Raw genomic sequence first — 48362 nt, forward strand, 5'->3', positions numbered from 1 at the left:
CCGCCACCATTGCACTTGTTGGCACTGCGGCAGCCCTAGGAGATGCCGGTTCACCCGCCTCGGACTCGACCTTAGGTCCGACGGCAGGCTTAAACGCCGATGGACAGCACGACCACATCAAAGATAGTGTGATCCCGACATTTATTCACTACAACATCCCATTGCTGGTGTTTGGCTGGATAGCGGCCATGGTGCTATAAGAACAGGTTCGAGGTTCGAGCACTTATTCGACATGAAAATTGGAAAATAAAAAAAGGAGCCATTCGGCTCCTTTTTCTCTTTATAAACTCGCGATATAAACTAGCAATTAGCTTAATTTAAGTTTATGCAACAGTGCTAAGCGACTACTTAGTTCCGAAGATCTTATCCCCCGCATCACCAAGACCAGGAAGAATGTATCCCTGCTCGTTCAGACAATCATCGATAGCAGCGGTGTAAAGCTCCACATCAGGATGCGCCTTCGCTAATGCAGCAACCCCTTCAGGTGCAGCAACCAAAACCAGAGCTTTAATCGCAGTACAGCCACGGTCTTTTAACAAATCGATAGTTGAGATCATTGAGCCACCCGTCGCAAGCATAGGGTCGACGACCAAGGCAATACGTGAAGGCATATCACTGGCGAGCTTTTCAAAGTAAGTGACGGGTTTTAGTGTCTTTTCATCGCGGTATATACCGACAACTGAGATACGCGCACTGGGGATATTCTCCAGAACACCATCCATCATACCAAGGCCGGCACGAAGAATTGGTACAACCGTCACCTTCTTGCCTTTGATCTGTTCCACTTCAACCGGACCATTCCAACCTTCGATAGTGACCGTTTCGGTATCAAAATCAGCAGTCGCTTCGTAGGTCAGTAGGCTACCCACTTCCGCTGCTAACTCACGGAAACGTTTAGTACTAATATCAGCTTCACGCATTAAGCCTATTTTATGACGAACTAGTGGGTGTTTAACCTCGACAACTTTCATTTTTTCTCCTAATTTTTAGCATTGATACAAGCAAATTAACGAGATTTTAGTTTATTTGTCCGCAATGGAAAACATAAAGTTTTAAAAACTCGATAAATCGTGAGCTATGTCCGCTATAAATAGCCAAATCTTCACTTTCGAGGCCTGTCACAAACTGGTAGAATAGCGCCGCATAAAATCCAATAATCATTCTGTACCCGAGAGGATCTTCGTGAGCACTCCTACACAGCTTAGCTATAAAGATGCAGGTGTCGATATCGACGCCGGAAATGCACTAGTTGATAATATTAAATCTGCCGTGAAACGTACCCACCGTCCAGAAGTTATGGGCAATTTGGGTGGGTTCGGCGCTCTTTGTGAGCTGCCGACTAAGTACAAACACCCAGTGCTTGTTTCTGGTACCGATGGTGTTGGCACCAAGTTAAGATTAGCCATCGATTATAAGAAGCACGACACAGTCGGTATAGACCTGGTCGCCATGTGCTCTAACGATTTAATCGTTTCCGGCGCCGAGCCACTCTTCTTCCTCGATTACTATGCAACAGGCAAACTTGATGTTGATGCCGCAACTGCAGTCATTAAAGGTATTGCCGAAGGCTGTGTACAGTCGGGCTGTGCACTTATCGGTGGTGAAACCGCCGAGATGCCAGGCATGTATGAAGGCGATGATTATGATCTAGCCGGCTTCTGTGTCGGTGTGGTAGAGAAAGCTGACATCATCGACGGCACTAAAGTCGTTGCCGGTGATTCGCTTATCGCACTAGCGTCAAGCGGTCCTCACTCAAACGGATTCTCATTGATCCGTAAGGTACTCGAAATCAGCAAGGTTAACCCTGAAGATGATTTCGAAGGCAAGCCACTGATTGACCACCTGCTTGAGCCGACAAAAATCTATGTGAAGTCGCTGCTTAAGTTACTCGAACAAACTGAAGTTCACGCTATGGCGCATATTACTGGAGGCGGATTCTGGGAAAACATCCCCCGCGCCCTTCCTGATGACTGTAAAGCGGTTGTTAAAGGTGATTCATGGCAGTGGCCAAGCATCTTCAACTGGTTGATGAAAAACGGTAACATTGCCGAATTTGAGATGTACCGTACATTCAACTGTGGCGTAGGAATGGTTGTCGCGCTACCGTCTGAGAAAGTAGAGGCTGCACTGGAGCTGCTTAACGCCGAAGGCGAGCAAGCTTGGCTTATCGGTGATATTGCTAAGCGCAATGGCGACGAAGAGCAAGTGGAGATCCTGTAATGTCCTCAAACTGTCGCGTTTTAGTATTAATCTCAGGCAATGGCAGCAACTTGCAGGCGATCATCGATGATTGTGATGATCACCTCGAAGCTGAAATCGTCGGAGTGATCAGTAACAAGCCCGATGCTTACGGTCTTATCCGTGCTCACCAAAGCGAGATTGACACTAGTTGTGTGATGGTTCGAAAGGATGAAGCAAGATCTGCATATGATGCTCGTTTAAAGCTTGCCATAGACAGATATCAGCCAGATCTGATTGTCTTAGCCGGCTTTATGCGCATATTAAGTGATGAATTGGTACAAGGATTCGAAGGCCGCATGATCAACATTCACCCTTCTCTCCTCCCTAAGTACACAGGACTTAATACCCATCAGCGAGCTATCGATGCCAAAGACACCGAACATGGCACCAGCGTTCACTTCGTGACGCCTGAGCTAGACTCGGGTCCTGTCATACTGCAGGCTAAAGTGCCTGTCTATGATGAAGATACTGCCGATACCTTGGCCGAGAAAGTTCATCAGCAAGAGCATGCCATCTATCCTATGGTCGTTAAATGGTTTAGCCAGAATCGACTCGAGATGAAACAGGGTAAGGCGTTTCTCGATGGTCAAGCACTCGAAGACATGGGCTACGCTGCGGACTAATAAGCGTCCACAGGCAAGTCGATAATATAAGGGCGTTGAATTTCATTCAATGCCCTTTTTATTGGAATTGCCAAGGAGGTGTAAACCTTGGACGTCAGGACTTCATTATTGAATCGGCTGCTCGGGTCTGAAGTCAGACTCAACGCTCCTCGAACCTCACCAAGTCGATAGCCCAGTGCCGAATCATAGGGGTCGTGCTGGTTAATTTTTCCCTGTACTGCTGCAAGGCATCAGACACCGCCGTCTGGGACTATGGACAAATCCAAAAATGTATAGAAGATTAACGCCTAGTAGGAGCTGCGATTTCAAACAGCTGCATGTTTAATGCCTCTAATTCTGGTTCGAAACGTATCACTGCATAATATCTCATCCTAAAATCTAGCTCGCTGCCGACACAATTACATGCTGATTTTTTGCACAACCCCTGCCTAGCAACCAAATTGATACATCTATTGTTAGTTGTTAACTAAGTGTTGTACTTTAGCTGCTACTTAACTTATGAGTAGTATAAGTATTGTATATATCGAGGTGCTAGTTATGAAAAGATTCAACGTATCATTAATCGTAAGTGCAGTTTCTTTGGTGCTTGCCCAATCAGCTTTTGCAACTTCTTTTACTGAGGACGCTGCCCCATCTGTTGTGCAGATGTATTTGAATAGCACCTCAAATGGCAAGATTAACCGCGCGTATTCGACTCCTAGGAGCCTTAATGCTACTGCCGACTCAAGCGAGCCACTGATTACTTGTCTTGATTTCCCTTGGGGAGCATTTGAAAATGCAATAAATGATGGATGCTCTCCTGTCGATATCAATAACAAGACAATTGATGTTTTGTATTTCTATCACCCAACTTGGGCCGATGTTATGCCTTCACTTGGCGAAGCATACAAGTTTGCTCGTGACTCGGTGGAATTAGCGAACATGACCTTTGGTGCTACCTCTGAAACTAAGGTTCGATTAGTGGGTTTTGAACAGCCAACATTTGATGGTTATCGTGCTAAATACCATACTATTTTTGGTGACTTGATAACCGATGGCTGGATAGATGATATTCCTGTCGATCTCGACTTTACATATTTTAGCCCTTCCCATCTAGATGCTAATGGCGATATTGTGAGGGGATTAGATGATTTTCTTCAGGGCAGCATCTACTTAGCAGGGCACCAAGATGCTATTGATGCTGACGCTGTTCCGGCTAATGGAGCCTTACTACAACGATTAGGGGCTGATTATTATGCTTGGGGCCGTCTTCGTGAGGTTGAGTTTAATGATGGGGCTGAGTCGTCTTTGTGTGGCGCTGGTGGTGGTGAATTATCTATTTTAATGCTGGATGAAAATTCAGTGATTGATGGTTCTTGTCCAAATACATTCACTCATGAATTAGGCCATACCCTTCAAGCTGACCATGAAGAAGGCAAGACTCAGTCTTCTTATACTCGTGCCAGAGCTATGAAGTGCGATGGTAACTTCGGTGTAATGGGCTCTATTGCTTCTAGTAGCAACAATAAGCATTTCTCCAGTCCTGATATTTCTGTGAATGGAGAAGTTTGTGGGACAGAAGACAGTGCCAATAATGCTTGGTATGTTGATAAATCAACCCCGTATGTCGCAAGCGCTTCTCCTGAAATGAACATTGTCGGGATGGTTGGTTTTGCTAATCTAGATGTAACCGCTAGCGAATCTGATAATTCGGTTTCATTCTATGTCATGCGTGATGGTGATTTAACTGTCGAAACATCAGTTAAGGTCTTTATTGATGGGGCGGTAACGGGTGGTCTTCTTGAGCAAGATTTTATTCATGTTGATTTTGCATCGGGTGAAAGTGAAAAGTTAGTTTCAGTTACCATTATTGATAATACAACGACGACAGATAACGCTCAGCTTACAGCGGAACTCGTTTTGCCCGTTGAACTTAGCTTAAGTGGCAACAAGAGTAAGATGGATATTATCATTACCAATGATGATCAAGAGGTCGTTACTCCTCCTGCACCTAAGCCTGAAACGGGTGATTCTGGTGGCGGTGCATTTGGCTGGTTATCTATCTTTGGATTGGGCCTTATAGCTATCAGGCGTAAAATTAAATAAAAACACCAAGATATCTCCTCTCAACCACACCATGGAGCCTTCAGTTTTATGCAACAAGAAAATACCACTAGCTAATGCGACGCTGCTAAGCTAATTGAGTAAAAATCATTGTAATCACAGTGAATTTGGCTTTATATAGTTTGTATCACGTGAGCTAAAATTCCTTTGTATACCGAGATTGATAAATGAAAAATATTATTTGCGACATCGACGGTGTTCTACTGCACAACAATGAGCTGATCCCCGGCAGTGATACCTTTATTCATCGGGTGCTGGAACAAGGTAACCCCTTGGTTATCCTAACCAACTATCCAGTTCAGACCGGCAAAGATTTGCAAAATAGACTCGGCGCGGCGGGAATAAATGTCCCTGAAGAGTGCTTTTATACATCAGCCATGGCGACAGCAGATTTCCTCAAGCATCAAAAAGGCAACAAAGCCTACGTCATAGGCGAAGGGGCCCTCACCCACGAGCTCTACAAGGCGGGTTTTACCATCACAGATATCAACCCGGATTTTGTTATTGTCGGTGAAACCCGCTCTTATAACTGGGAGATGATCCATAAAGCGGCCCGTTTCATCGTCGAAGGCGCCCGCTTTATCGCCACCAATCCTGATACCCATGGCCCAGCTTATAGTCCGGCTTGTGGAGCCTTGTGTGCCCCAATAGAGCGGATCAGTGGCCGTATGCCTTTCTATGTCGGCAAACCTAGTTCATGGATCATACGCTCGGCACTTAACCATATTGATGGCCACTCGGATAACACCGTCATTATCGGCGATAACATGAAGACCGATATCCTGGCAGGTTTTCAGGCAGGACTGGAAACCATTCTGGTCACCAGTGGTGTGAGTAAGCTCAGCGATGTGGAGAGGGAGCCCTTCCGTCCTAATCACGTCTTCGCCTGTGCAGGTGATATCGATATCGTCTGAAGCCGATAATTTAAGGCTTTTGATTGAGGGCCTTTAGTATATTGCCTTCAATACATCTGTTAGGCTCAAGCTGGTTTTGTTAATATTATGATAAATATTAACAAACAACTTTCTCAGCATTAAAACAAAAGCCCACTTGTCAAAGTGGGCTTTTTTCATTCATGATGTGTCACACAAATTTCGTCTATAACAATAACTATAAAATAGGACAATCTATGCGATTACTGCCTCCGGTATGTGCCCTTGCGCTGCTTAGCGCTTGTAGCCAACAGCCACTCAAACCACTGTAGCAGCAGAAGTTAACACTGCCGCCAGTGGCTTAATCAATACCCCCGTCAAGTTCGATGAAGCTAGATTCAGACAAGACATCAAAACTCTTTCTTCCGATGAGTTTGAAGGCCGGGCCCCAACCACCTAAGGTGAAACACTCACCTTAAACTTCCTGACTCAGGCCTTTAAGGAGAGATGGGACTGGTTGGTGCTAATCATGGCGATTACCTGCAAGCCGTGCCGATGGTGACCTATACGGCCTCAGAGCAACAAACTATCAGCTTCGGTAGCTTGGCACTGGAACACAGAAAAGATATCGTTTTGGGTAGCCGTCATGACAATGGCGGCGTCGATATTACTAACGCGCCTCTGGTCTTCGTCGGCTATGGCATCAATGCGCCTGAATACGACTGGAATGACTACCAAGACATAGACATAGACATGCATGGCAAGGTTGCGATTATTTTAGTCAATGACCCCGGATTTGCTTTACCCGACTCAGGTAAGTTTAACGGTAAGGCGATGACCTACTACGGCCGCTGGGACTATAAGTTCAGTGAGGCAAGTAAGCAGGGGGCTTTAGCTGCCATCATTATTCACGATACCGCCCCGGCATCTTACCCCTGGTCCGTGGTAGAGAACAGCTGGACAAGTCCTCAGCAAGATCTGCTGGTCGACAAGGCTGAGCAAGATAAGCATGTAGAAGTTGAAGGCTGGATCACCCTAAATGTGGCAACCAAGGTCTTTGATGCTGGATTCAAGTAATAAGTGCAACACCCTGTCCCATATAGACCTCAAATGGAGTGAGGCCACCTAATACTTTTCTTGGCGTGAAATTAAGTAGCAAGATCCTTCTTTCAATTTCATCATCTGTCAGTTTGCCCATATCGAATTTTTTTGGCCAAAAACGCCTGATCCGACCATTGGTATTCTCATTGGTTCCTCGTTGCCAACTGGCATAAGGCTTGGCAAAGTACATATCTGCACCTGTTGCCTTTGACACTCGAACGTGACCTGCAAATTCACCGCCATTATCTAACGTCACTGTCTTTACCGTGTGAGCGGTTTTCAGCAGAGCAATCATTGCATCGCCAACTTCTTCTTTCGTTTTGCTAAATACACGTTTGGCTAGCGTAAAGCGGCTTGTGCGATCGACGAGTGTCACAAGGTGGGCACTCTGCCCGTGTACTGTGTCTCCTTCCCAATCACCTAATCGCGTCCGCGCATCCACAATATCAGGCCGCTCTGTAATATCGACTCGATCATGAATTAGCCTAACTCCCGCTTTTTTATTACGTTTCCCACCCTTCCACCGTGTTTTACCAAACCTGGGCAGCTGACGGTACAGGTGACCACCTTGCAACCTATTCTCTTCAATACGTCGGTAGATCGTCGTATGGCTAAGCGTCTCTGTGACTTTACTTTCAACCGTCATTCGCAGACTAACAGTCTCTGGAGACCAGCCTAAAATGACGGAGCCACGGATGATGTCATCTGTGTGGCTATGACGTTTGTTCGCTTTAAAGGATGTTCGTTTCCGTATATCACTCAGCGGGTGAGCCTCAGCACCTGAGTATCCATTAGGGGGTGAATTTCTATTCAGCTCCCGACTAACAGTGCTGTAATGTACCCCGATCTCTTTGGCAATGCCTCTCAGTCCCATCCCTGTTTTACGAAGGGCTGAAATCTGGTATCGTGGCTCTTGAGTTAGCTGTCGGTACTGTTCGTTGAGTTTATTCATAACGGACTTAATTTTTGTGTGAGAGCTTAGATTGTGCCTTCAGCTGGCTCACTATTCAAATTTCAGCCTGTTGCACTTATTGTATTACTCCAGCATAAGTCAGGCTTGAGCTTAGCAGATATTATGCAAAGGGTGGCCAACGGCCCAATGAATATCCCTTTGAAACAGAAGGCTAAGATTCAATTTTCCAACACGGCCAGCTATGCCAACAGTTATAATGTGGTCGCCACCCTTGTGGGAAAAGATCGACCCGATGAGCAAATATTATTTACCGCACATTGGGATCATATTGGCAAAGATGAGAGTAAAGATGGCGATCAAATTCACAACGGTGCCCTCGATAACGCCTCCGGCACCGCAGGTATACTCGAAATAGCACGCCAGTTTGCCAATCAAGCCCAGTTGGGTCAGCCACTTTCTCACTCCGTTACCTTCATCGCCACCACAGGCGAGGAGCAAGGTCTGCTGGGATCGCGTTTCTATGCAGCCAATCCCATTTACCCCATCGATAAATCCGTGGCCGTATTCAACTTAGACAGTACCAACATATACGGCCGCACCTCGGATTACACTATCGTCGGCAAAGGAAAGTCTGAATTAGAAAATTACCTTGTAGACGCATTGAAATCACAAAACCGTGTGGCTAAAGGCGAGAGTCGACCAAAATCTGGCGGTTTCTTCCGCTCAGACCATTTCAGTTTCGCTAAGCTCGGCATTCCGGCGGTATTCGCCGGCGGTGGCAATGAGCCCATCGATGAGGCAACGGCCCAGTACAAGGTAATGATGAAGGAAAAAATGAAGGGCTGTTACCACAATACCTGTGATGAATACCGGGAAGATTAGGATCTTAGCGGTGCCTTACAAGACTTGGCCATCTATTTCAGTGCAGCAGAAACCTTGGCCAACAGCCAAGATTGGCCTGGATACTTTGCCGGAACTGAGTTTCACTCTCTTCGAGGAGCAAGCACTAAGGCCATAAGTGAATAAGCCAGGTTAACCTGAAATTAGCCTTCACATTGATGCTTCACTTAGTCTCTCTATGTCATGATTTTTTATTCATGATGCTTTAAGAATGGCTCCCTCTTTCAGGGGGCCATTTTATTACGTGTCTCTATGCCTGTTTTAACGAGGAAAAAAACAACAGTTAACTCAGATACAGAGTAAAATGACATTAAGCAATTTCCACTGATAAAAAATCAATTTCAGCCACCCAGCACATAGCAAAAATCAATTATCTTCAATAAAAATCGACATGCATTGAATAAACATCATTTTATTGGCGAAATATATGAGTTAACAAGCCAAATAACCGCGCTTTACCTAATGTTTAATCAATTTTTAATTTGGCAAAAGCGTTAATTACTGGCACAGTAATACCCATTGAGATTTAAAGCGATTTGTAGGAGCTAGAATATGTGTTCAATTTTTGCCATTTTAGATATTAAGTCAGACGCAACACAGCTGCGACAGGTCGCGCTAGAAATGTCGAAGTTGATGCGTCACCGTGGACCGGATTGGTCAGGGATCTACAGCTGCGACAAAGCCGTACTCGCTCATGAACGTCTTGCCATCGTCGATATTGATAACGGTGCCCAGCCTCTGCTTAGTCGCGATGGCAAGATTATTCTTACGGTCAACGGTGAGATCTATAACCACAAAGAGCTCAAGGCCGAGCTCGGCGATAAATACGCTTATCAGACTAACTCGGACTGTGAAGTGATCCTATCTCTATATCAAGAGTATGGTGTCGACTTCCTCGATAAGCTAAACGGCATATTTGCCTTCGTGCTCTACGATAAGACTAAAGACCTGTATCTGATTGGCCGAGATCACATGGGTATCATTCCTCTATACACAGGCCTAGACGCTGAAGGTAACTTCTACATCGCCTCAGAAATGAAAGCCTTGATGCCTGTGTGTAAGACCGTCGATGTATTTAAGCCGGGCCACTATTTATGTAACCAGGCGAGCGCCACTGACGACGGTTATGTGCAATATTATCAACGTGAATGGCGTGATTTTGCGGCCGTGCAAGATAACCCAGCCAGTATCGATGAAATAAGAGAAGCACTCGAAGCCGCGGTTAAACGTCAGCTTATGTCTGATGTACCTTATGGTGTACTGCTCTCGGGCGGACTCGATTCATCGATTATCTCGGCAATCACGCAAACTTTTGCTAAACGCCGTATCGAAGATGATGGCGAGAGCGATGCATGGTGGCCACAGCTTCACTCTTTTGCCGTGGGTCTTGAAGGTGCCCCTGATTTGATTGCGGCAAAAAAAGTTGCCGAGGCCATAGGCACAATCCACCATGAGATCATCTTTACCTTCCAGGATGGTATCGATGCGATTAAAGATGTGATTTATCATCTGGAAAGCTATGATATCACTACCATTCGTGCCGCTACGCCTATGTATCTTATGGCGAGAAAAATTAAAGCCATGGGCATTAAGATGGTGCTATCGGGCGAAGGTGCAGATGAACTATTCGGTGGCTACTTATACTTCCATAAGGCCCCTAATGCACAGGCCTTCCATGAAGAATTAGTGCGTAAACTGGACAAACTGTTCATGTTCGATTGTCTGCGTGCCAACAAGTCGATGGCAGCCTGGGGACTCGAGGCACGCGTGCCCTTCCTGGATAAAGAATTTATGGATGTGGCGATGCGCATAAATCCGCAAGCCAAGATGTCTAAAGATGGTCGTATCGAGAAGCATATTCTGCGTCAGGCTTTCGAGCACAAATTACCCAAAGAAGTGACATGGCGTCAGAAGGAACAGTTCAGTGATGGTGTCGGTTACTCATGGATCGATGGTTTAAAGGAGCTGGCAGCCGAGAAAGTGGATGACCTTCAACTGGCTAATGCCAAGTTTAGATTCCCCTATAACACACCAGACACCAAAGAAGGTTACTACTACCGCTGTTTCTTTGAAGCGCTATTTCCACTAGAGACTGCCGCGAAAACCGTTCCAGGTGGCAAGTCTGTGGCTTGCTCTACTCCGGAAGCGCTTGCTTGGGATAAGAGCCTTCGGGATGTCATTGACCCATCGGGCCGAGCAGTACAATCGGTTCACGCTAGCGCCTATTAATACCAATTCCATTAAATGTATGAACTATTCAGAACTTTCTCAGGGCTTTAAATTCAAGGCGCATTGTTGACGAAATGGTTATTCCCTTTTGAGACAATGCAACGCAGAAGTTGAAGTCCTGAGAAGCTCACGTAGTGCGGGTTTAAAAACACTTTATGCTGCGCAAGTGGCTCTCGATATAGAATAACTATTAGCTTCAATCCCCTTACTTGCCTACAGCGTTTTTAACTCCCGCTGAATGATCACTTATTTAATGGAACTGGTATAAACCACTGGTAGAAGGAAAAAAGCAGCCCGAGAGCTGCTTTTTTATGGTGCTAAATGTTTTGCCACACACATCTGCAAACCATTTTTCTGCTGGTCGCTTCGTCCCGGCATTATCGAAATGGTGATAATTACGCTTGCACAAGAGCGGCAATCAAACCAATAACACCACCAAAAACGCCGCCCCACACCACGAGCCAACCTAAGTGTTTTCTGATCATCTCTTGAATGATGTCCTTCACCAACTCAGGGGTCAACTCGTTTAATCTCTGGCTGACAATCTCATTGATCTTGGTCTTCATGTCGGCCAAGACATCGGGCTGCTCGAGCTCATTCTTAAGCAAGGTATAAAACTCTTCACTCTGAGTTATCTCGACCAATGAAGCCTTCATCTTCTCGATAAATGGCTCTTTTAATGGAGTCATGGCGTCTGTACCACCAACCATGGCCAACATACCACCAAAAGATGACTGCTCAACTGTAGTCACCAGGGCATCGAATGCCGGCGTCATATCGACCTTCTCGATAACCGGTTGCAAATTAATAGGAGATGCGCTGCCACCCTGATCTGACAAGAAGCGATCGATATTTTCATCGGTGAAAAACTGCTTCATCATCAGATGGGATATGCCGACTTTGAACTCTTCGAAACGAGACGGAATGACGCCAGAACCATACAAGCCAGGGACTTTTTCAAATAGCATATGGATGGCAAGCCAGTTTGTCAGTGCGCCGGACAGCGCAAATAATCCTATGCTCAAGACGATAGCCGATGAAAAATAATAGCCTAATGCCAGCAAGAGGGCAGCAATTAGATTTGTGATCACACTTTTATTCAATCTGTTACTCCAAAAATTAAAACAGCTACAAAACGCCTCATAATATCATAGCCAGCTGAGTTTTCAGTAATTATGACGGTACATTGTTTCCGGCAGGGCAACAGATAACAGGACTAATAGCGGACGTACTGAGTAGAAAGGAGTAAGAACTCTATAGATGAGTCTCACAAATAGCGGACGTACAGAGTAGAAAGAAGTAAGAACTCTATAGATGAGTCTCTATAGGCACAAAATCATCGCCTGCTATCTTTTCCCGGCGCACCGCCAGCACTTGAGTCTCATCGGCGAGCTCTTTCGCTTTTTTAACCAGTTCTGTGCCTATGCCACGTTTTCTATAAGGTTCAGCCACAAACAGATCGTCAAAATACCAGAGTGGTTTAAGTAATAATGATGAAAATGAGGGGTAGAGCTGAATAAAACCGACAGGATTATCCATCAGAAAGGCAATAAATATCACAGAATCATTTTCGAGTAATCTGCTTTCGATAAATTCTTTACAGTCAGCTAATCGAGAGTCCTGACCTAAGCTTTTCCGGTACTCATCAAATAGCGGAGTTAATGACTGTAAATCTTCATTTATGGCGATTCTAATGTGCATTTTCATTCCTTGAAACAATGTCTATTTACGTGACTTACCGAGTAACGACATATTTTTGTCATTAACTTCCTTTTCAGTTACATAACATTATCACATAAGTGTAAATACGATCGACGATTTTTGTATAACATGGAATATTTATAAATGACAAGCTGAACTAACTTGGAACTTAGTCTTTAATACCGCTTGGTATTAACCCGTTAAGTCGTATTTACCCCCCACCCCTTCAGTCAACAAAGGACATTCCAATGGGCTCACCATTTAGAAATACCTATGCCTGGTCTCTCATTACAACGTCAGGTTATCCACAGAGTCAGATAAATATTGCTTCGGCTTGTCAGGATCAATAAAAAAGCAATAATTTAAAACATTTATATAACAAAGCCATCAAGTTAGCTAAAATACCTATTAACTGGAATATTCTTCGTACAACTTAGTAAATAGGCCTCAAATGTCAAAAGCATTCACTCGATTGGCAGTCAAATTTCACCATCTACCTAAGTATCAAGGATACCTGGCGATTTTGTTGACTATTTACCTTATTTTCACCGTTTTACTCGGACTCTTGCTCCCCTATGTTGCTCATAAACAATTGCCCCAAGAATTATCAGCAATGCTCAAGCGCCCGGTTATGCTTGAGGATGTCTCCATCAACCCATTCACTCTCAAGGTATCCCTGACTGGTTTTCGTGTACAAGAGAAAGATAACACTAACTTCATCGGCTTCACTAAACTGAGCTTCGAGCTGGATTTCTGGCGTTCTATTATCAACCAGGCCCTCAGTGTGGATCATGTGACTCTGGACAAACCTTATGCCTTATTGGAGCGCCTCAACGAGCCAGATTCATTCACTTTTAATTTTTCAGACATCATCCATGAACTGGTGAATCGCGAAATCAATGAGACGCTTGATAATCAGCCTGAAACACCCAACGGCCTGCCTCATATCAAGGTAAAAGATCTGTCCATCGTCAATGCTGAGCTAGTCTACACCGATAAGGTCACCAATAGCCGCCTCCACTATCCCGCCATGAGTCTTCATTTGAAAGCGTTCGACACCCTGAAAAAAATCGATAGTAATGGCAACCGCAGTAACCAATTTTCAATACGCTTTGTGGGCGAAAATGGCGGAGAAATTGCCACCCAGGGTAAGCTGCAGCTCTCGCCATTAAACATCATAGGTGAACTGCAACTCACCGCAATTCAATTACCACAATTTTGGTCATTCATTGCCGATGAGGTCCAAGCTAGACTAGAGAGCGGTCAGTTTAGTTTTAACACCCATTTCGAGATCTTAGCCCAAGCAGATCAGGCCCTTCAGTTGCTCACCCAAGATGGCCAATTCTCTTTGGAGAATATCTCCTTCGTCGATGACCAAAACCCATTGCTATCACTTCCCCTGTTGAGTTTGCATGGCATCAGTCTCAACTTGGCCGATAAACAGGTCAAGGTTGCCAGTGTGGAGACAGAGAAATTATCCCTTAACGCTAGCCTGACAACAGAGGGGCTGGATATCGTCTCCTTATTTATGCCTGTTGTCACCTCAGCCGAAGCGCAATCCCTTAAGTCGGCACAGCAAGAGACAGCTTCTTCCATACGCGAGAAAACAGGCCAAGAGTCTGAGGACAAACAAGCCGACTCAGCCTGGTCTGCGATCATTACTAGTGTGACAGTTAAAGACTACGATCTAAACTTGGTAGAGAATCGACTCACAGACAATACCCCTTGGCGAATATTTCCGTTCAACCTGAGCACTGGCGAGATACGCTCAGATCTTGAATTCCCCATAGAATACCGCTTAGATCTGGCCATCAACAACAAAGGCACATTCCAATCTTCGGGCTCGGTGGATGCCAAACAAGAGACCCTGAAAGCCGATTTCACCCTGTCTAAGTTTGATCTCCAGCAGATCCAAGCCTATCTGGCGCCCTACGTAAATATCGACCTGAAACAGGGTGAGCTCAATACCAAGGGCAGCCTCACAGTAGGCTCCAATGAAGCGCTACATTTCTCCGGCGATATTCGCGTCAACAACTTACTGGTGAAGGACAAGCTCCATAAGAAGACCTTAGTTAAGTGGCAATCCATGTCGGTTAATCGTCTGGTTTTAGATCAAGATAAGCATAAGCTATCCATAGAGAGCATCGACTTTACCAAGCCATACGGGCGCATCATCATAGCCAAAGACAAGAGCACCAATATCCAAGCTCTGCTAGTCAAAGAATCCCCCGACTCATCGAGCCATATACCTAAAAAGACAAAGGCCAAGCCTCAAACTCCCCTAGAAATTGACATAGGCCAGATACGTTTCAATCAAGGCTCGACCTTCTTCGCCGATAACTCATTGACTCCTAACTTCGCCGCCAGTATTGAACAATTAGAGGGCAGCATAGACAAGTTATCATCCACCGCTAAGCGTCCCGCCTCGGTGGACCTCAAGGGCAAGATAGATAAGTATGCCCCAGTCACACTCAAGGGGGAGCTCAACCCTCTACTGGAGATGCCCTATCTGGATCTTGCACTCAATTTCAACAGTGTTGAGCTGACATCGGTTAACCCCTATTCCGGCACCTATGCCGGTTACTATATTGATAAGGGGCAAATGTCCCTATCACTGAACTATCAACTGGAGAACAACAAGCTCAAAGGCAGTAATCACCTGGTGGTGAACCAACTGCAACTGGGCAAGCCCAGCGACAGCAGTCTGGCAACCAGCCTGCCCGTCACCTTAGCCATCGCCCTGCTGCAGGACAGACACGGAGTCATAGATCTGAGCCTAGATGTCTCTGGCGATCTGAACTCGCCGAGTTTTAGCTTTGGCAGCATAATCATGACGGCATTTACCAATGTGATCACCAAAGCCGTCACCGCTCCTTTCAGCTTACTGGTGGGCCTATTCGGCGACGACGAGCAGCTGGATAAGATAGCGTTTGGACCGGGTCTGGCGCAGATCTCAGCCGATGAGCAAGAAAAGCTGGCCACACTGGCCAAGGCGCTACTCAACCGACCAAAATTAACCCTGAGCATAGAGGGTGCAATCGATACAATGAGTGACACCCGGATCCTCAAAGAGCAGCTGTTGTACCAAAAACTGGCGGACTTAAGTCAGACTGAAGTCGAGTCTCTGCCAAGTGAGCTCTCAGCCAGTCACTTCCCTACAGAGGGCTCACTCTCTGATGCACTGATTAACCTATATGAAACTGAGATGGCCTCCAGCGCCAGTGAACTAAAACTCAGCATTGAAAGGCAACATACAGAAGGGGCAGAACTTGACCAAGAGAGACTGCAGACGCTATGGCACATAGCCTTATATAACTTCTGCCTCAACAAACAAGCTGTCGATGATGACATGTTAGGAACACTAGCGAGCGCGCGAGCGAGCGCGATAAAAATACATCTGGTCGAGGTCAATAAGATCCCGCCGTCACGTATTTTCCTGCTGAACAGCCGAATCGACATTAACCACGGGGCACAGGAAGCCTTACTGACATTAGGTGCCGATTAAACAAAGATTTAATATTGAGCAGACATGAGTTACACTCTCGCCGTTTTCAGACTTTATCAGAGGTAGCTCATGTTTGTTGTTCGTTGGCTTTTAGGCCGTATCATTCTTACTCTTAATTTTATCTTCACTCCCAAGAAACGTAAGCGTCCTGCGGATGAGCAGGCAAAAATTGATAGCGAAACTGAGTTGCTCACCCTGTATCAATACAAGGCTTGTCCATTTTGCGTGAAAGTTCGCCGCGCCATGCATCGCCAAGGCCTGAATATTGCCACCCTTGATGCTAAGCAAGATGACCACCAGCAAATTCTAGTAGCGCAAGGTGGCAAGGCTAAGGTGCCTTGTTTACGAATTGAAGAAAATGGTGAGACACGTTGGATGTATGAATCTTCGGATATCATCAGTTATCTGGACACCCGATTCGCCTAAACAATCGGTTGCATAATCTCTTAGGCAGTCATGACATCTAAGCAAGTATTCTCTGTGACTGCCTTATGTTTTCCTCCCCCCACATTCCTATCAAAATTTCTCAGCATTGGGATTATTAGCCCAAACATTGCCCTCCCTGTCGTTCACTCATATAGCGAAAGTAAAAAAGTGTATATCATGCTGCACCCTCGGCATAATTGCGCTATCCTGCCTTAACGCTTGCTCTGCGGCTTGAGTTTCCACCTTGTTTATGGGTTAATAAGTCAGCTATTCCCGCCGAGAAATCATACTAATAAGAACACATGAATCTGATGCAAAAATGCCTAATTAAAACCTTGTCTAGCTTGTTTATCTTGAGTGTTATCGCCGGATGCGCAGGTAAAAAAACCGACCCCAGTGACTTTGAAGGCAAGGTCAAAGATAGATTGAAAACAGATATACGCAGTAACGGTATCAAGTTATTCACATATAAAGCTAAGCTCGCCTCCTCAAGTGACTCTATCGACCAAATGCCCCATCAGCAAAGAGTAGAGCAAGCCAAATGGGGTAAGCGTTCTCGCTCTGGACACTACGAAGTCGATCTGACTGATTGGACCCAGCAGATAGAACTCGGCTTATCTAAGACATTAGACATGACAGGCTATTGTCGTGAGGGCTATATGGAATTAAGTCGGCTTATCGAAGTCGATCGCGGCGAAATTCGCGGCGAGTGTAACGAAGGTGCGACCCAAGCAGATAGAGACAAGTTTTCCTCTTAGCTTCGAGTCGCCTCGTTTAAGCTGTCAGGCTGCAAGCTTTAGCATCATAAAGTGAAATGAGGTCAAGCACTATTAATTGGCAAGAAATCCGTCTTTTCTAAACAAATAACATAAGTATTGATGCTGTGACTGGATTGGTGATGTAGATTAAGTTAAAATCCGCGTCCGGTTAATATCTGCCACTATATGAGTGACAGATCAGTCAAACAGTTCGGTAGAGAGCCATGAATAAAAAACAAAAGATGATCAAGCTAACGGCAAAACGTACCAAGGCTCGTAAAAATAAGCACACAGCTCCTACGATTAAGAAATATATCTCTAAGTCTGACCGAGCCAAGATGCTAGCCCAAGAGGAAGCTGAGGCCGCATTGAAAGCCACCACAGATCAGCATGACGGTGCTGCAACCCAAACTCAATAAACGGTATTCACTAACCAGATTTAATGCATTCAAGCAAAAGGGAGCCATGGCTCCCTTTTGCTTGTCTATCGATTAGCGGGCTATTTTAGCAGCCTAAGTCTAATACCATTCCATATAAGTATCTGGTCAGTTCAAATACTTACTCGGAATGGTATAACCAGCCTAAGTAGCGGCCCCTAAAATCAGACCGACTTACGCTTTAGTCACGCAGGCTAACGAGCTTTATGATCTGAGACTTTTAGTGCCTCAGTCACTTGATTACTCGCCTCACAATCTTGCTCTTCATTAATCTGTGCCATCTGAGCACATGATGATGACAGAGGATTGGGACTACTCGGGAGGAGTTCTTCTTCTAACGGGTCTATGCCCTTCACCGATGTTTCGCTACCGAGTCCGGCATCATTGAGGTAAGCCAGTTTAACTTTATCAACCAGGGCATAGGCGGTGATCACACCCAAAATACCGAAAATGACACTACCAATAACTTGTCCTATCAATACCCCTTCGACCCCTCCCCACTTAGCACCAAAATAGACGAAAGGTATGGTACCTATCGTGGCTTTCCCCACGTTTAAGAAAGTTGAGTATTTAGCCTTACCCAGATTATTAAACGAAGCATTAGCGACAAAAAGAGCCCCAGAGAACACAAAGAATATCGCAATATAAGTACAGAAGAAACGAATAAGCTCGGCACTTTCTCCCTGCATGCCGAAGACGAAGATAATCTGGTCTTGAAGTAACATGAGTATCACGGAAACACTGACCACATAAAGTATGCAAAATTGCAGCGCCTTGGTAAGACTCTCCCGCACTCGTTCAAATTCATGAGCACCAAAATTCTGACCGATAATAGGACCAACCGCACCAGACAGCGCGAATATCATCCCGAATGACACAGGGATTATACGACCTAATACGGCCCAACCCGCCACATAACCATCACCGAAATCGGCGATGGCTCGAGTCACGACGGCATTACCAATTGGCGTCGCGACATTGGTCATCATGGCTGGCCCGGCAATAGCAAAAATAGGCTTTAAATCGGCGATAAAGTTATCCAATTTAAACTGACCAAAGAGTTTGTGCTTAACGATAACGCCACGCGCAGCCACCAACATGACCGCCAACCTAGCCAGCACAGATGCCACAGCCGCGCCCTCAATCCCCATGCTCATGGCGAAGATAAAAATAGGGTCTAACACCAAATTGACACCCCCGCCAACTAAGGTCGATATCATAGACAACTTGGCGTCTCCGACGGCCCTTAGCGCCGCTCCCAGTGCCATGGCCAAACTGATAAAAGACATTGAAGGCACCAAGATATACAAATAATCGGCGGCAAGCTCGGCAGTATGGCCCTTGGCACCAACCAGAGCCAAAAGTTCAGGAATAAAGAAGGTCACCACGGCAGATACGATCACCGATATTATCAGGGTGACAATGGCGCTATTAAGCAATAACCGCTTGGCGACATCCAATTGTTTCGCGCCGAGGGAGCGTGATACTAATGCCCCAAGTGCGATGGAGAGTCCTATGCCGATTGATGTGGTAAAGAATGAAATGGTGCCGGCGTACCCCACCGCGGCGGCGAGTTCCAACTCACCTAGCAGACTTAAGAAGAAGATATCAATCAAGTCGACCACAAAGAGTGCTGAGAGCCCCACCGCCGCGGTGGAACTCATCAGCAGAATATGGCGCATGATTGGGCCTTGAACAAATTTAGCTGTGGTCATTTCTATCCTTGACTCTGCCTTACTGGTATTAAATTAACCGGATTTAACATCTTTCAATACGTCCAGACTGTAGCATAGCTCGGAGTAGAACATTGCCTTCGCTAAGATATCGTAACAAATTAAATACACGGAATATTCTAAACAATCTTAATATTCTGATAACCAGAGTAAAACTGCCACCAGGGAAGAATGATGCAGACCATTAAGGCGATATCAAACAGATACCTCAAGTCCTGTGCTTATTGGCAGATTAAGGTATTATAAGCCCACTATATTCGAATAATTGATGAGCTATTATTTTCCGATGCGGCTATTTTTTTCTGTAACGATACTGACACTTTTTGCCGGCATCTCTTTGCCGGTCTTGGCAATATCTTCGATGCAAAACTCATTATCGAGTTCAACGGTTGTGAACATAGGCAAGATAGATCTGGTCGTAGTGACAAAGTCGACTTCGACCATGGCCTTGATGCGTGACGGAAAAGTATTAAGGCGCTACCACATCGCTCTGGGAGACCGGCCACTAGGCCATAAGCTCCAAGAGGGAGATCAGAGAACTCCTGAAGGGCGTTACACCTTAGACTATAAGAAATCCGACAGTGCCTACTACCGAGCCATACACATCTCTTACCCTAACGAAGAAGATCAATTACGTGCCAGAGCCTTAGGCATTCAACCCGGCGGCCAGATAATGATCCACGGTCAGAATCCAAGGTCTTCTCTTAGCGCCGCAGAAGCGCAACAGTATAATTGGACCGATGGTTGTATCGCCATCACTAATCCGCAAATGGATGAGTTGTGGCGCGCCATAGACGAAGGGACGCCCATCGAGATCTTGCCTTAACCTACATTGCTATTGGGATCAACACTAAGCATGACAAACGCCATATCTGAGCAGGTATTAATCGATACCTGGCCAATTTTCTGTGAAAAAATAACTGTTTTCCTACAGGAACTAGGATTAGAGCAACTCAAGTTAACCTGCGACCACACAGCTTTAAGAGTCAATTCAATTGAGGCAGCCGAGACGCTGAGTGTGTATTTTCAACGCCAGGGACAAATCATTTCCAACAACATGATCAATGGCCGGCCTATCTTAATTTTCGAGCTTAATGCACCACTTATCATGGGGCAGATAAAGATTGATTGTGTGGAGCTTCCTTATCCGGGCAACACGCAATACCCAATCGAAGGCTGGGAACATATCGAACTGATATTAGATTGCACCGCCACAACTTGTGATGAACTGCAACAGCATCTATTAGACATGGCGCCGCAACTTGCACCTGTGTTATCCGGACAATCACAGATAAAGGTCAAGATGAGTTCACCTCAGGGAGAGCATGAACGTCTGGCAAATCCTACCATCGCCTTCAAGAAAGATGATATCTGTATCAAGATACATCCCCACGGGATCAAGGCAGTTATCGAGTCTGAACTCGATAAGTCCAGCCGGAAAAGTCTTTAGGCCATGTTATTCCATTAAATGTATGACCTATTCAAAGCTTTCTCAGGGCTTTAAATTCAAGGCGCATTATTGAAGAAATGGCTATTCCCTTTTGAAGCAATGCAACACAGAAGTGGAAGTCCTAAGAAGCTCACCTAGTGCGGCTGATGTTTAAATCAAAGGGGAAAACACTTTATTCTGCGCAAGTGGCTCTCGATATACGACTGCATAGTCTATTTTGTTCCATACAAAATAAGACATATCCCTGACCCATAGGGATATGGGAAATGTCTTTAAAGTGTATGGAACGCTTAAGACTATGGAGATCAGATGCAGGAGGTTGGGCGAAGCAGGATGCCAGAGCCGAGAATAACTATTCGCTTCAATCCCCCTTATAGCCACCCGGATGTGGCGAATGTCTATATTGCACGACTATATGGATATAGGAGGTAGAATAATGCAGGAGCTATTATCGAGAGTAACGCAGGAGCAGTTACCGAGGAGCAAATATAGCCCTTGCCTACAGCGTTTTTAATTCCCGCTGACTGATGACTTACTTAATAGAACGGGTATAAGAACCGTACGTGCAACTTTCATTACATACGGTTCAAGCCTCCACTAAGGCATATAACGTTACCCAGTAATATCACAAAGCGGCTGAGACAGAATTAAACCAAGTTCGAACATTAAGCATAGCTTGGTCTATTCAGATGAGAAACAGAATATTGAACCTTAGCCGCTTACTTTTTTTGTTGATTTTTTTCAGGATCGAGTAAGTGGAAGTCGTTTTTCACTAAATCGTCGTCCTCTAAAAACATTCGTCGCCAGAAGGCATGGAAAGAAAAGTCAGCTTGCAACATTCTTTCTCGTTTATCCTAACGTTTTAGTCACGCGGTGAAGAAAGATGCGTTCTGCGGTGGCAAAATCTTCTACGGTATCGATTTCGGTCCATTTCAATCCTGTGATATCCAGTACGTTGAAAATAACATTCTTAGCTATCAGACGCTCATAGCCACTTTCGTAATAATCCTGATGATTGGCTTTATCTTTCATCATCTCTTTTAACTCTGCGAATAACAGCTGCGCGGTGTCACTGCTAATTTTTTCGATACCAATGGACTCGCCCACTGCGTCGTTAGGGTTGACCTCTTTACTTGCTTGGATGACATGACCCTTGTCATCAATAATAACTTTAATCTCTTCGGCTTCAAGATTGATGTTCTTATCGACACATAAGCAAGTGTCGTGTTCAGATGCAATCAGGTTTTTAAGAATCTCAATATCGAAGACCACATCGGCATCGAATTTAATAAAGCTTGAATCTTTAACCGCTTCTTCTGTAAGCATTAAAGAATAGCCGGTATTGGTGTCAGCGTAATGTTCATTAGTAATAAAGTGCACATTTAGATCGGGGAAGTTTTGGCCCACGAAATCTTTAATGTGATGTTCTAAATAACCGAGAACAAAAACTATCTCATTAATCCCACATGCTTGAATGTGAGAGACCATCATCTCTAAGATGGTTTTATCGCCAATTTTCAACAGACTCTTCGGGCAGTTATCTGTTAAAGGACGGATCCTTGAACCAACGCCCGCGGCTAAGATAATAGCTTTAATATTGTTTGTCTTTTTCATCTGTTACTGTAAACCTTGTCTCTGTGACATGCGCTGGTTTCAGCGCATGTGTTGGTATATACGCAAACTATTATTTAAAATGCAATTCAACAATAGTTAAGCAGGATAAATTATTTCCCAATATTAACTGTTAGTTTTTGATCTAAATTTACACCTCGTTGCCAGGCGCGAAGCAGTCCGAAAAATACTTGGCTAAGCGCGAAAATCCACAACATAGGGGTTAACATATTGAGGATCAAGGCTAATGACAGCATAAAAATAAACACGCCTTCATCGAAAGAGAAGATTTTTTTCTGCTCTTTTAAAAACCATCTTAGGTTTGCCATCAAACCGAATTCGATACCCGCAGTTTCAGTTATTACTTCCTCTGGCGTATCGTCTTGAGTTGAATCGTTTACTTGCGATGCTTCTAAGTAAATAGTGACATACTTTGAGTAGCCACGTAGCGAGTAAAACGCAATACCGACAAGGGCCAAGAAGACAGGGGCCACACTGCCTGATTGCATGAATGCCGCGTAGGCGATAGCACTAAACCAGATGAAGACTTGAATTTGATCCGTGAGCTTGTCGTAATAACAACCTGAGATGGATGATGTTTTACGATAACGCGCTATCTGGCCATCCATGCAATCAAACACATGGCTTAAATGGATGAGAATTGCCGCGATGATGAAATTCTGAACACCGCCAATCACAATAAATACCGCAGCGATAACGGCGGTGATAAAAGAGATTAAGGTGATTTTATTGGGGGTGAACCATTTGATATCCACCACAAAATAGTTGAGCACTATGGCCAGTGGCGAGGTCACAAAAGATGACCACCATTCATCGTCTTTGGTCTTGGTTGCCCACAAGTTTGATAATTTCAGGTTCATAATGCAATCTCAGCTATGTAAGGTTCATTAGATGCTGTGCTATCGACCTGCATCATCTGTCTAGCTTGCTGTTCCCTAGCTTCGGTAGCAGAAAAGTTAATCAAAATCTCTTTCAAGCAATTCAAGAAATATTGAATATCGAGAATGGATATTTCACCTATGTTTCCTACCTGAAACACCTTGCCCTTGAAGCAGCCTTTACCTTCATAAATAATGATGGATTTTTCACGCAATTGTTGACGCAATACACTGACATTGACGTTTAGAGGCACATTAACGGTGGTAAGAATCGAGCACATATCTTGCTGTTTAATTAAAAACTCTAGGCCTAGATTAAGCAGGCCCTGACGCAGCATATTGGCTTTGTCTTTCATGCTTGAGTAGTGCTGATCGACACCCAGATCAATAATGTTTGTTAACGCCTGCTCCAACGCATAAAAGAGATGAACCGCAGGCGTATTAGGTGTTTGGTAGCATGTGCTAATAAATTCATAGAACTTATACAGATTGAGATACATGGTTTTAGCAGGAATATCTTTGAGCTTTTCGAACTCAGTCGTTTTGCCCACCACGAAAGAGAGTCCGGCATAAGAACCTATTGCCTTCGAGCTTGAGCTAGACATGAAAGCAATGTTACATTTTTCCATCTCGATGATCTCGGCCCCAGCACTGCTGACACAGTCAACCACAAATGTGACCCCGTGTTTTTTGGTCAATGCCCCTACGTCTTCTAAAGAGTTGAGTAAACCCGCACAGGTCTCGTGATGAACCATAGCCACCACATCGATAGAATGCTGTGTCAGGTAAGCATCTATGCGGTCAAGGTCGAAATTCTCACCCCAGGGGAATTCTAGCAAGTGAGTGTTTTGGTTGTGAATTTTAGACATTTGATGCAGTCTGCCACCAAACTCACCGTTAGATAAAATAAGAATATGTTTATTGCCCACCACCGAAGATAGTATTGATTCATTCGCAGCGGTGCCAGAGCCCGTAATGACGACAGCACGATAATTACCCGGGTTTTCAATTTTTAAAACCTGCAGTAATTTTTGTTCAATGCTATTCAGTAAATGCTCGAATTCAACTTCACGGTGACAGATATCTTCTTTACTGATAGCGACTCTTAAATTTGGAGCTACATTGACGGGGCCGGGCGTGAATAACAAATGTTTTTTCATCTAGCGAGTGTCATCCTATTGTTGCTTAGGTTATCTATTCTTTGGAATGTACGAAAGCTCCCGAGCCGCTTCCGGTCGATGGTGGTTCAGCGACGAGAAAAAGCGAGCTTGGAGCGGCGGTAAAATATGTTATATCGTCAATCTTGGTTTTTATTTTGAAGACAGTTTAGTAATGAAAACAATAACATTCCTGTTTCCACTGCTGAACTGGCTCACTAAATAAGCCATTTTCTCGGCAGTACTGGCTAACTTAAGTTTAAGACACAGAAGCGGTTTCGATGATGACTGCAAGCTTAGCTTCGGCTGCGCAATCATCTCTTGTTAACGTTTTACCTGGCACTGGGTGACCTTCTTTTCTGACTTTATCTCGCCAATGATACAGGCTTGATACGAGAGTCCCTCACTACGTGCAACTTCAGTGACAGTCATATTATGAGGAGGTAACAATTTGTTTAAGACCGCTTCTTTATGCTCTTGTGAATACCGTGCCATCTCATGCTCATTTACCGCCCCCTATATTGATTTAGTGGAAATTTTAAGGGGTATCAACAATCCTGACACAGAAGAAGGTTGTGGAGGTCGATCTTCATGGGAATGGTATAAATTGACAATTTAAGCTATTTCCGCATCAGAAAAACGAGCAGAGGGTCTTATTTTTTTTGCGATAGTACTCTCGGAGAGCAGGCCACGCAAGTAATATTCCTACTTTTTTGATCCGTTAAAAAAAGGGACGGTACTCGGTGACCCCCCTTAAAATGTTCAGTCGAGCCCAGCGGGGTTGTTAAGCCAATGGCTTTCGACAAAACCAGCCTGGATACAACAACGAGAAATGAAACAACTAACACTCACGCATTAACATCACTTAAGCAATGTACAAAATCAAAGGTAATATGTTCTGTGCTTAGCTCTACCTGCAATTAAACATATATTATTGGGGTCATACAAAACTCCTGTCATCAGTTTTGACTGGATTTCCTTATCAAAAATCTTTGTGTTGGTTAGGGGGGCAATTAACAGTCCTAAAATTAATAGAGCACTACATTTTCTCTATTCGTTCATCTATACATTCATTTGATCCCATGCCAAACTCGCGACAAACCCAAGGTCGATTTTCATAGATAGAACACAGTAATGTATCTCGATCTAAAGCTGAGCACCAGCCATCATCTAGACGCAACATAGATTCATTCCCATGCACATCAACATAAATATGCCGATCAGGAACACCTGTATCGGAAATAATAATAACTTCGGAACTGCAACAGCATGCTTGACAGTTGGAACATTTCACTTCAGAGACGGGTAAATTTTTTACGCTAATGGTCATAAACAACAACAATAAATTTAATGACCCATAGGATACTCTATACTGAATTTTTTTTCGAATTTATAGGGCCCTAACGCCATTTTAAGCAGCGAATAATTATTGGTTATAATCTGGAACGAAGTAAAACAAGCCAACAGCCCTGAGCAAGATTTAAAAATACTTTTTAAATTTCATGACTTTCCCCAAGATGGTACAACAGGCTCCAACCATGTTCAGTCTCAATTCTTCTATGAGCTTCGACAGCTTGCTCAATCGGATAGATTTTATCGACGATTGATTCTATTTTACCCTCCTCAACCATTTCCTTGAGTGAGCATGTTTATGGTAAAACATCCTACAAAATATTCTAACTGTAATATCACTATAATCAACTGCCAAACTGTATAGTCCACTCCATTTACCTCTAACGCGCCCTGCACCCCAAATTCAAGATTTAAGTGCATCATATCGAATCATCAAAATACTTCTACTTTGAACAAGGGACACGCTCAACTCCGAAAAATATGATGGATGGCGCCAGGTGCAGACTAGTTGCAGCGGTCAGCCAGCCCTGTTTGCCCCCTATCGAGTCAAATATCTATGCGGATAGCAGCAGCTTCGCCCAGCCGCTCAGGTTAATAATTATTCAGTTTAAAAAATCCACAAAAATTACAAAAGCCAGCAAAATTAACAACAAACAACAAATAATGATGACAACCAAAACAAAAATATGAATTTACTCTCACTTTTTACACATAATTATTTACCAAAACCTTAAGTTCACATATAGTGCCTCAACTAAACACTGTGATTATTGAGACGAATAAAATGAAGAAAACCCTATTAATGACCGGTTTGTTGACCCTGCTCCTGAGTGGATGCGGTAAGAGTGATGATGTACTGGTCTTGGGCACCAACGCCTCCTTTCCTCCCTTCGAGTATGTCGGCGGTGCCAGCGGCAATGAGTTTAAAGGCTTCGATATCGACATCGCCAGACAGATCGCCAGCGACAGTGGCAAGACACTGAAGATCCAAAACATGAAATTCGACTCGCTGATAATGGCCCTCAATGCCGGCAGGATTGATTTCATCGCTGCCGGCATGACGATTACGCCGGAACGGCAGGCCAGCGTTAATTTCTCGACGCCATACTATGAAGCGACTCAGGTGGTGATCACCAAGAAGAGTGACACCAGCATTCATAGCATTACAGATCTACGGGGGAAGCATTTTGCGGTACAACTTGGCTCGACGGCCGATATCATGGCAAAAAAATACACAGATAAAGTCACCGCCTTCAACAGCGGCTTCGAAGCCATCATGGAACTGAACAACGGCAAGGTCGATCTGGTGCTGTTCGATAGCCAACCCGCGGCTAACTTCATGCGGAAGAATCCTGATCTCAAGATTCAGTCCCTGCCGTTTGCAGCCGAATTCTATGGCCTGGCGGTTGCCAAGAAAAACCCGCAGTTGCTGCAACAGATCAACACCACCCTGGCGAATATTAAGACCAATGGTCAATACGATACCCTCATTGCTAAATACATGAAGTAGGTGAGCATGGATACCATATACACTTCTCTGTTCGCGCCCATTGGCGACGACGGTCTCATAGGCGGACTGCTGATCCTCGAAGGCTTAAAATCGACCCTCACGGTGACTTTTTTCGCCATGATCTTAGGTGCCGTCCTAGGTGTGGCTACCACCTTTATGAAGATGTCAGACCACTGGTTCTGGCGCTGGCCAGCCAATCTTTACGTCGGCGTGATACGTGGCACCCCAGTCGTCATCCAGCTGGTGATCCTATATTTCATTGTGCTATCGGCCTTGGATGTCGGTGTGATCGGCGCCGCGATTATCGCCTTCGGCCTCAACAGTGGCGCCTACATCTCGGAGATCATTCGCGCTGGCATCCAGGCCGTCGATAAGGGCCAAACCGAGGCGGCACGTTCATTAGGCCTATCTCAACGGCAGACGATGCAAGAGGTTATCTTGCCCCAGGCGATTAAAAACATTCTGCCAGCCTTAGGCAACGAGTTCATCGTGCTCCTCAAGGAAACGGCCGTCATCGGCTTCATCGGTGGGGTAGATCTTATGCGCGCCGGCGAGATCATCCGTAGCCGCACCTTCGAAGCCGAGGTGCCACTGTTTACCTGTGCCCTCATCTATCTAGTGTTGACCTACGGCTTTACTTTTATGCTGTCCAAGCTCGAATTGAGGTTAAAACAAAGTGATTAAGATAAACCAATTATATAAGAGCTATGGTGATGTTGAAGTATTGAAAGGCATCAGCGAACACATAAAAAGTGGTGAAGTGGTCAGTGTCATAGGTCCCAGCGGCAGTGGCAAGAGCACCTTCCTGCGTTGCATGAACCTGTTAGAAATGCCCACATCCGGTGACATCATCATCGAAGGCGAATCGATTAGCGCCAAGGGGGCCAGTGTCGATGACTTACGTCAGAAAGTGGGCATGGTATTTCAAAACTTTAACCTGTTCCCCCATAAGACGGTCAAGCAGAATATCACCCTGGCACCGATCAAACTTGGGCTGATGACAGCCAAAGAAGCCGATGACAAGGCGCTCGAACTACTGGCCATGGTAGGCCTGACAGACAAGCGAGATGCCTATCCCTCGAGCCTATCAGGTGGGCAAAAACAGCGCGTCGCTATTGCCCGCGCTCTGGCAATGCAGCCGGATATCATGCTCTTCGATGAACCAACCTCGGCGCTGGATCCCGAGATGGTCGGTGATGTCCTCGACGTGATGAAATCCCTCGCCAAACGGGGCATGACCATGGTCATAGTCACCCACGAAATGGGGTTCGCGCGCGAGGTATCCGACCGAGTCATCTTCATCGATGGCGGTAATATCGTCGAGAGCGGCACACCGGAAGACCTGTTCAGCGCACCTAAGCACAGCAGAACCCGAGCCTTCCTGAGCAAGGTGTTACGTTAGTCAAGATGTTACCGCCGCCAGGTGGTAACATCCAGGAGCAGAGCCATCCCACAACTTACCAGTTGGGATGGTCACAAAAATCAAAGCCAGCCATTAACAATCAATAACATACCTAGCTAGGATTAATGCTCAAGACGTAAAAGCCAGGAATATCTGCATATTGATTGGTTAAAAAGAAGAAAAACGATTAATTTGAGGCAAATCATGAATTTCAGATAGACCAAATCCAGTCCTTTTATTTAGGCCTGTTAGCAGCTTGAGTGGTACTAAATGATTAGCTTGCTTGTAGGTGACTGCAGCAGTGTGAAAAATGTCGTCGGCGTTTTTCTAGGTGTTCACAATAACTATTAAAGGTACAACTTCTAGCGAGTTCGGGCTTGTTCAACACTTGGGATAGGTCGCGGCTACGCGCGGCCTATCCTTATTGTATTTCACTAAACATTGATATATCAAGTTCAACGCTATCTCCTAGCCAATAGGCATATATAGTATGATCTTCTAGGTCATTACCAGATAGAGCATGAATCAACACTGTAAGCTCTTTTCTGTTTTGTTCAAGCCAGGAAACCAGCTTATCAAAATCTTTAGAGCTAAAAGTAATTTGGCAACTCCATTTTTGATGAGGGCCTACCAATGCCTCATGTGTACGGCCAACCCTAAGGTTAAATTTATCGCCAGCTTCTTTACATAACTTTGAAGCAAACTCCAAAGTTTCTTGCTCATAATACACATGTGCATGATAGGCCTTGTGAGAATTAACAGGACGTTTAATCTCTTTCATAATTCCTCCTATATCGCCTAGACATAATGACTCCCACGAGGTGCTAGCCTCCAAGTTCATGGGTTAGTCCAAAATAGTTAAATTGTGCACCAGAGCCATACTGTATTTATGACCATACAATATTGCAAATGGAGACTAGCATGATAAAACATAGCATGATTTTTATAGGTTTAGACACTCATAAAGAATTTATTGAAGTCGCTTATGCTGAATTCGAGTCTAAACATCCTCAAACAACGCTACATTTTATTTATGAAGCGGGGCCCTGTGGCTACTGGTTATATCGTTTTCTAACCAGTTTTATGGCACTGCTGTTATGTCGTAGCACCATCACTTATCCCCAAGAAGCTTGGCGAACGAATGAAACGACTACAGTGGCTAGCTAGGCGTGCTTAAAGACTTTGCACACAACTCAAAGCAACTCGGTGGTGACATTGGTTTTACTGGCGTATTACACACTCACAACAGGCGGCGGTACTGTTTCATCACATAAGTCATCCCCACATCCACTTCATTATCCCTGCTGGCAGCTTTTAACAAAGACAAAAACAGTGGCGCAAGAGCAAAGGCAAGTACCTGTTCAACGCCTTTAACCTTGCCACAGTGTGGCGAGCACGGTTACTAGAACACCTGACACATAAACTGGATATCCAACTACCAGCATCAGTCCCCAACAAATGGGTTATCGACTGTCGACATGGGGGTAAAGGTTTGCCAGCACTGACTCTTTATAATAAGAGGCTGTCACGTTATCTTTATCGCGGCGTTCTTCCCGATAACAACATCATCAGCGACATCGATGGCCAAGTCGGTTTTTCCTATCTAGACAGTCAAACTCAGGTCAGTAAAATCCGCACGCTACCAGCGGCTAAATTTATCTATCTGATCTTGCAACATGTACTGCCTAAAGGATTACGACGAGTAAGGGACTATGGGCTACTTCGAGGGGATTGCAGTAAATTGCGGCAACAGATACAGCTTATGCTGGCTGTCGCTGGTGCCACATTTCCATCGTTAGCAAAAGTAGTCAGGAGGCTAGCAGTGCGGCCTTGCCCTTGCTGTCAGCAACCTATGTGTTTTATGGGAATACACCGAAGTCATTTGGAAAATGGCCGACCGACAAGTTCTATGATCACAGCTTAGCGCTGGGACTTATTACTAGAATATAGGGATAAATGAAGGAGAGACTAAGCAGGTAACCAACTGACATATCAGTGATTATTTTAGTGTTTTTGATGCTAATATATCGTGCTGACTAAAGAAAAATCACACTCCAATCCTCACCTCAAATAGATCGAACTCTCGATCTGCTATTTACTATTAAAGGTAGAACTTTTAGCAAGCTCGGGCTTGTTCAACACTTGGGATAAGGACGCGGCTGCGCGCGGCCTATCCTTATTCGTTAGGTTTCTCTTGGTAAAACACCTGCCATAAGCTCTAAAATCCGCTCTATTTCATCTGACATAAGATTTAGAGTCTCTATGACAGGTTGAAAATATCCCTCGTTAGGAAAAGAGAAATTTAAGCCTACAGGTACATCTAACGCTTTATGATATAAATGATTCGTTGGGGGAACTATTTCACCTAAGGTTTTCACATCAAAAAATTTACCTTTCCATACTACATCTCTACCATTTTGCCCGAAACCACAGTTATTTATACCTTTAGGAAAGTCAGGTATTTGAGAACAAAGTTGATGACTGGATATTCTAGTAAATTCTCCAGTCGGTATTGGCAATTTGTGTTTATCGATAATGTTGACTTCATGGATAAGGTTGAGAAGAAGGTTTCCCTCTTTGCCGCTGAATGGCTTAACACTTTCTATGACTTCAGCAAAGTCAGAATTAACTTTGTGTGCCAATCGACTTTTAATAGTTGATTCCAGCTTTTCTTTTGACTTAGAAAAAGGAAACTGAAGTGCTCCGTGTGATTTTTCAGGAACGTGTGCTGATACTGATTCAAAGTACGCTTGATCCAGTGCAGACCTAAGGTTATGAAAAACATCACCACAACGTATAACTACCTTATCAAGTGCGTTTATATTTTTTTTAGCAAAAGTAGCTCTTTGTCCTGAGTTGGTATCAGTTTCTAAACAATAAGTATATGGAGGTGTAGTATTAATAAGAGCATCGATTTCTGAAGTCAATTCCCTTGCTCTTTCAATTTTTGATTTTGCAACTCGAAACATTAACTGAACTCCCTTGAAACCTAACGCTTTAGATAATGAGCCGATGTTTTATCCTAAAAAAAGCCCCCATAAAGGCCAAAACATCGTCTCATTGATCGTCTTGTTGGACTGCCGCGATATCTGTGGTGATTGCTCACTTGTCAGCATCATTTCAGTCGATTTATTAACCAGTAGACTACCCGAAATAAAACCAATTATCATCCTATTTTATATCGATATTTTTCTGTTCCCCACCGCAATGCCACCTGCCAGTTACAGGCAATAATCCTATCCCTGCTTAATGCCTATTTTGCCTAATCACATCCAGCTTTAATCGCCTTTTCTCTTCAGCAACTAATTCCTCGCAAATCATGCAGTGTAGCGTCAGTCCATATTTCGCCATCACAGCTTGCCAATCCGGCAGGCTCGGCGTTTGATACTCTGCTTGTCCTTGACTCAATCTCGCTTGATTTAAGCGGGCTAGCTGACTGGGGTAATAACGCATACTCTGCTGCTTTGGCAACGGCAAATGACGTAATATTTGCCGTTCAAAGTCTGCGATGGCGTATCGACTGCGCGCCATCTTTTTAGTCCGGTGATCTCGATAGCTGAAATGCACCTGCCCGTCTTTAATCTTCATTATCTGATGATTTTTAATGCGCCACCACTCATGTAGCGCGCTAAATATTTTGCCACCCCAAAGCCATGACTGTAGGGCTTACACGCATATAATTGCCATTTAACCCGACCGAGTTTATTGAGTAAATTATTAACAGCTATGCTTGTCTGTCCATTAGGCAATATGAGCTCACCCTTGCTGAGACCGGCGCTTATTTGGGCAATTAACTTCCCCCTAAATAATCGCTTAACCACTTCAACAGGCAATAGACTTTTACGTCTCGGCTGCTGCCATTGACCAGTATCATCGAGACCACCATGGGTCATTAGGCAATGTATATGCGGATGATCACTTAAATTTCGTCCCCAAGTATGCAGCGCAAGCAAAAAACCGGCTTGAACGCCTAAATGCTGTTTGTCAGCAAAGAGTTTTTTAACGTCTCTGCCACACTGTTAAATAGCAATCCTTGAAACCAGGCACGATTAAAACGCCAAAGTGGCAGCAGTTCATGGGGACAAGTAAAGATCCAATGGTGGTGCTGAGTATCAAGTAATCGAGCTGACCAATCCGTCAGCCACTGCTCTCACTTCACTGTCTGACATAGGGGGCAACCTCGGTGCCGACAAGAATTGTAATACACCCCACAAAGGTGCCCTTGCTCACAATATTGACTGTGACTGCCCATCCTTTGGGTTCGACAAGCTGTGATCGCATCGAGAGCTTTGTGTTGGTATAGAGGCAGATTTACCCCAAATGTTTTCGGTGGGAATTGAGTAAAAAGTTGCTGTAAGGAATATTGCGTCATAGCAATAAATATAGACTACAACTGTATAAAAACACAGCGCTAATGAGGTAAGGAATATATTTTCGATTTACATCTCCGGACCCTGTCCGGCATGTTCAACGCCGCAATAAGCGGACTAAAATAGTTGGTTAAATAAGCGACGCAGGAGCAAAAACCAACTGTTTTTTTGTCCTTTTGAATGACTTCTTAGCCGTATTTAGCTCCGTAAAAGAAACCTTCTCAGATCACGTTCTTGCCGCATCACATGTAGTATATAAATTTTATCATTATCTATTTTATAAAAAATACGACATGGATTAACAATCACTTCTCTGTAGTTTAAATTCTTTAGCTCAAGTGGAACCTTTCCCGATTCAGGGTGGCTTTCTAGCCTTGTGATTTTATCAAACACTTTTTGTGTTAATTTTTTAGCCGCTGGTAAATTGCTTAAAGCAATATATTCAGCTATTTCGTTTAAATCACTAAGAGCAGGAGCTGTCCATATTATTTTAGCCATTTACTCATTTTCTCTTTTGCATCTTCATTAGAGAATGTATCGCCATTTCTAATAGCTTGCTCGCCTCGAGCTACACCTTCGAGTATCTGCATTCGTTGTTGCATGAATTCATAATCCTCTACATCAACTAAATAAGCCGACGGCTTTCCATGTTCTGTAATCAGTACTGGCTCTTTTGACGAATGGAGGTCAGCTAAAATTTTTGTTGCATGCCGTTTAAGCGTTGTAACTAGCTCTACTCTCATGATAAATCCAATTTACAATAAAATAATGTATCACTATAGTATCACACAGGCTCCCCATTTTAACTGCAGAAAGCGAGAATTATAACTAACACGAAGAATACGAGAATTATAACTGGGTCGCTATGTAGACACTTAAAACAACAAATTACTTATTTATCAAAAGTATAGGATGAAATCCAAAATTGAAACCGAGAATTATTCCTTTTACATAACGAGAAGCAACATTTGCATTTATGCAAATCCGCAAATAAGTGAAAGCCCAATGGACAGGTAAAACCCAAGTGACAATTTTATCATCTTGTATTCATTGTATTCATTGTATTCATTGTATTCATTGTATTCATTGTATTTTACAGATAAACACAGTACAGGCTTAATTTATTTCTTAAGCACTTCAGCCATATTCGGCACTATCGTCACCGGATCGAGGCGCATCTGATACCAGTTAACCCGCCAGTCTAAGTGTGGGCCTGTAACTCGGCCTGTGGCGCCGACTTCGGCGATAGCTTGGCCCTGCTTGATAACCTCGCCTGTTTTGACATACAGCTTGCTTAAATGTAGCAAACTCGAACTGACACCATAGCCATGGTCGAGAATAATCGTGCCGCCGGAATAAAACATATCCGCTACAGCTAGACTGATGACGCCATCGGCAGGTGCAACGACTACAGTGCCGGTTTTCGCGGCAACATCGACGCCATAATGAGGATTTCCTGGCTTGCCGTTATAAACACGCTGACTGCCATAAACACCTGAAATACGCCCCGTCAGCGGCCAGATAAAATCTTGAGTGAAAGATTCAAGCGCAGAAAACTGACTTCTGGCGGCTCTGACTTGCTTATTGTCTTTTCTCGAGCGCTCCAGTGCTTTAGGATCTGGCTTCATGATCTTTTTACTGATCCCGTTCACCCTGTCTATCTTGTATTCTTTGGTCTTGATGTTCAGTGGCTTAATCTGAGTCAAGCCATCAGGATAGATAAGTTTCAACTCTTGCTTTAGCTCGGCCTCACGGGAAAAACCAAATGCAAAGGCACCTCCTGGGGTCACCTTGACAGCCTTACCGTTGAGATATACTTGAGTACCGGGCTCAACCATAGCTCGTATCAAAGCGCCCTGCTCCATCTTACCTGTCAACTGAATTTGCGCCGATACGTTAACGGTTAATAAGAGTGTTAATACAGCCAATGGGGTGACTATCTTAGATAATAGAGACATTAATTTTCCAGTTATATGTGTTTGACTGAGATAGCCCCTTTACCAACACCTTCATAGGCGATCACTTTAAATTCACTCTGAGGCGTTTTCTCAACCAGAGTATTAGCAATAAACTCTGCCAACAGCTCTACCGTAGTATCATGTGGAATGATCTCACATCGAGACTTTGGCATGGCGAGTTGAAACTCGCCCTGAGGAGCCTGATAGCAGAAGCCATAGTGAGTCTCTTCGCTCACCTTTGCTTGGGGAGAAAGGGTTAACTCACTCAAATTAACCACATCTTCTTCGGTACCCAGATAGATGTCTTTCCAACGCTTAGCCCAATATTCATCCCACTTAGGTGCCGCAATACCGTTTTCAAAGATATTGATTGTGCTACGATGACCATGAGCAATGCGCTGGCAGTTACCATCGTGCTTTTTAAGGCCATGAGAGTAGTGATAAAATGGGGCTTCATGTATCTCATTACGCAGCGTCAGCGCTATCCCTTCGACATTATCCGGCAACACGGCTCTCAAGGCTTTCTGCAAGAAGGCATTAACACTATCAAAGTCGATAATTTCACAGGGGATCAAGGCAAAAGCCTGAGATGGGCATGCGAGGTGAATATCGCCCTGCAGGCTGCTAAAGTCCATCCAGACTTTATCGCCTTGCTGTTGCCAGCGCACTTCACTGCAAGCCGTTGGAATGAGTAAACGGTGATCGGCGACTTCATCAATGGTATTTTTGATGGTGCGCTTAACTTTCGCAAAGTCTAACACCATATTTTGCTCATCTAAGTCGCCATCGAGCAGAACATCAACTATCCAACTCTCCCCCACCATGCCTCGAATAGGACACAAGTAGGAAAAATCGATTACGGTTAAATCTCTAACAAAAAGTTGCATTTATGCTCCTAGATGGAAAAACAGTCCACCTTTTGTACGCCCATTCGGCAATGGCCAAAGGACTGAAATAGTGTCTCAAGACAAATTGACATTATCTTTGAGGTTTAAGCAAGTTTACATGTGATAACACTAATTTTCGACCCGTTTATTGCGCCTAATTGTAAACTTGGTGAGTATGCTTGATTTGTCATCAGTATAAGCCTGATAATTTAAGTCGCAGCCGTTAAGTAGGAGCAGTCATTTTATTCGGCCAACAAAAAAGGCGCTTAATAGCGCCTTTTTGATTAAAGCTAAACTCTGAAAATTACTGGCCGCCTTTGAGGCGGCGATCGAGTTGATCTTTAAGGTTAGCCGGTACACCTTTTATCAATATGGTATCTGAGAATATTGAATCGTACATTCACCATTGTTCAGCTAAAAATTACTGGCCACCTTTCAAACGACGATCGAGTTGATCTTTAAGGTTAGCCGGAACACCTTTTATCAATATGGTGTCTGAGATGGGATCGTACATGACTCGCTCACCAAGGTGTGCTCCATCGAAGCTAAGCGTCACGCCACCGCCAGTACCAGAGAACTTCTTCAATTGACGTAGGGTCGGCTTATCACCAGGAAATTCATCTTCGAGTTCATAGTCGCCACCCTTGGCGAAATCATAGAAAGATTCCATGCCACTATCGGCAAGCTCATCGGCAAGATCCTTAATTTCAATATCCGCACCAAGATCACAGCGCTCGGTACAATAATCGAAAATCTTCTCACGGCACTGCTGACGCTCATCTTTGGTCAGTTCGCTGCTGGAAACAAAATCTTCGACCGCATTCATCAACTGCTTGTTTTGCGCCTTAGTGTTAACGCCTTCTACACAACCCATAAAATCGAGGAAAAAATCAGCAACCTTTCTGCCCGCACGTCCGCGAATAAATGAGATATATTTACGTGAACCTTCATCCGCCTGCCATTCAGTCAGATCGATACGCGCCGCCAGCTGTACATCTTTAAGATCTAAGTGAGTATTTTGCGACAGTTCCATATCATCGAGCACGGTCATCGATGACTTAGCATTAAGCAAAGAAACATACAGGTAGTCACTGGTCATATGAGTATAACAAGCCAGAAGTAAGTAACCACCTTGACTGAAATTGTATTTGGACAACTCTTCTTGTAATAACTTACCCGCTAAACCGGAAAATTCGACGAAGCCAAGTTCACCATTACGGTAGTCGGTTAACGCCTGCATAAAATTAGGGTTAGCCTCGCCATCTTCACCTGAAATACCGAAATATCCAAAACCTTTGCCCGCCTTTGTGGTGTATGTTTGATGTAATTCATCCAACATGACTTCAACGGCTTCGCCGTTCAATAAAGGTTGGGAACGCAATCGACAGCTTAGCTGTCCGTCACTGTCTTGAATAATGGCATGGATGATGGCTTGTTCGACGTTTATGCTCATAGGTCTCGATAAAAATAATGGTTAAAGATGTGATGTCTCCAATAGTAAGGTCACTGGTCATGCGACTAGTTCCGCTTAAACAGAACCTCATTTTCGGGTCAATTTTAATGAGTCTATATTGCCCCAATTGAAATCCAGCTTCAAGAATAAGATGAGTAGAACTCACCTGCTACTCCTCGGCAAAAGAGTCATTAGCCATTTTTACACAAGTAGAAGTGAATATTGATATCAAAATCAGACTAAGCAGTGCAATGATATCGTGCTTAGGCTGAATTTCGGTTATCATGAGCGCCAAATATCTCGGTAACCGAAACACTTTTTTACTATGGCTATACAATCAAAATATTCAAACACTCAAGTTGAATCTCTTATTGCTGAAATCAGTGCTGTGATGGATAAGCATCAAGCTCCGACTGACTTAAGACTCATGGTATTGGGTAACTGTGTGACAGATCTGCTGGCGCGTAAAGTACCTCAGGAATCCAGAGACCAGGTAGCCGAGCAGTTTTCAAAAGCCCTAGCTAAGTCTATTAAAAGCTAATTTATGCCGTCGTGCATTAAAAACTAGCTAAAGTCGTAAAAAAACACTTAAGATACTTTAGTATCAAATAAAATAAGCATTTAAACAGTAAGCGGAGCCACATGGTCGAGCGTAAAAAGGAAATGGGGCGTGATCGCGTATCACGCTTGGTAACTTGGGGACATTGGTTTGCCTTCTTCAATGGCTTTCTTGCCATGATTGTGGGCTTCCGCTATCTCGATACGGTAGGTCATCCTGAGACTTGGGTTGGCTGGGGTTATCTGGCCATCAGTACCATAGGTCACTTTAGTTTTTTGGCCTTTATCGTTTATTTAGTGCTGGTTTTCCCCGTCACCTTACTGCTGCCCTATTCCAAAATTTTACGTGGCTATGCAGCAAGCATTGCCACCTTAAGTCTCTGCATTTTACTCTATGACACCATCATTTATGATGATTACGGTCTGCACCTGAGTCCATTTGTGTTCGATCTCGCATGGGCCGATCTCAATACCCTGCTTCGTAGTACCTCCTATATCATTACCCCTTTAGGAATTTTAGCCATTGAGCTCATTGCGGCAAATTTCCTCTGGAAAAGGATCGAACAAATCCACAAGGTACGTCGTGGTAATAAAGTCGTCGCTTTCGTGGGTGTGTGCTTTATCAGCAGTCATCTGATCCATATCTGGGCCGATGCTGCAGATATCACAGAGATCACTCGTCTCGATGATGCTTACCCGCTCTCCTATCCTGCCACGGCCCGTTCATTTATGGAAAGCCACGGCATAGATAGTTCCACGCAGCCTAAAGTAAGCTCGTCCCTGAGAAGCAGTTTGAATTATCCCAAACGTCCACTGCAATGCACTAAAACTGATGAAGTGCAGCCTAATATTTTGTTATTAACCATAGATAGTTTTAGAGCTGACATGGTCACTAGTAAGACCATGCCCTTCTTCAGTCAGTATGGTCATAACCATCAGCAGTTCCTTCACCACATCAGTGGCGGGAATCAATTCAACAGCGGCATGTTCGCCATTCTTTATGGACTTCAAGGCAGCTATATCAACTCCAGTGGATTGTCACAGACACCGCCACTACTGACTCAAATATTGAAGCAACATGGCTACCAGTTGGGCTTATTCTCAGGCTTGCATACCAGTCAAATACCTCAAGCCATCTATGATGATTTTGAGCAAATAATTTCGCCACCCAACAGTAGCGATGCGGCTCAAGATATTGAGAATGTTGCTGGATTCCAAAGTTGGCAACAGGCACAGAAAAGTCCTTGGTTTGGTCTAATCAACCTCAGTGCCCCTGACAGCTACGATACCCCCATTGGATTTTTGGGTATTGAAATGATCCAGTCTGAGCAAAAATTAACACCCGCCCAACGAGTCTTGTTCAATCAATATCGTCAGTCATTGAATTTTATCGATCAACAAATTGAAAGCATCGTCACTGATTTGCCCACAGATACCTTGGTCATCATCACTGGGGTCAGCGGTAAATTGTTCACCAGTAGTTTGCATGAGGCTAGAGGTAACCTCTCTCCTGCCAATGTTCAGGTTCCCTTAGTGATCCACTGGCCACTATCACCGGCCAAAGACGTAAATTATCGTACCAGCCACTATGGCATCGCCCCCACCTTAATGACTCAAGTACTTGGCTGCACGAATCCGGCGACCGATTACAGTGCGGGTCGAAGCCTGTTGCAGCCCGATGCAGAGTCTTGGGTATATGTCGGCGATAATCGTATATTTGGTATCTATCAAAAATCTGAAATTACGGTGATCGACAGACACGGTAAGTACCGCATCTATGATGTAAATTACCAGCATCGCCTGCGCAAAAAATTGAGTACTCCTGAGCTCATTGAAGTGATGCGTGAAGGCCGTAGGATGTATAACAATTAAAATATAAATATAAATAGCCCGTACTGTTTATCGGTATATCTTTGAACCCGTAATTGGTGTTAATTGGGTGATTACTGGCTAAAAAGCTTACAAACTAAGCAATTAGATCGAGTGTGGTGACTAATTGCTTGCAGAATCTTAAGTGACTTGCTAAAGTTCTGCCTCACCTAAAGACCCCCTTGAAAAAGATGTTTAGGTGTTCTTAGGCATAGTTTAGATTCTAAGAAAATCTCGGGATATGGCCTAGTTCGGTAAGGCGCTTGTCTGGGGGACAAGAGATCGCAGGTTCAAATCCTGCTATCCCGACCACATTGAAAAATCCAGACTCAGCAATGAATCTGGATTTTTGCTATCTGACGTTTGATAATATGCCGATACGATAAATATTGTGACAGGTGTCAGCAGAGGGAGGCATAAGTCCTATAAAAGCGTAATTTTATGCATAACGAATTGGTATAAGCCTTAGACCATGATATTTTACTGACAAAATTACTTATCGAGATGTTACTCATGCCGAAGGCAAGCGACGTTAAAAAGAATACTGCTGTCGAATTCAACAATAATGTTTATCTCATCAGAGATATTGAACGTTCAGTGCCGCAGGGACGTTCGGGAGGCAGCTTATATCGCATGCGCATGTACGATGTTTCCTCTGGGTCTAAACTAGATCATACCTTCAAGGCTGATGATATGATAAGCCTTGCGGATCTCAGCCACCACGATGTGACTTTCTCTTATATCGATGGTGACGAGTATGTCTTCATGGACGTAGAAGATTACACCCCTTACCATTTCAACAAAGACACCATCGCCGAAGAGTTACTCTATATCACTGAAGACACTCAAGGCTTACATGTACTTACTGTCGATGGTTCACCCGTTGCCATTGAACTGCCTTCCCATGTCGATCTAGTCATAGTCGAAACAGACCCTTCAATCAAGGGAGCTTCGGCCAGTGCCCGCACTAAGCCAGCGACTCTATCTACCGGGCTGACGGTACAGGTCCCTGAATATATTGCCAATGGTGAGAAGATTAAGATCAACACGGTCGAACAGAAATTCATGAGCCGCTCTGACTCTAAAGCTTAATGGGCTAAATAAGTAATACCGATTGCTATAAATAGAACACCTGTTATTGGGAGCCAAATAACAGGTCTTCTTGCTTCACAACAAGGTTCAATATCTAAGGACATTATTGAGCTAGAGTCAAAAATCAATACCCCCGCAAACCAGCAATACTGATCCATTACTTCCGTAATTCTTCAGCTTCAGTCTTATTCTTTCTCTCAATTTTTAACTGCTTTTGTAAGCGTAAGTCTTTAGTGATCCCATAGACAATAAAAGATAATAAGATGGCCAAACCTATGCCGACTTTAAAGATATGTTAATTGATTAACTCGGAACTTACCATTCCGCACAAATACTCAACAAACAGTGATTCTTTTGTTACATATGTGTTGAGAATCGACCTATAAGGCGCTAGCATCTATACATAGCCACGAGATAAAAAAATATAAGGCTTTAATGTTCCAGATTAATCGTCAGCATTTCAAGTTCTCCCTCTTTTTAGGCTTATTTGGCCTCATAGCGAACCTGTACCCCATTCCCCTGTTTGGCAATGTTCAGCTTATCTTAGGCAACGGTGTTTTTGTCATCGTTGCCATCTTGTTAGGCCCTTGGTACGCACTGTTCACCGCCCTGCTCTGCTCAATCGGATTATTTATCTCCTGGTCTAGTCCCCATGTCTTTATCATCTTCTGTCTGGAGGCCATCTGGTTGGGCTTCGCCCGCAGAAAAGACATCTATTCTTTATATGCAGATATTGGATATTGGCTGTTATTAGGTATGCCATTATTTGTACTCTATGCCAGTATTTTCTCAACACTGCCTGAAAGCCACCTCTCATTTATCACATTAAAACAAGGGATTAATGGTTTAATCTGCGCCGCAGTTGGGTCTCTGGCTGTCATAATCATCTCGGAGTTATGGCACCTCGAAGGTAAGATGAAAGACAAGAGAAGACGCAGCTTCAATGCTCAACTCACTTACGGTTTTTCCTTAGTACTGACCATCTCACTGCTGGGCTCGGCACTGATATTCAATCATCAAGTGATTACCAAGCAGCAGAAGAGTTTGCAGCGTAACTTACATGACTCAGTAACCCATTTAGGACTGGCGACTGAGATGTTCCTCGAGACACATGAGCGAGCGATAGATAACGCATCTAGATGGCTGAGTTTGTCAGGCACAGAGAATATCTCTGGCTGGCAAAGCAAACTGGTCAAGTTGCATCAGAGTTACCCTGGATTTGCCACCATGCTGGTAACCAACGCCGATGCGCGTATCATAGCGGCGAGCCCCATAGCGGCATTAGGCATAGAGAAGGTACTCAACAAAGAGCTCAGTGTCGAAGACCGTCACTACTTTCAGGAAGCATTTTTCAATCAAAGTACCTACATTTCACCGGTATTTTTAGAACGAGGGTTCGGCACCGACCCCATCGTCGCCATTAGCGCGCCCTTCTACCACAGCAATAAACCTAACCAGCCCACTGGGATCATCGAAGGTTCATTAGATTTAACCACCTTTGCTCAAATTGAGCAGACCAATGAGGTCTACCAAGATCAATTAATGATCCTCATCGATGAAGCTGGCAGGGTCATATACGCATCCAAAGCGTTAAGTCTTGTGCCATTGTCCGAGTTTAAATGGGCTGAGAGTGGCAAAAACTATAAGACGAGTCTGTCTATGATCAACTTGCGCGATATCGATAATCCAAATCCCGAATTTATCTATGATAGCTACACGCTAGATAACCAGTGGAAACTCTATGTGGTTAAACCCTTTTCTCCGCTGTTAAAATTACTAGAGTCTCAGTATCTTACTACATTCGCTGTACTTATCTTATCCATCATAATTACCGTCTTAATGACTCGAGTCCTGAGTATCCGCTTGACTCAGCCACTTGGCGTCATTGCCAATAAATTTGCCGAATATGGACACAGTAAAGCTGCCGATTATCATATCAGCGAAGATTCACCTATTGAGTTTCTCAATTTGTACCAAAGCATTAAAAAGAGTAAACAAGAGCTAATTTCTTACCAGTTAGAACTTGAAGAGAAGGTCGCGATCCGCACTTTTGAACTGCAAAAAGCCAATGCTAAACTGCAGATATTAGTCGAAAAAGATGAATTGACTTCCTTGTATAATCGTCGCTATGCCGAAGTAAAATTCAGAACAACACAAGATTTTTGTCAACGTTGTGATGAAGTGATGGCTCTTGGGATCTTAGATATCGATAATTTCAAATTAATCAATGATACTTATGGTCATCAGGGCGGTGATGAATGCCTGCGGGTTTTATCAAAAGAGATGAAAAAATACTTTAAGCGCGATACCGATGTCATCGCACGTTATGGTGGTGAAGAGTTTTTGCTCATCTTACCCTTTTGTAATGTGCTAATGATTGAAGATCACCTCAACGAGTTTAGAAAAAAAGTTAAAGGGTTAGCCATCGAAAACCCTAATGATAAACGTCTGATAACCATGACAGTAAGCATAGGTGCCCTAGTGAATAATGCTAAATACAGTACCGAGTTAGATGCCTGGTTTAAACTAGCCGATCTTAACTTGTATCAGGCTAAAAACCAGGGTAGAGATAAAGTCATCATCTCTATGCCGAGATCATCCGATAAGCTGGTGACAGTGTAATCCCCTAAGTGAATACGCCTAATCCTAAGCTAATACAGCTAAATCCGGCCAAATATCATTACAGCTTAAATCTTTTAATCCTTAGATAAACTGATCTATTCTGGAAATAAGATATGGGCAATGGCAAGGCAACATGCCTCGACACAAGCAAGCCGCATCAATAGCACTAAAAGTTACTGTTTAAATTGAAATTTCATTTAACTAGGTTAACTTACACGCATTAACTAGGTAAAATCCACCAATACTCACACCCGAAAACATGGCTAACCAGATAATGTCCAAACCCGTATCGACTCTGCTTATCGGCAATGCCAAAGCTAAGACCTGCTATTACCTTCCAAACGCCCCTACCTTGCCCCAAGGGTGGAGATATCGCCAAGAAGACGCCTTGAGCACACTCATCGTGCTTAATGGCAATCATTGGCGCAAAATATTAACCATCATGGCCAAATTGTCTGCCCCGGATACCGATTGGAAAAACTATCGGGATACTCAGTTACTCAAACACAATGAGCAAATATTGATAGGGGCATCAAACCTGTCATCAACCGCAGTGCGACATATCATCGTCGGCGCCGTATCGGCTGCTAAATTAAACATCAATAGCGCTAACACGTTATTTAACAGCCTGGATGAGCAAGACAGACTCCATGCAAATGGCTTGGGGGTGTTCATCTCACCTTATCTGGACTATCGCCAATTTCCCAATAGCCTGATTGAACAGTTAAAACCTTATCTGAGTGAATAAAATAGCTTATGAATAAATATAAAAAATGCCCATAAAAAAGGCGCGTTCGCGCCTTTAATTGAGCCCTGCAGACAATTTCATTTAGTCATAGATAGTCGGAATAGGCTTGCGCTTATGCTGCGTCGCCTTATAGATCCCAACCAGTCTATCGTCCACGATCCTATCAACTGACTTGCCTTCCAGGAAATCATCTATCTGATCGTAGCTCAAGCCCAGTGCAACTTCGTCCTCGAGTTGAGGTTTATCATCTTCAAGATCTGCCGTTGGTGCTTTGTTCACTAATATTTCAGGCGCCCCTAAGAAAGCGGCGAGCTTACGTACCTGACGCTTATTCAGGCCAAATAGTGGCGCTAAATCGCAAGCTCCATCGCCCCACTTAGTGTAAAACCCGGTGATATTCTCGGCGCTATGATCGGTACCGACCACCAGTCCACCCGTTAAGCCGGCAATTTCATACTGTGCGACCATACGCATTCTCGCCTTTACATTGCCCTTAACAAAATCGACCTTGCTCTCATCACTAAGCTCTATCCCTGCTGCTTCAAGGCCGGCTAACGTATTAGTGTGAATGCCGACGACGCCTTCATCTATGTTGACGGTAACTTGTTTGGAAGGAGAGATGAACTGACAGGCCAATTGAGCCTCATCTTCATCTTGCTGAATATTGTAAGGAAGACGCACGGCAATAAACTGATAAACACTGTTTTCTGCTTCATGGTTTAACTCATCGACTGCAAGCTGACATAAACGCCCCGCGAGTGATGAGTCGACCCCACCACTGATCCCAAGCACTAAGCTCTGACAGTGAGACTCTTTGAGTTTCAATTTGATGAAAGCAACGCGTCTTTGTACTTCATATTCTGGCTCTATTGCGACTTGAACCTTCATTTCACGTAAAATCTGTCCCTTCACAATCTGAGCTCCAATCGAATAAATGTATAGCAGATGAGTTTGATATTATGAGTCAAAACACTGATTAATACAGTATTATACTAAAACATATTTGGTTCATGCAATTTTTTACTAGCCTAGATGAATGACCAGCAGCTAATATAATATAAAAGCAGCGACAAGCAGCCGTTTATTGATGAACAATGGCTAAAAAAGAGTGGCGAAGAGAAGTGACTGAAGAGAAAATTGAATATTGGCGTAATCCCATAGTGCCTGAGATGGAGCTGAGTACCGCCAGCTTCCGCCAGTTTGAGTTTGCTCAACATGTTCATCTCGATTACCACATAGGGGTCGTGACTCAGGGCGGTCAAAAATATCAGCACAAGGGCAAAAGTTACCATTTAGGCAAGGGATGCATCTCGACCCTAAACCCCGATGAGGCTCATAATGGCCAAAGCGTTGAGGCCCGAGGTTACCAAGCCAATGTTATGTCCATTCCCATCTCTTATGTCAATCAAATCACCACTGAGCTTAATATCAAAGAACAGTTTTTTGCCTCTCCTCTCTCCTGGGCTCCGGATCTCCATCAGGCCTTTTTACATCTGCATAAAAATCTAACCAGCCCCCATGCTACACAAGCCCGGTTACAGATAGAAACCAGCTTGATGGCTTTCACCACGGAGCTTTTCGAGCGTTACGGCGCAGTAAAACCAACGAGTCATCAGCAGCATTCACTTTCATTTCAACAAGTCACAGATATTAAAACTCAATTTCATGACGAGATGCACTATGCATTTCAGCTCGAAGATTTAGCCGCTTCCGTGGGCTTGAGTAAATTTCAGTTTTTGCGTCAATTTAAAGCTGCCACAGGCATGACACCACACGCCTATTTGAAACGCGTACGATTGGAATACGCCAAGAAAGCCCTGGCAAAAGGTGAAGCTGTGATAGATATCGCCCTGCGGGTCGGTTTTTTCGATCAAAGCCATCTCAACAAAGCCTTTAAGCAAGCCTTTCTGGTTACGCCCTCTCATTTCCAGAGGCGCGTTATCTGAGTCACGCCCTATTCTCTACACGCCTGCAATAATTTACAATACCTCTCGTTCTTAATCCCCCATTATTGGGACAAGTTATAAAATCGGATCTCAATATGGAACTGCAACTTCTTATCTCTCTTGCCATTATTCACTCTGTCGCCTTGGTAAGCCCGGGGCCGGACTTCGCCTTAGTGGTAAAGATGGCTAGCCAAGAGAGTCGGGCTACGGCTATCGCCTCGGCGGTGGGAATATCCGTGGCCATCTTGCTGCACAGTTTATTCGGTGTCACCGGGGTGAGTTTACTCATCAAGAGCTCAGACCTGGTCTTTGTCGCCGTACAATTAATAGGGGCGAGTTATCTTGGCTGGATGGGCATAGGCGCTATTCGAGGCACTCTCTCCCAGTGGCGCAACAAAGTAAGTTCACAAGATCTGGATAATGTGAGTCATCTTGGATTGTCTATCAAGCAAGGTTTTTTCCAGGGACTGTACACTAACCTATTAAATCCAAAAGCTATGGTGTTCTTTATCACCTTGTTTTCCGCCATGATCACGCCTGATATCAACTTTATCACTAAGCTGGCCGCCGTGTTCATCATACTGACCTTATCGTTAATCTGGTTTATATTTATTGCCTTAGTCTTATCTAAACCTCTTATTCAATTGAAAGTAAAGAGAGCTCGCCCGGTCATTAATCTAGTCACTGGCATATTGTTTATTTCTGTCGCTGCCATCATAGTCTCTGGCGTCATTTAAGCTTTCTGTTTCGAATACAGCATAGGATATCCCTAACTGCCACTCTCTGTAGTTTTGCCGGCTAGCTTGAGTAGAAAATGGCTTACACCAGTTGGTACTTTTCTAATCGATACAAAAAAGCCTTATGGCTTAATCCTAAAAATTTAGCCGCCTTAGTGCGGTTGCCTTGATGTTTGTTCATGGCCTGTTCTAAATAGTTTTTCTCGAACTCATCGAGAAAAATAGTGCCACCATTAGCCACCTCTAACTTACCAATGCAAACAAACGTCAATAAATCATTACCCTATGGGTAGAACAAGGACTGAATATGCAACTTAACAATATCGTGTTCGCATTAGCCTGTAGTGGCCTGCTAGCATTGAATACCGTCATTTACTGAACAGAATTGCACGCAGGCAGCACTTAGGTTTTGACCTCAGAGTTGAAAATAAACTCGACCCTAAAACAATCTTAAAAATTGAAAAAATGAGCCGTGTAATGGAAGCTAAAACCATGGAGCCCGAAGCCTATTTCGAGCAACACGGAGAAGATTTTGACATCGTCATGGATGAGCTAGCCGATGACGTCTCTGAAATCGTCTCACATTTCACTGAAATCGAGATAGAGTTTCATGAGAGTAATGATAACCAACACACGGCTAGCGCATTTTAATCCCTGACTCTAACAGGGTTGAGCGATACTCGTCGTCCAACCCTGCCATCTTCTTTTTAGCCACTATACTCGCGCGTTTTGTCTGGTCTTGCTTGAACACAGTCATTGCTATTTTTCTCATCACATTAAAAGCAAGCGGACCTCGGCCTTTACGGATCCGTGATTCATCTTCTCTGAATGTCATATCTAACACCCAATGCATACTTTCTACTTGCCAGTGATTTCGCACAGAAGATAACGCCTGCTCTGCATTTAAATCTAATGAGCTAATGTACCAACGTGTTTCAGTGGTCTCTTTACCTGTCGTTTTTTCATGTACGTCTGATGTCACTTTGATAATGCTTTTTAAGCCAACCCACTGATATTTATTATTTAACCAACTTTTATTAACCAGCACTTGCTGACAACGTCTTGTTTCAATTCGTCCGTGACCGCTGTCTATTGTCGTATGTTCATCAAAATTATCGGCTGTAAAACCTTCACGCTGGCACTTGTGCCACCAAGCTTCTAATTCACCCTGTAGACAGAATGATGACCTTTAAGTGCT

The 48362-nt window shown here is 44.1% G+C and carries 42 protein-coding genes, 1 tRNA gene and 8 pseudogenes; 28 read left to right on the plus strand and 23 right to left on the minus strand.

All coding sequences use genetic code 11. The features are described 5' to 3' along the window. A partial coding sequence (locus KT99_RS14000) for a Na+/H+ antiporter NhaC family protein (protein ID WP_005501221.1) occupies positions 1-200 on the plus strand: 200 nt, incomplete at its 5' end. Between the two features lie 144 nt (positions 201-344). Here KT99_RS14000 and upp read toward each other — a convergent pair. Further along, positions 345-971, minus strand: a complete 627-nt coding sequence (upp, locus tag KT99_RS14005; protein WP_005501223.1) for a uracil phosphoribosyltransferase — start codon at positions 969-971, stop codon at positions 345-347. Between the two features lie 211 nt (positions 972-1182). Between upp and purM the strand changes: the two genes are divergently transcribed. From purM to KT99_RS14030, 5 genes and pseudogenes are all read left to right on the plus strand, one after another. Further along, positions 1183-2220, plus strand: coding sequence for a phosphoribosylformylglycinamidine cyclo-ligase (purM, locus tag KT99_RS14010; RefSeq protein ID WP_005501225.1), 1038 nt, complete (start codon positions 1183-1185; stop codon positions 2218-2220). After that, positions 2220-2864 carry a phosphoribosylglycinamide formyltransferase gene (purN, locus tag KT99_RS14015; RefSeq protein ID WP_005501226.1) on the plus strand — a complete coding sequence of 215 codons (645 nt, stop codon included), beginning with the start codon at positions 2220-2222 and terminating at the stop codon, positions 2862-2864. The genes purM and purN overlap by 1 nt, the downstream gene beginning before the upstream one ends. Positions 2865-3401: 537 nt before the next feature. Next, positions 3402-4949 carry a GlyGly-CTERM sorting domain-containing protein gene (locus tag KT99_RS14020; protein ID WP_040572023.1) on the plus strand — a complete coding sequence of 516 codons (1548 nt, stop codon included), beginning with the start codon at positions 3402-3404 and terminating at the stop codon, positions 4947-4949. Between the two features lie 185 nt (positions 4950-5134). Continuing rightward, positions 5135-5881: an HAD-IIA family hydrolase gene (locus KT99_RS14025; RefSeq protein WP_005501228.1), complete on the plus strand. Its 747-nt coding sequence runs from the start codon at positions 5135-5137 to the stop codon at positions 5879-5881. Positions 5882-6096: 215 nt separating this feature from the next. Further along, positions 6097-6901, plus strand: a pseudogene (locus tag KT99_RS14030) (peptidase M28); the annotation flags it as partial. A gap of 7 nt (positions 6902-6908) precedes the next feature. On the opposite strand, the gene KT99_RS14035 reads toward KT99_RS14030, so the two are convergent. Then, positions 6909-7892: an IS30 family transposase gene (locus tag KT99_RS14035; RefSeq protein WP_005501230.1), complete on the minus strand. Its 984-nt coding sequence runs from the start codon at positions 7890-7892 to the stop codon at positions 6909-6911. A gap of 96 nt (positions 7893-7988) precedes the next feature. Here KT99_RS14035 and KT99_RS14040 point away from each other — a divergent pair. After that, positions 7989-8879, plus strand: a pseudogene (locus KT99_RS14040) (M28 family metallopeptidase); the annotation flags it as partial. A 426-nt stretch (positions 8880-9305) separates the two neighbouring features. Beyond that, positions 9306-10982 carry an asparagine synthase B gene (asnB, locus tag KT99_RS14045; RefSeq protein WP_005501233.1) on the plus strand — a complete coding sequence of 559 codons (1677 nt, stop codon included), beginning with the start codon at positions 9306-9308 and terminating at the stop codon, positions 10980-10982. A gap of 395 nt (positions 10983-11377) precedes the next feature. Here the strand turns inward: asnB and KT99_RS14050 are convergent, their stop codons facing one another. Further along, a complete protein-coding gene (locus KT99_RS14050; RefSeq protein ID WP_005501234.1) occupies positions 11378-12085 on the minus strand; it encodes a DUF445 family protein in 708 nt (235 codons plus the stop codon). Between the two features lie 205 nt (positions 12086-12290). Continuing rightward, positions 12291-12683, minus strand: coding sequence for a GNAT family N-acetyltransferase (locus KT99_RS14055; RefSeq protein ID WP_005501236.1), 393 nt, complete (start codon positions 12681-12683; stop codon positions 12291-12293). 451 nt (positions 12684-13134) lie between these two features. Here KT99_RS14055 and KT99_RS14060 point away from each other — a divergent pair, with 451 nt between their 5' ends. The 4 genes from KT99_RS14060 (at position 13135) to KT99_RS14075 (ending at position 17791) form a co-directional block, all read left to right on the plus strand. Further along, on the plus strand, positions 13135-16188 hold the full coding sequence (locus KT99_RS14060) for a DUF748 domain-containing protein (RefSeq protein WP_005501238.1): 3054 nt from the start codon (positions 13135-13137) through the stop codon (positions 16186-16188). Between the two features lie 69 nt (positions 16189-16257). Continuing rightward, on the plus strand, positions 16258-16614 hold the full coding sequence (locus KT99_RS14065) for a glutathione S-transferase N-terminal domain-containing protein (protein WP_005501239.1): 357 nt from the start codon (positions 16258-16260) through the stop codon (positions 16612-16614). A gap of 302 nt (positions 16615-16916) precedes the next feature. Next, positions 16917-17372 (plus strand): hypothetical protein, encoded by a 456-nt coding sequence (locus KT99_RS14070; protein ID WP_005501242.1) that lies wholly within the window; start codon positions 16917-16919, stop codon positions 17370-17372. Positions 17373-17596: 224 nt separating this feature from the next. Beyond that, positions 17597-17791, plus strand: a complete 195-nt coding sequence (locus KT99_RS14075) for a DUF2986 domain-containing protein (protein WP_005501243.1) — start codon at positions 17597-17599, stop codon at positions 17789-17791. Positions 17792-18003: 212 nt separating this feature from the next. Here KT99_RS14075 and KT99_RS14080 read toward each other — a convergent pair whose 3' ends face one another. Continuing rightward, a complete protein-coding gene (locus KT99_RS14080) occupies positions 18004-19524 on the minus strand; it encodes an MATE family efflux transporter (RefSeq protein WP_005501251.1) in 1521 nt (506 codons plus the stop codon). A 58-nt stretch (positions 19525-19582) separates the two neighbouring features. Continuing rightward, positions 19583-19720, minus strand: a pseudogene (locus KT99_RS22955) (ion transporter); the annotation flags it as partial. Between the two features lie 183 nt (positions 19721-19903). On the opposite strand from KT99_RS22955, the gene KT99_RS14085 reads away from it, so the two are divergent. After that, positions 19904-20368 (plus strand): L,D-transpeptidase family protein, encoded by a 465-nt coding sequence (locus KT99_RS14085; protein ID WP_086017598.1) that lies wholly within the window; start codon positions 19904-19906, stop codon positions 20366-20368. 30 nt (positions 20369-20398) lie between these two features. Beyond that, positions 20399-20992, plus strand: coding sequence for a VOC family protein (locus KT99_RS14090; protein WP_005501255.1), 594 nt, complete (start codon positions 20399-20401; stop codon positions 20990-20992). 849 nt (positions 20993-21841) lie between these two features. Here KT99_RS14090 and KT99_RS14095 read toward each other — a convergent pair. The 6 genes and pseudogenes from KT99_RS14095 to KT99_RS23610 all read right to left on the minus strand — a co-directional run bounded on the left by KT99_RS14095 (position 21842) and on the right by KT99_RS23610 (position 26290). Next, positions 21842-22606 carry a phosphocholine cytidylyltransferase family protein gene (locus KT99_RS14095; protein WP_005501257.1) on the minus strand — a complete coding sequence of 255 codons (765 nt, stop codon included), beginning with the start codon at positions 22604-22606 and terminating at the stop codon, positions 21842-21844. A gap of 110 nt (positions 22607-22716) precedes the next feature. Further along, on the minus strand, positions 22717-23484 hold the full coding sequence (locus KT99_RS14100; RefSeq protein WP_005501258.1) for a CDP-alcohol phosphatidyltransferase family protein: 768 nt from the start codon (positions 23482-23484) through the stop codon (positions 22717-22719). Continuing rightward, complete coding sequence (locus KT99_RS14105; RefSeq protein WP_005501259.1) at positions 23481-24662, minus strand: pyridoxal-phosphate-dependent aminotransferase family protein; 1182 nt, start codon at positions 24660-24662, stop codon at positions 23481-23483. Before KT99_RS14105 ends, KT99_RS14100 begins: the two co-directional genes overlap by 4 nt. A 184-nt stretch (positions 24663-24846) precedes the next feature. After that, positions 24847-25154: pseudogene (locus KT99_RS14110) on the minus strand (transposase); the annotation flags it as partial. Between the two features lie 544 nt (positions 25155-25698). Then, entirely contained in the window at positions 25699-25989 is a 291-nt protein-coding gene (locus KT99_RS20970) for a YkgJ family cysteine cluster protein (protein ID WP_005501261.1), read from the minus strand. Positions 25990-26152: 163 nt separating this feature from the next. Continuing rightward, positions 26153-26290, minus strand: a complete 138-nt coding sequence (locus tag KT99_RS23610; RefSeq protein ID WP_005501262.1) for a zinc-binding dehydrogenase — start codon at positions 26288-26290, stop codon at positions 26153-26155. Between the two features lie 506 nt (positions 26291-26796). Between KT99_RS23610 and KT99_RS14120 the strand changes: the two genes are divergently transcribed. Genes KT99_RS14120 through KT99_RS14130 form a run of 3 tightly spaced genes read left to right on the plus strand, consistent with a single transcriptional unit; the run spans position 26797 to position 28924 of the window. Continuing rightward, on the plus strand, positions 26797-27522 hold the full coding sequence (locus KT99_RS14120; RefSeq protein ID WP_005501266.1) for a basic amino acid ABC transporter substrate-binding protein: 726 nt from the start codon (positions 26797-26799) through the stop codon (positions 27520-27522). A gap of 6 nt (positions 27523-27528) precedes the next feature. Continuing rightward, complete coding sequence (locus tag KT99_RS14125; protein WP_005501267.1) at positions 27529-28206, plus strand: amino acid ABC transporter permease; 678 nt, start codon at positions 27529-27531, stop codon at positions 28204-28206. After that, the gene (locus KT99_RS14130) at positions 28199-28924 is read left to right on the plus strand and encodes an amino acid ABC transporter ATP-binding protein (protein ID WP_005501268.1); all 726 of its coding nucleotides are present in this window, start codon (positions 28199-28201) and stop codon (positions 28922-28924) included. The genes KT99_RS14125 and KT99_RS14130 overlap by 8 nt, the downstream gene beginning before the upstream one ends. A 421-nt stretch (positions 28925-29345) precedes the next feature. On the opposite strand, the gene KT99_RS14135 is transcribed toward KT99_RS14130, so the two are convergent. Continuing rightward, entirely contained in the window at positions 29346-29705 is a 360-nt protein-coding gene (locus KT99_RS14135) for a DOPA 4,5-dioxygenase family protein (protein WP_005501269.1), read from the minus strand. Between the two features lie 140 nt (positions 29706-29845). On the opposite strand from KT99_RS14135, the pseudogene KT99_RS14140 reads away from it, so the two are divergent. Beyond that, positions 29846-30071: pseudogene (locus KT99_RS14140) on the plus strand (IS110 family transposase); the annotation flags it as partial. 22 nt (positions 30072-30093) lie between these two features. Then, positions 30094-30848, plus strand: a pseudogene (locus KT99_RS20980) (IS91 family transposase); the annotation flags it as partial. Positions 30849-31107: 259 nt separating this feature from the next. On the opposite strand, the gene KT99_RS14145 reads toward KT99_RS20980, so the two are convergent. From KT99_RS14145 to yejK, 7 genes and pseudogenes are all read right to left on the minus strand, one after another. Beyond that, a complete protein-coding gene (locus tag KT99_RS14145; RefSeq protein ID WP_005501271.1) occupies positions 31108-31893 on the minus strand; it encodes a hypothetical protein in 786 nt (261 codons plus the stop codon). 277 nt (positions 31894-32170) lie between these two features. Then, positions 32171-33296, minus strand: a pseudogene (locus tag KT99_RS23615) (IS91 family transposase). A 196-nt stretch (positions 33297-33492) separates the two neighbouring features. Then, entirely contained in the window at positions 33493-33792 is a 300-nt protein-coding gene (locus KT99_RS14165; RefSeq protein ID WP_005501275.1) for a type II toxin-antitoxin system RelE/ParE family toxin, read from the minus strand. After that, positions 33780-34037 (minus strand): type II toxin-antitoxin system Phd/YefM family antitoxin, encoded by a 258-nt coding sequence (locus KT99_RS14170; RefSeq protein ID WP_005501276.1) that lies wholly within the window; start codon positions 34035-34037, stop codon positions 33780-33782. Before KT99_RS14170 ends, KT99_RS14165 begins: the two co-directional genes overlap by 13 nt. 378 nt (positions 34038-34415) lie before the next feature. Beyond that, positions 34416-35252 (minus strand): M23 family metallopeptidase, encoded by an 837-nt coding sequence (locus KT99_RS14175; protein ID WP_005501277.1) that lies wholly within the window; start codon positions 35250-35252, stop codon positions 34416-34418. Between the two features lie 11 nt (positions 35253-35263). Further along, positions 35264-36139 carry a 6-carboxytetrahydropterin synthase gene (locus KT99_RS14180; protein ID WP_040572028.1) on the minus strand — a complete coding sequence of 292 codons (876 nt, stop codon included), beginning with the start codon at positions 36137-36139 and terminating at the stop codon, positions 35264-35266. A 421-nt stretch (positions 36140-36560) separates the two neighbouring features. Beyond that, the gene (gene yejK, locus KT99_RS14185; protein ID WP_005501287.1) at positions 36561-37592 is read right to left on the minus strand and encodes a nucleoid-associated protein YejK; all 1032 of its coding nucleotides are present in this window, start codon (positions 37590-37592) and stop codon (positions 36561-36563) included. Between the two features lie 325 nt (positions 37593-37917). On the opposite strand from yejK, the gene KT99_RS14190 reads away from it, so the two are divergent. The 6 genes from KT99_RS14190 (at position 37918) to KT99_RS14215 (ending at position 44481) form a co-directional block, all read left to right on the plus strand. Continuing rightward, positions 37918-38133 (plus strand): YejL family protein, encoded by a 216-nt coding sequence (locus KT99_RS14190; protein ID WP_005501289.1) that lies wholly within the window; start codon positions 37918-37920, stop codon positions 38131-38133. Between the two features lie 101 nt (positions 38134-38234). Next, entirely contained in the window at positions 38235-40022 is a 1788-nt protein-coding gene (locus KT99_RS14195) for a DUF3413 domain-containing protein (RefSeq protein WP_005501291.1), read from the plus strand. 232 nt (positions 40023-40254) lie between these two features. Beyond that, positions 40255-40331: transfer RNA gene (locus KT99_RS14200), tRNA-Pro, on the plus strand. Between the two features lie 201 nt (positions 40332-40532). After that, positions 40533-41111: an elongation factor P-like protein EfpL gene (gene efpL / locus KT99_RS14205; protein WP_005501292.1), complete on the plus strand. Its 579-nt coding sequence runs from the start codon at positions 40533-40535 to the stop codon at positions 41109-41111. 435 nt (positions 41112-41546) lie between these two features. Continuing rightward, the gene (locus tag KT99_RS14210) at positions 41547-43733 is read left to right on the plus strand and encodes a sensor domain-containing diguanylate cyclase (RefSeq protein WP_005501293.1); all 2187 of its coding nucleotides are present in this window, start codon (positions 41547-41549) and stop codon (positions 43731-43733) included. A gap of 274 nt (positions 43734-44007) precedes the next feature. Then, positions 44008-44481 carry a DUF6942 family protein gene (locus KT99_RS14215; RefSeq protein WP_100067680.1) on the plus strand — a complete coding sequence of 158 codons (474 nt, stop codon included), beginning with the start codon at positions 44008-44010 and terminating at the stop codon, positions 44479-44481. Positions 44482-44562: 81 nt separating this feature from the next. On the opposite strand, the gene nadE is transcribed toward KT99_RS14215, so the two are convergent. Further along, positions 44563-45393 (minus strand): ammonia-dependent NAD(+) synthetase, encoded by an 831-nt coding sequence (gene nadE, locus KT99_RS14220; RefSeq protein ID WP_005501296.1) that lies wholly within the window; start codon positions 45391-45393, stop codon positions 44563-44565. A gap of 182 nt (positions 45394-45575) precedes the next feature. Here nadE and KT99_RS14225 point away from each other — a divergent pair, with 182 nt between their 5' ends. Beyond that, positions 45576-46427, plus strand: coding sequence for an AraC family transcriptional regulator (locus tag KT99_RS14225; protein ID WP_005501298.1), 852 nt, complete (start codon positions 45576-45578; stop codon positions 46425-46427). A 95-nt stretch (positions 46428-46522) separates the two neighbouring features. Next, positions 46523-47164 (plus strand): LysE family translocator, encoded by a 642-nt coding sequence (locus tag KT99_RS14230; RefSeq protein WP_005501300.1) that lies wholly within the window; start codon positions 46523-46525, stop codon positions 47162-47164. 82 nt (positions 47165-47246) lie between these two features. Here KT99_RS14230 and KT99_RS14235 read toward each other — a convergent pair whose 3' ends face one another. Next, positions 47247-47435 (minus strand): helix-turn-helix domain-containing protein, encoded by a 189-nt coding sequence (locus KT99_RS14235; protein ID WP_005501302.1) that lies wholly within the window; start codon positions 47433-47435, stop codon positions 47247-47249. 206 nt (positions 47436-47641) lie between these two features. Here KT99_RS14235 and KT99_RS22075 point away from each other — a divergent pair, with 206 nt between their 5' ends. Further along, positions 47642-47815, plus strand: a complete 174-nt coding sequence (locus KT99_RS22075; RefSeq protein ID WP_005501305.1) for a hypothetical protein — start codon at positions 47642-47644, stop codon at positions 47813-47815. Here KT99_RS22075 and KT99_RS14240 read toward each other — a convergent pair. Continuing rightward, positions 47802-48362: pseudogene (locus KT99_RS14240) on the minus strand (ISAs1 family transposase); the annotation flags it as partial. The gene KT99_RS22075 and the pseudogene KT99_RS14240 sit on opposite strands and share 14 nt — an antisense overlap.

Origin of the sequence: Shewanella benthica KT99, from assembly GCF_000172075.1 — a bacterium.
Taxonomy (GTDB): domain Bacteria; phylum Pseudomonadota; class Gammaproteobacteria; order Enterobacterales; family Shewanellaceae; genus Shewanella; species Shewanella benthica_A.

Bases quoted from the DNA above. Each gene is read 5' to 3' on its own strand.
- KT99_RS14230 (WP_005501300.1), top strand. From the start codon at position 46,523: ATGGAACTGCAACTTCTTATCTCTCTTGCCATTATTCACTCTGTCGCC.
- KT99_RS14105 (WP_005501259.1), bottom strand. From the start codon at position 24,662: ATGAAAAAACATTTGTTATTCACGCCCGGCCCCGTCAATGTAGCTCCA.
- KT99_RS14190 (WP_005501289.1), top strand. From the start codon at position 37,918: ATGGCTATACAATCAAAATATTCAAACACTCAAGTTGAATCTCTTATT.
- KT99_RS14165 (WP_005501275.1), bottom strand. From the start codon at position 33,792: ATGGCTAAAATAATATGGACAGCTCCTGCTCTTAGTGATTTAAACGAA.
- KT99_RS14210 (WP_005501293.1), top strand. From the start codon at position 41,547: ATGTTCCAGATTAATCGTCAGCATTTCAAGTTCTCCCTCTTTTTAGGC.
- KT99_RS14120 (WP_005501266.1), top strand. From the start codon at position 26,797: ATGAAGAAAACCCTATTAATGACCGGTTTGTTGACCCTGCTCCTGAGT.
- KT99_RS14080 (WP_005501251.1), bottom strand. From the start codon at position 19,524: ATGACCACAGCTAAATTTGTTCAAGGCCCAATCATGCGCCATATTCTG.
- KT99_RS14085 (WP_086017598.1), top strand. From the start codon at position 19,904: ATGCAAAACTCATTATCGAGTTCAACGGTTGTGAACATAGGCAAGATA.
- asnB (WP_005501233.1), top strand. From the start codon at position 9,306: ATGTGTTCAATTTTTGCCATTTTAGATATTAAGTCAGACGCAACACAG.
- KT99_RS14135 (WP_005501269.1), bottom strand. From the start codon at position 29,705: ATGAAAGAGATTAAACGTCCTGTTAATTCTCACAAGGCCTATCATGCA.
- KT99_RS14095 (WP_005501257.1), bottom strand. From the start codon at position 22,606: ATGAAAAAGACAAACAATATTAAAGCTATTATCTTAGCCGCGGGCGTT.
- KT99_RS14060 (WP_005501238.1), top strand. From the start codon at position 13,135: ATGTCAAAAGCATTCACTCGATTGGCAGTCAAATTTCACCATCTACCT.
- KT99_RS14170 (WP_005501276.1), bottom strand. From the start codon at position 34,037: ATGAGAGTAGAGCTAGTTACAACGCTTAAACGGCATGCAACAAAAATT.
- KT99_RS14145 (WP_005501271.1), bottom strand. From the start codon at position 31,893: ATGTTTCGAGTTGCAAAATCAAAAATTGAAAGAGCAAGGGAATTGACT.
- KT99_RS22075 (WP_005501305.1), top strand. From the start codon at position 47,642: ATGGAAGCTAAAACCATGGAGCCCGAAGCCTATTTCGAGCAACACGGA.
- KT99_RS14180 (WP_040572028.1), bottom strand. From the start codon at position 36,139: ATGCAACTTTTTGTTAGAGATTTAACCGTAATCGATTTTTCCTACTTG.
- KT99_RS14225 (WP_005501298.1), top strand. From the start codon at position 45,576: ATGGCTAAAAAAGAGTGGCGAAGAGAAGTGACTGAAGAGAAAATTGAA.
- KT99_RS14125 (WP_005501267.1), top strand. From the start codon at position 27,529: ATGGATACCATATACACTTCTCTGTTCGCGCCCATTGGCGACGACGGT.
- efpL (WP_005501292.1), top strand. From the start codon at position 40,533: ATGCCGAAGGCAAGCGACGTTAAAAAGAATACTGCTGTCGAATTCAAC.
- KT99_RS20970 (WP_005501261.1), bottom strand. From the start codon at position 25,989: ATGACCATTAGCGTAAAAAATTTACCCGTCTCTGAAGTGAAATGTTCC.
- KT99_RS14070 (WP_005501242.1), top strand. From the start codon at position 16,917: ATGAATCTGATGCAAAAATGCCTAATTAAAACCTTGTCTAGCTTGTTT.
- KT99_RS14175 (WP_005501277.1), bottom strand. From the start codon at position 35,252: ATGTCTCTATTATCTAAGATAGTCACCCCATTGGCTGTATTAACACTC.
- purN (WP_005501226.1), top strand. From the start codon at position 2,220: ATGTCCTCAAACTGTCGCGTTTTAGTATTAATCTCAGGCAATGGCAGC.
- yejK (WP_005501287.1), bottom strand. From the start codon at position 37,592: ATGAGCATAAACGTCGAACAAGCCATCATCCATGCCATTATTCAAGAC.
- KT99_RS14055 (WP_005501236.1), bottom strand. From the start codon at position 12,683: ATGCACATTAGAATCGCCATAAATGAAGATTTACAGTCATTAACTCCG.
- KT99_RS14090 (WP_005501255.1), top strand. From the start codon at position 20,399: ATGACAAACGCCATATCTGAGCAGGTATTAATCGATACCTGGCCAATT.
- upp (WP_005501223.1), bottom strand. From the start codon at position 971: ATGAAAGTTGTCGAGGTTAAACACCCACTAGTTCGTCATAAAATAGGC.
- KT99_RS14025 (WP_005501228.1), top strand. From the start codon at position 5,135: ATGAAAAATATTATTTGCGACATCGACGGTGTTCTACTGCACAACAAT.
- KT99_RS14075 (WP_005501243.1), top strand. From the start codon at position 17,597: ATGAATAAAAAACAAAAGATGATCAAGCTAACGGCAAAACGTACCAAG.
- KT99_RS14100 (WP_005501258.1), bottom strand. From the start codon at position 23,484: ATGAACCTGAAATTATCAAACTTGTGGGCAACCAAGACCAAAGACGAT.
- KT99_RS14035 (WP_005501230.1), bottom strand. From the start codon at position 7,892: ATGAATAAACTCAACGAACAGTACCGACAGCTAACTCAAGAGCCACGA.
- KT99_RS23610 (WP_005501262.1), bottom strand. From the start codon at position 26,290: ATGGTTGAGGAGGGTAAAATAGAATCAATCGTCGATAAAATCTATCCG.
- KT99_RS14215 (WP_100067680.1), top strand. From the start codon at position 44,008: ATGTCCAAACCCGTATCGACTCTGCTTATCGGCAATGCCAAAGCTAAG.
- KT99_RS14195 (WP_005501291.1), top strand. From the start codon at position 38,235: ATGGTCGAGCGTAAAAAGGAAATGGGGCGTGATCGCGTATCACGCTTG.
- KT99_RS14065 (WP_005501239.1), top strand. From the start codon at position 16,258: ATGTTTGTTGTTCGTTGGCTTTTAGGCCGTATCATTCTTACTCTTAAT.
- KT99_RS14020 (WP_040572023.1), top strand. From the start codon at position 3,402: ATGAAAAGATTCAACGTATCATTAATCGTAAGTGCAGTTTCTTTGGTG.